The organism is Pedobacter jejuensis (assembly GCF_003725795.1).
Lineage (GTDB): Bacteria > Bacteroidota > Bacteroidia > Sphingobacteriales > Sphingobacteriaceae > Pedobacter > Pedobacter jejuensis.
Genome location: NZ_RBEE01000010.1, coordinates 1 through 57,671, shown reverse-complemented (window position 1 = coordinate 57,671; position 57,671 = coordinate 1). Strand labels below are relative to the sequence as shown.

51 protein-coding genes (1 of these 51 running past the window's edge) are annotated in these 57,671 nt (G+C 35.0%); 23 read left to right on the top strand and 28 right to left on the bottom strand.

The features are described 5' to 3' along the window. The 4 genes in view from D7004_RS06315 to D7004_RS06300 are tightly spaced (at most 39 nt apart) and all read left to right on the top strand, a layout consistent with a single transcriptional unit that may run on beyond the window. Positions 1-1,114 carry the end of a TonB-dependent receptor gene (locus D7004_RS06315; protein WP_123205029.1) on the top strand. It extends 1,211 nt beyond the left edge of the window, so the window shows 1,114 of its 2,325 coding nt (coding positions 1,212-2,325); its start codon lies off the left edge, out of view; it ends in the stop codon at positions 1,112-1,114. Between the two features lie 4 nt (positions 1,115-1,118). Then, the gene (locus D7004_RS06310; RefSeq protein ID WP_123205028.1) at positions 1,119-1,721 is read left to right on the top strand and encodes a DUF4249 family protein; all 603 of its coding nucleotides are present in this window, start codon (positions 1,119-1,121) and stop codon (positions 1,719-1,721) included. Next, positions 1,715-1,918 (top strand): DUF4249 domain-containing protein, encoded by a 204-nt coding sequence (locus tag D7004_RS06305; RefSeq protein ID WP_123205027.1) that lies wholly within the window; start codon positions 1,715-1,717, stop codon positions 1,916-1,918. Before D7004_RS06310 ends, D7004_RS06305 begins: the two co-directional genes overlap by 7 nt. Positions 1,919-1,957: 39 nt before the next feature. Further along, positions 1,958-2,920, top strand: a complete 963-nt coding sequence (locus D7004_RS06300) for a 2-hydroxyacid dehydrogenase (protein ID WP_123205026.1) — start codon at positions 1,958-1,960, stop codon at positions 2,918-2,920. Positions 2,921-3,211: 291 nt separating this feature from the next. Here D7004_RS06300 and D7004_RS06295 read toward each other — a convergent pair whose 3' ends face one another. The 6 genes from D7004_RS06295 to mutL form a co-directional block, all read right to left on the bottom strand. After that, complete coding sequence (locus tag D7004_RS06295; protein WP_244214259.1) at positions 3,212-5,941, bottom strand: carboxypeptidase regulatory-like domain-containing protein; 2,730 nt, start codon at positions 5,939-5,941, stop codon at positions 3,212-3,214. Positions 5,942-6,083: 142 nt separating this feature from the next. After that, positions 6,084-6,716: a nitroreductase family protein gene (locus tag D7004_RS06290; RefSeq protein WP_123205025.1), complete on the bottom strand. Its 633-nt coding sequence runs from the start codon at positions 6,714-6,716 to the stop codon at positions 6,084-6,086. A gap of 123 nt (positions 6,717-6,839) precedes the next feature. Then, positions 6,840-7,958 carry an endonuclease/exonuclease/phosphatase family protein gene (locus D7004_RS06285; protein WP_123205024.1) on the bottom strand — a complete coding sequence of 373 codons (1,119 nt, stop codon included), beginning with the start codon at positions 7,956-7,958 and terminating at the stop codon, positions 6,840-6,842. Beyond that, the gene (locus tag D7004_RS06280) at positions 7,959-8,810 is read right to left on the bottom strand and encodes a rhomboid family intramembrane serine protease (RefSeq protein WP_123205023.1); all 852 of its coding nucleotides are present in this window, start codon (positions 8,808-8,810) and stop codon (positions 7,959-7,961) included. It lies immediately after the preceding gene. After that, positions 8,803-9,513: a rhomboid family intramembrane serine protease gene (locus D7004_RS06275; RefSeq protein ID WP_123205022.1), complete on the bottom strand. Its 711-nt coding sequence runs from the start codon at positions 9,511-9,513 to the stop codon at positions 8,803-8,805. The genes D7004_RS06280 and D7004_RS06275 overlap by 8 nt, the downstream gene beginning before the upstream one ends. A 170-nt stretch (positions 9,514-9,683) precedes the next feature. Further along, positions 9,684-11,519, bottom strand: coding sequence for a DNA mismatch repair endonuclease MutL (mutL, locus tag D7004_RS06270; RefSeq protein WP_123205021.1), 1,836 nt, complete (start codon positions 11,517-11,519; stop codon positions 9,684-9,686). 1,301 nt (positions 11,520-12,820) lie between these two features. Here mutL and D7004_RS06265 point away from each other — a divergent pair. Together D7004_RS06265 and D7004_RS06260 are read left to right on the top strand one after the other, a co-directional pair. Continuing rightward, entirely contained in the window at positions 12,821-14,452 is a 1,632-nt protein-coding gene (locus D7004_RS06265; RefSeq protein WP_123205020.1) for an amidohydrolase, read from the top strand. Beyond that, the gene (locus D7004_RS06260) at positions 14,439-16,256 is read left to right on the top strand and encodes a serine hydrolase domain-containing protein (protein WP_123205019.1); all 1,818 of its coding nucleotides are present in this window, start codon (positions 14,439-14,441) and stop codon (positions 16,254-16,256) included. The genes D7004_RS06265 and D7004_RS06260 overlap by 14 nt, the downstream gene beginning before the upstream one ends. A 10-nt stretch (positions 16,257-16,266) precedes the next feature. Here the strand turns inward: D7004_RS06260 and D7004_RS06255 are convergent, their stop codons facing one another. The 7 genes from D7004_RS06255 to D7004_RS06220 form a co-directional block, all read right to left on the bottom strand. Next, on the bottom strand, positions 16,267-16,869 hold the full coding sequence (locus tag D7004_RS06255) for a tetratricopeptide repeat protein (RefSeq protein ID WP_123205018.1): 603 nt from the start codon (positions 16,867-16,869) through the stop codon (positions 16,267-16,269). Positions 16,870-16,936: 67 nt separating this feature from the next. Further along, positions 16,937-17,434: a hypothetical protein gene (locus tag D7004_RS06250; RefSeq protein ID WP_123205017.1), complete on the bottom strand. Its 498-nt coding sequence runs from the start codon at positions 17,432-17,434 to the stop codon at positions 16,937-16,939. A 1,144-nt stretch (positions 17,435-18,578) separates the two neighbouring features. Further along, positions 18,579-18,986 (bottom strand): hypothetical protein, encoded by a 408-nt coding sequence (locus D7004_RS06240; RefSeq protein WP_123205015.1) that lies wholly within the window; start codon positions 18,984-18,986, stop codon positions 18,579-18,581. 6 nt (positions 18,987-18,992) lie between these two features. After that, entirely contained in the window at positions 18,993-19,211 is a 219-nt protein-coding gene (locus D7004_RS06235; protein ID WP_123205014.1) for a hypothetical protein, read from the bottom strand. 68 nt (positions 19,212-19,279) lie between these two features. Continuing rightward, positions 19,280-19,870 carry a Crp/Fnr family transcriptional regulator gene (locus D7004_RS06230; protein ID WP_123205013.1) on the bottom strand — a complete coding sequence of 197 codons (591 nt, stop codon included), beginning with the start codon at positions 19,868-19,870 and terminating at the stop codon, positions 19,280-19,282. Between the two features lie 57 nt (positions 19,871-19,927). Next, positions 19,928-20,770, bottom strand: a complete 843-nt coding sequence (locus D7004_RS06225) for a DUF6929 family protein (RefSeq protein ID WP_123205012.1) — start codon at positions 20,768-20,770, stop codon at positions 19,928-19,930. Between the two features lie 186 nt (positions 20,771-20,956). Next, positions 20,957-21,919: an isopenicillin N synthase family dioxygenase gene (locus D7004_RS06220; protein WP_123205011.1), complete on the bottom strand. Its 963-nt coding sequence runs from the start codon at positions 21,917-21,919 to the stop codon at positions 20,957-20,959. A gap of 280 nt (positions 21,920-22,199) precedes the next feature. On the opposite strand from D7004_RS06220, the gene msrA reads away from it, so the two are divergent. The 6 genes from msrA (at position 22,200) to D7004_RS06195 (ending at position 28,577) form a co-directional block, all read left to right on the top strand. Next, entirely contained in the window at positions 22,200-22,796 is a 597-nt protein-coding gene (msrA, locus tag D7004_RS06215; protein ID WP_123205010.1) for a peptide-methionine (S)-S-oxide reductase MsrA, read from the top strand. A gap of 996 nt (positions 22,797-23,792) precedes the next feature. After that, entirely contained in the window at positions 23,793-23,927 is a 135-nt protein-coding gene (locus D7004_RS21130) for a hypothetical protein (protein WP_279634729.1), read from the top strand. A 50-nt stretch (positions 23,928-23,977) separates the two neighbouring features. Next, positions 23,978-25,438: a cysteine--tRNA ligase gene (gene cysS / locus D7004_RS06210; RefSeq protein ID WP_123205009.1), complete on the top strand. Its 1,461-nt coding sequence runs from the start codon at positions 23,978-23,980 to the stop codon at positions 25,436-25,438. Positions 25,439-25,491: 53 nt separating this feature from the next. Then, positions 25,492-26,472, top strand: coding sequence for a M28 family peptidase (locus D7004_RS06205; RefSeq protein ID WP_123205008.1), 981 nt, complete (start codon positions 25,492-25,494; stop codon positions 26,470-26,472). A gap of 141 nt (positions 26,473-26,613) precedes the next feature. Next, the gene (locus tag D7004_RS06200; protein ID WP_123205007.1) at positions 26,614-27,471 is read left to right on the top strand and encodes a nuclear transport factor 2 family protein; all 858 of its coding nucleotides are present in this window, start codon (positions 26,614-26,616) and stop codon (positions 27,469-27,471) included. Positions 27,472-27,692: 221 nt separating this feature from the next. Further along, a complete protein-coding gene (locus D7004_RS06195; RefSeq protein ID WP_123205060.1) occupies positions 27,693-28,577 on the top strand; it encodes a glycerophosphodiester phosphodiesterase family protein in 885 nt (294 codons plus the stop codon). A gap of 263 nt (positions 28,578-28,840) precedes the next feature. On the opposite strand, the gene D7004_RS06190 is transcribed toward D7004_RS06195, so the two are convergent. The 4 genes from D7004_RS06190 to D7004_RS06175 all read right to left on the bottom strand — a co-directional run bounded on the left by D7004_RS06190 (position 28,841) and on the right by D7004_RS06175 (position 32,122). After that, complete coding sequence (locus D7004_RS06190; protein ID WP_123205006.1) at positions 28,841-29,041, bottom strand: hypothetical protein; 201 nt, start codon at positions 29,039-29,041, stop codon at positions 28,841-28,843. Positions 29,042-29,143: 102 nt separating this feature from the next. Further along, entirely contained in the window at positions 29,144-30,106 is a 963-nt protein-coding gene (locus tag D7004_RS06185) for an AAA family ATPase (RefSeq protein ID WP_123205059.1), read from the bottom strand. Positions 30,107-30,112: 6 nt separating this feature from the next. Next, a complete protein-coding gene (locus D7004_RS06180; protein WP_123205005.1) occupies positions 30,113-31,474 on the bottom strand; it encodes a peptidylprolyl isomerase in 1,362 nt (453 codons plus the stop codon). A 60-nt stretch (positions 31,475-31,534) separates the two neighbouring features. Continuing rightward, positions 31,535-32,122: a hypothetical protein gene (locus D7004_RS06175; protein WP_244214258.1), complete on the bottom strand. Its 588-nt coding sequence runs from the start codon at positions 32,120-32,122 to the stop codon at positions 31,535-31,537. 104 nt (positions 32,123-32,226) lie between these two features. Here D7004_RS06175 and D7004_RS06170 point away from each other — a divergent pair, with 104 nt between their 5' ends. Together D7004_RS06170 and rdgB are read left to right on the top strand one after the other, a co-directional pair. Next, the gene (locus tag D7004_RS06170; RefSeq protein WP_123205004.1) at positions 32,227-32,868 is read left to right on the top strand and encodes a hypothetical protein; all 642 of its coding nucleotides are present in this window, start codon (positions 32,227-32,229) and stop codon (positions 32,866-32,868) included. A 17-nt stretch (positions 32,869-32,885) separates the two neighbouring features. After that, a complete protein-coding gene (gene rdgB, locus D7004_RS06165; RefSeq protein WP_123205003.1) occupies positions 32,886-33,458 on the top strand; it encodes an RdgB/HAM1 family non-canonical purine NTP pyrophosphatase in 573 nt (190 codons plus the stop codon). A gap of 13 nt (positions 33,459-33,471) precedes the next feature. Here rdgB and D7004_RS06160 read toward each other — a convergent pair whose 3' ends face one another. Continuing rightward, the gene (locus D7004_RS06160) at positions 33,472-35,670 is read right to left on the bottom strand and encodes an OstA-like protein (RefSeq protein ID WP_123205002.1); all 2,199 of its coding nucleotides are present in this window, start codon (positions 35,668-35,670) and stop codon (positions 33,472-33,474) included. Between the two features lie 63 nt (positions 35,671-35,733). Between D7004_RS06160 and tilS the strand changes: the two genes are divergently transcribed. The 5 genes from tilS to D7004_RS06135 all read left to right on the top strand — a co-directional run bounded on the left by tilS (position 35,734) and on the right by D7004_RS06135 (position 41,916). Then, positions 35,734-37,065 carry a tRNA lysidine(34) synthetase TilS gene (tilS, locus tag D7004_RS06155; protein WP_123205001.1) on the top strand — a complete coding sequence of 444 codons (1,332 nt, stop codon included), beginning with the start codon at positions 35,734-35,736 and terminating at the stop codon, positions 37,063-37,065. Then, entirely contained in the window at positions 37,066-37,554 is a 489-nt protein-coding gene (locus tag D7004_RS06150) for a hypothetical protein (protein ID WP_123205000.1), read from the top strand. A 124-nt stretch (positions 37,555-37,678) separates the two neighbouring features. Then, positions 37,679-38,818 (top strand): N-acetyl-alpha-D-glucosaminyl L-malate synthase BshA, encoded by a 1,140-nt coding sequence (bshA, locus tag D7004_RS06145; RefSeq protein ID WP_123204999.1) that lies wholly within the window; start codon positions 37,679-37,681, stop codon positions 38,816-38,818. Positions 38,819-39,067: 249 nt separating this feature from the next. After that, a complete protein-coding gene (locus D7004_RS06140) occupies positions 39,068-40,942 on the top strand; it encodes a glycoside hydrolase family 35 protein (protein WP_123204998.1) in 1,875 nt (624 codons plus the stop codon). Positions 40,943-41,469: 527 nt separating this feature from the next. Next, positions 41,470-41,916, top strand: a complete 447-nt coding sequence (locus D7004_RS06135) for a KTSC domain-containing protein (RefSeq protein WP_123204997.1) — start codon at positions 41,470-41,472, stop codon at positions 41,914-41,916. 82 nt (positions 41,917-41,998) lie between these two features. On the opposite strand, the gene D7004_RS06130 is transcribed toward D7004_RS06135, so the two are convergent. Both D7004_RS06130 and D7004_RS06125 read right to left on the bottom strand, forming a co-directional pair. Further along, positions 41,999-43,114, bottom strand: a complete 1,116-nt coding sequence (locus D7004_RS06130) for a lactonase family protein (protein WP_123204996.1) — start codon at positions 43,112-43,114, stop codon at positions 41,999-42,001. Between the two features lie 81 nt (positions 43,115-43,195). Continuing rightward, complete coding sequence (locus D7004_RS06125) at positions 43,196-44,740, bottom strand: pseudouridine synthase (protein WP_123204995.1); 1,545 nt, start codon at positions 44,738-44,740, stop codon at positions 43,196-43,198. 263 nt (positions 44,741-45,003) lie between these two features. On the opposite strand from D7004_RS06125, the gene D7004_RS06120 reads away from it, so the two are divergent. Continuing rightward, positions 45,004-45,774 (top strand): lytic transglycosylase domain-containing protein, encoded by a 771-nt coding sequence (locus D7004_RS06120; RefSeq protein WP_123204994.1) that lies wholly within the window; start codon positions 45,004-45,006, stop codon positions 45,772-45,774. 225 nt (positions 45,775-45,999) lie between these two features. Next, the gene (locus D7004_RS06115) at positions 46,000-47,043 is read left to right on the top strand and encodes a 2Fe-2S iron-sulfur cluster-binding protein (RefSeq protein ID WP_123204993.1); all 1,044 of its coding nucleotides are present in this window, start codon (positions 46,000-46,002) and stop codon (positions 47,041-47,043) included. Positions 47,044-47,175: 132 nt separating this feature from the next. Here D7004_RS06115 and D7004_RS06110 read toward each other — a convergent pair whose 3' ends face one another. The 5 genes from D7004_RS06110 to D7004_RS06090 form a co-directional block, all read right to left on the bottom strand. After that, positions 47,176-47,637 (bottom strand): DUF1905 domain-containing protein, encoded by a 462-nt coding sequence (locus tag D7004_RS06110; protein ID WP_123204992.1) that lies wholly within the window; start codon positions 47,635-47,637, stop codon positions 47,176-47,178. 516 nt (positions 47,638-48,153) lie between these two features. Next, positions 48,154-48,792 carry a DUF2310 family Zn-ribbon-containing protein gene (locus tag D7004_RS06105; RefSeq protein ID WP_123204991.1) on the bottom strand — a complete coding sequence of 213 codons (639 nt, stop codon included), beginning with the start codon at positions 48,790-48,792 and terminating at the stop codon, positions 48,154-48,156. A 212-nt stretch (positions 48,793-49,004) separates the two neighbouring features. Further along, positions 49,005-49,580, bottom strand: coding sequence for a hypothetical protein (locus D7004_RS06100; RefSeq protein WP_123204990.1), 576 nt, complete (start codon positions 49,578-49,580; stop codon positions 49,005-49,007). 175 nt (positions 49,581-49,755) lie between these two features. Continuing rightward, positions 49,756-50,214, bottom strand: coding sequence for a VOC family protein (locus D7004_RS06095; protein WP_123204989.1), 459 nt, complete (start codon positions 50,212-50,214; stop codon positions 49,756-49,758). 210 nt (positions 50,215-50,424) lie between these two features. Then, a complete protein-coding gene (locus D7004_RS06090) occupies positions 50,425-51,522 on the bottom strand; it encodes a tyrosine-type recombinase/integrase (protein WP_208646798.1) in 1,098 nt (365 codons plus the stop codon). Between the two features lie 406 nt (positions 51,523-51,928). Here D7004_RS06090 and D7004_RS06085 point away from each other — a divergent pair, with 406 nt between their 5' ends. Further along, positions 51,929-52,903 (top strand): hypothetical protein, encoded by a 975-nt coding sequence (locus D7004_RS06085; RefSeq protein ID WP_123204988.1) that lies wholly within the window; start codon positions 51,929-51,931, stop codon positions 52,901-52,903. 111 nt (positions 52,904-53,014) lie between these two features. Beyond that, the gene (uvrA, locus tag D7004_RS06080; RefSeq protein ID WP_123204987.1) at positions 53,015-55,912 is read left to right on the top strand and encodes an excinuclease ABC subunit UvrA; all 2,898 of its coding nucleotides are present in this window, start codon (positions 53,015-53,017) and stop codon (positions 55,910-55,912) included. Positions 55,913-56,242: 330 nt separating this feature from the next. Here the strand turns inward: uvrA and D7004_RS06075 are convergent, their stop codons facing one another. The 3 genes from D7004_RS06075 to D7004_RS06065 form a co-directional block, all read right to left on the bottom strand. After that, on the bottom strand, positions 56,243-56,665 hold the full coding sequence (locus D7004_RS06075) for an SH3 domain-containing protein (protein WP_123204986.1): 423 nt from the start codon (positions 56,663-56,665) through the stop codon (positions 56,243-56,245). Positions 56,666-56,673: 8 nt separating this feature from the next. Next, the gene (locus D7004_RS06070; protein ID WP_123204985.1) at positions 56,674-57,138 is read right to left on the bottom strand and encodes a BON domain-containing protein; all 465 of its coding nucleotides are present in this window, start codon (positions 57,136-57,138) and stop codon (positions 56,674-56,676) included. A gap of 332 nt (positions 57,139-57,470) precedes the next feature. Beyond that, the coding region (locus D7004_RS06065; protein ID WP_148042763.1) for an integrase core domain-containing protein at positions 57,471-57,671 on the bottom strand (201 nt) is incomplete at its 5' end.

Genomic DNA, 57,671 nt, shown 5'->3' with positions numbered 1-57,671 from the left:
TCACCGTATTTCTCCAATTGATATTACCACTACGCAAGAATCGCAGGTAAATCCACTCACACAACAAAAACGTTATGGCTTGGAAACAGCAGCCTATGTTTCTGATGAATGGGCAGTTACCGAAAAACTAAATTTTCTATATGGTCTTCGCCTTGCAGCGTTTTCGTTATTAGGTCCTGGTAATTTTAGTACGTATGATAATGCAGGGAACATCTTGGCGACCGACAGAGCCGAGAGCGGTAGATTTTATAAAAACTACCTTAATTTGGAGCCACGTTTTTCGTTAAGTTATTTGTTTAATGAAGAAAATTCAGTCAAAGCATCATACAATCGAAACACACAAAACATTCATATTTTAACAAATGCAACTTCCAGTTCTCCGACGGATCAATATGTGTTAAGCAGTAATAATATCAAGCCTGAAATTGCAGATCAAGTTTCATTGGGTTATTTTAAAAATTTGGAAGATAACAACTACGAATTATCTGGAGAGGTCTATTATAAATGGCTGCAAAACCAAATTGATTATAAAAATGCAGCTCAGTTGCTTGCAAATAGCAATATAGAATCAGAATTACTTTACGGAACCGGAAGGGCTTATGGTTTGGAATTATTTTTTAAAAAGAAGTTTGGCAAACTTAACGGCTGGGTTGGCTATACTTTATCCCGTACCGAAAGAAAATTTGCCGAGTTGAACAACGGAAATTATTTCCCGGCAAGGCAGGATAGAACGCATGATGTCTCGGTAGTAGGGATTTACAATCTGAACAAGAGATGGACATTTTCTTCGAGCTTTATTTACAGTACCGGTAATGCAGTAACATTCCCGGCAGGTAAGTATGTGGTAAACAGCCAAACAATTTATTATTATACAGAAAGAAACGCCGGACGAATGCCTTATAACATGCGGTTGGATTTAAGCGCTACGCTTGAAGGAAAAAATACCGGAAGATTCCAATCCAGCTGGAATTTTGGGGTTTACAATGCTTTAGGAAGAAAAAACCCTTACTCGATAGAATTTATTAACGACCCCAACGATCCAAGCAGAACTGTTGCCGAACAAACATCATTATTTGGTTTAATTCCTTCAATAACCTGGAATTTTAAATTTTAATACCATGAAGAAACTCATTTTATACATCTCTTTATTCAGCATGATTTTTACATCATGTAAGAAAATTATTGAAGTTGATACCAATAATGCCGAACCTCAACTGGTAATTGAAGCAAACATCACCGATAGGTTAAGCGTACAACAAATCAAAATCAGTAAATCTGTATCTTACGATAGCAAAAGCATTTTTCCGGCGGTAAGCGGAGCAGCTGTTACGGTAACCGATTCTAGAGGAAATAATTACGTTTTCACAGAGAGCCAACCTGGAATTTACACATTAAATATGCGAGGCGTTGTTGGGGTTACGTATAACATGAAGGTTGTGGCAGAAGGTAAAACCTACACGGCAATTTCTAAAATGCCCACCCTGGTTAAATTAGATTCTATTGGGATTATTTCAAATTCATTTTTTGGTAATGAAAGGAAAACCATCGCAGCTTTTTTGAAAGACCCGGTAGGCGTCGAAAATTTTTACCATTTCAATTTATATGTGAATGATGTCATCTCAGATCGCATTTATGTTAATAATGATAGACTTACCGATGGAAACAGTTTAAGAACACAACTTTTTATTCGAATGATGATGATGACGACGAGGATTTGGTAAAGGGCGATAAAGTTGTTGTGGAGATGGAAACCATAGATTCGAATATATTCGATTATTGGTATGCCTTAAGTTCGCAAACCGGTAGAGGACCAAACCAGGGTACAACACCTGCAAATCCAACATCAAATATATCGAACGGTGCCTTAGGTTATTTTAGCGCACATACTTATCAGCGATTAAACATTGTAGTTCCATAATAAATTAAACAACCTTATATTTTAGCTGTTAATAAATACATGAAAGTTTTTATAAGCGGCAGAATAGCTAAAAGTGGTTTAACCTTATTAGAAGAAAACAATATTGAAGTAACTCAATGGAAGGAATCCAGACAAATTACTGCCTCAGAGTTAATAGAAGCTTGTAAAAACGTAGATGGATTGGTTAGCGTTGGACCAAATAAAATCAATGCAGATTTTCTTAATGCCTGCAAACATTTAAAAGTTATTGCCTTACATTCTGTTGGTTATGATAATGTGGATGTTGCAGAAGCAAATAAATTAAACATCCCGATAGGTAATACGCCAGGTGTTTTGAGTGGTGCAACTGCCGATACCGCATTTTTACTGATGCTTGCCGTTTCGAGAAAAGCATTTTACTTACATAAAAAAATCATTAAAGGGCAATGGCAAAATTATGAACCAACACCCGAACTCGGCATAGAGTTGAACGGCAAAACTTTAGGCATATTTGGTTTAGGCAATATCGGACTCGAAATGGCCAAGAAGTGCATTGGTGCCTATAAAATGAAAGTGATTTACAACAATAGAAACCAAAACCCGGAAGCCGAAAAAGAGATAGGAGCCAAGTATGTTTCTTTTGAGGAATTACTTGCAGAGAGTGATGTTATTTCAGTCCATACAGCCCTTACTAAGGAAACAAAAAATAAATTTGATGCTACTGCTTTTGAAAAAATGAAACCTCAATCTATTTTTATAAATACTGCAAGAGGTGGCATTCATAACGAGGAAGATTTGATACATGCTTTAGAACAGAAATTGATATGGGGTGCAGGTTTAGATGTTACCAACCCTGAACCAATGAGCGCTGATAATCCATTATTAAATATGGAAAGTGTTGCGGTTTTACCTCATATTGGCTCTGCAACGGAAGAAACCAGAAGTGCAATGGCAAACTTGGTAGCCAAAAATATTATTGCAGCGCTAAATGGAGATGCTTTACCAAGTAGAGTAACCGATTAGATGTTTTAGTATAGCGATGCCACTACTTCATTTTAAGGTAGGGAGCATCTTTATTAAGAAAGATAAGTTTTATCTAATTCCCTGATTTCGATTATTAATTATCATTCAAATGATTAATAAGCTGCTTTTTTTAGTTTACGTCACCCTGAATTTATTTCAGAATCCTTTTTGTAGGAAAGATGCTGAAATAAATTCAGCAGGACGTGTCGAACAAGCAATGCAGCATTAAAACTGCAAATTAATTAAGTTTAAATAGACTCAGGCTAACTGGCAATCTCAGTATCGGCTTTTTTATTTAACGGTGTACCTAAAAATCGATCGTCCGATATTTCCATTAGCATCAATACCTTCAACAACAACTTTGTACTGCCCTTTACCATCTGCATTGTAGAAATCAAAAGATGTTGTTCCTGTGGTTTTATCTGTTAAAACCTTTGGATTCCAATAAATTGTTGTGCGTAAATCATTACGGTTTAAATTTGCTGGCACATCGTATTTAGGCGAATAAAACTGGCGTTCTTTATTGTAACCTTGTGGAGAAAAAGTAAGTTCATAATATTTTGGCAACATATCTAACAGCTGGCTTTTAGATATTTTTGTTCCTTTTGGCGCTTTCTTTTGATTAACTACAATTACACCATTAACATTATTGTTTCTGTTAACCAAACCCAATTCATCTCTTAAAAAGATTTCTACAGATTCGACATTATTTGCGTCGATGCTTGCCAACTGATTAACATCCATAAGCATTCCATTGATAAAAATACCCATTGGCGTTTTATTGCCCTGATTGTAATCTCTGGTTACATAAAAATTACCATCGATAAATGTTGTGCCTGTTGCCATTGTTTGCAGGCAGTTGATGAACATATTACAACCTGTTAATCTATCTCCGGCAATTTCATGATCTGCCATTGCAGATAAACCGGTTAATGCCGGGTAATCTTTATGACTAACTTTTGGTATTGCTGCGGCTTTAATGGTTACATCTTTTAAGGTATTCAAATAAGAATATTGTTTTTTGCTATTATCTAGATAAGTAGTTAAGGTACTATCAATGTTAAGCACTTCATCAGCGCCATTAAAATTTCTACTTACTGATGGTGTAGGAGAACCGTTTAAACTTAAAGTCATGTTTTTATAATTCACATTGTACTTTGCAGTGATGGTTACTTTTGAAGAATCATTAAAAACCAGATTTGAAAATTTAAAATTTCCTACCGGATCTGTAGTTCCTTCCATGTTGATTCGTTTATCTGGAATGGTAAGTAAAAGAGCACCTTTTCTTACCGGAATGCCATTGCTTAATCTTAAAATTCCAGAAAATTCAATCCCTTGCTCTGGCAAATAAGTAATTTTTGGTAGCTTATTGGCAATAATATCTGGATATGAATACTTTCTATAACCTTGAGTTAATAGCAAAACATCCAAATCAGCAGCTTTTTTAGCATCCGGTGCATTAAAATAGTAATTTGGTTTTTCGATATATCCTTTTAAATCGCTAGCCAAAAGCAAGCCTGTAAAAATTGTACTTGCCCCATCTTCATTAAATGGAACCTTGGTTTCATCTACAACAGATACCGAGAAATTACCATCAACAGGTAAGCCATCTTTTTTAGCAGCTAAATTTATTTTTACTTTTTTCTTTATGCCGTAGCTAAGCGCCGGACTAGTTACCGTTAGTGCCAAGCCATTTTTATGTTGCACAAAAACGATTCGTTCGCTAAGTGGTTGTCCGCTTTCCGTAAATAACGTAAACTGCGCAATGCCCGATGGAAATTTTAGTTTAGGTATTGTTGTGTTGTACTCTTTGTTAGATAAGGCGGTTTGAGCACCGTAGCAAACAACTCCTTTGCTTTGAGCGATAAGGTAAAATTTCTTGCCTTGATTACTTTGAAAAAAAGCATCGTTTGAAGTGATTTTAACACCAATATTTTCATCATCAGTATTATTAATTACAATAGAAATGCCCGAAGCGGTAACAGCCGGAAGGTTTACAGTTTGTGTGGTTCCATCGGCATAAGTTAAACTTGCTTTATAGGTTTTGCCGGCTTCTGGCAACATAGTAAAACTGCCCATGCCTAAATGTTGCGCAGTAAATGTGGCCACTTGTTTACCATCATTATCCGAAACAACACCTTTAGCATTTATACCCAAACCATCACTTTTAACGGCTTTGAATGCAACTTTGCTGGTTAAGCCAGCAATTAAATTTCCACCTTCCGGGAAAAACTGAGCATCTTTATTGATGATTGCATTCTTAAGCTGAAAGGTATTGTTTATAACATCCTTATCTGTGGTATTAATGCTGGTAATCAATTCACCTTTTTGCAGCTGATATTCTGCCTTTTGGTTGGCCGTCATGCTGATGTTAAGGTAACCACTAACATCTGTTGTGCCCCTTCCTCTTGCAATTGTAGTATAACTGGTTACAACCTGCCAGTTAACTATTCGGTTAGAATAAGGTTTATTGTTTATATCTTTAAATTGTATCCTGGCATCAATTTTTTCTTGTTTATCTGTTGAAGAATTTTTGTAAGTAATGTGCGTTTTAACTTCTTTACCTATAGCCTCGCCGATGTAAAATGTTTTATTAAAAAAAGCAGGATCATCCGAATTCAACATCCATAAAGTATATGCTCTAATGTGGTAATTTCCTTGCGTATAGTTCTCCAGTGAAAGTGGAATATTTCCTTCGGCTATGCCACCAGTTAATGGAAGTTTTAAAGTTTGAATTAAAGAATCACGTTGATTAATCACATCAACATACACGATTTTACTTATTCCCGATAGGAAATTTTGGTTTTCTGTTACATAAGCTTTAAACCATACGGTATCGGCAACCGCGTAATAAGGTTTATCAAAATGAAGGTAAATTTTTTCTGCGGGATAATCAGTTAAAACTTTATTGGTTTTAGTTATGATTGTATTTATACTAACGGTGTCAGTTTGTGCCGAAGCGGTAAAGTTTAGTAAATACAAAAATGAAACTGCAATAAATAAAATTCTAAAAATCTTCATGAACAGGAAATTAATTACTTAGGTTGTAAATATATCCAATTATAAATAGAGCGCATAGCCTGCCAAAAGGTTTAACATTTTTTTACATAAAAAAGCCGATTTTGATTATCAAAACCGGCTTCTACATTAAGATTTATATTGCTTATTTATACTCAATGAGAAATTTATCCATTGGTGTACGTACTTTTTTAAGATTTACCAACCAGTCGTTCGCTTCATCGCGGTTACCTAAAGGCAATAAAACTACCGATTTTAAACCTTTTTCATTCAAACCTAAAAGCTTATCAAGTTCAGGTCCGTTGAAACCTTCCATTGGTGTAGAATCTACTTTTAATAATGCTGCTTGCGCAATGGCTGCACCTAAACCAATGTAAGCTTGGTGGGTTGCATGATTAAAGTTTTCTTCAGCGGTTCTTGATAAAACCATTCCTTTAAGCTGCGCTTTATAAGCATCAGTTGCAGAATCTGGTAAACCACGCTCAGCATTCATACGACTGAAAGTTTCATCGATTCCTTCTTCAGTATAGTTTTCGAATGCTGCAAAAACCAATAAATGTGAAGAATCTGTAATTTGCGATTGATTGAAAGCAATCGGTGTGATTTTCTCTTTAAGTGCTTGATCTGTGATGACGATAAGTCTGAAAGGTTGCAAACCTGAAGATGTTGGCGCAAGATGAATTGCTTCAATAATCTGGTCAACTTTTTCTTGTTGAGCTGGCTCACCATTCATTTTTTTAACGGCATAGCGCCAGTTTAAAGCTTCTATTAAACTCATATCTTAAATATTTTTTTTTACAATTTGAATAGCAAATATCTAGATTAGATGATAACAGTTTGTTGATGTATGGTAAGAAATAAAAAGTGAAATGTAAAAAAATATTTACTTTTCTCAGCCGATTTATTCTTTGTCGATAAACTTCAAATCCGTTCTCACAGGAAAATGATCAGATAATTTAGCTTTCGTGATTTGATAATTTAGAACTTCAAAATCTTTCGATGTAGAAATATAATCTATTTGAAAATTAGGGAATTTACCATTGTAGGTTTTGCCAAAACCAGTACCTTTTTTGGTAAAAGAATTATTTAAGCCTTTTGTAATTTGCGTTACCGCGTAAGATGCAGGAGTATCATTAAAATCGCCTGCAATTAGGTATGGCGTTTTGCATTTTGCCATTTCTTTCTTCATCGTATCTACCTGATTGCTTCTTTTAATAAATGCATATCTCAGCATCTTTAAAATTCGTTTGGAGGCATATAATTTACCTCTGGTTTTTTTAGTAAGCTGATCTATAAACTCATAATCCTGAGGTTGGAAACTGATGGATTGAAAATGAACGTTAAAAACCCTAAACATTTTTCCGTTCACATCTAAATCCGTATAGATACTCATATTATCACCGTGACCATCAAACTTAATATCACCTTTATTCTTAATAGGATATTTCGAAAAAATCGCTAATCCAAAGGCATCGTAAGCATTGTTTTCTACCGGTTTAAAGTAATAATATTTTGTGTTTAATAGTCTTTTCAAGCTATCAATGGTGTTAAAATCGCCTTTGTGCCTGGTGTAAAATTCCTGGAAGCATATCACATCAGGGTTTTGTTCTTGTACAATCGTAAGCATTTTATCTTTAACAGATATGGTATTATCTTCTCCAAAAAGCTTAAAACTGTGCACATTATACGTCATTATTCTAATGCTACCTTCTTCTTTTTTTGATGTGCCTTCAATACCGCCAAAACCAAAAGTTGCATGAAGTGTCTTGTAGCCAATTGCAATTACACAGATTATGATGATGGAAAAAATCCATCTTTTTTTTGCCGCCCACCAGATAAGAAACAATACACAAATCAATAGGGAATAAGGATAAGCCAAAGCAAAATAGGCTAGTATAATGTTTTTACGAGGATCTATGCCGCCTGCAACGGTACCAAGAACTAGGCATGCAACCGCTACAATGGTTAGTGGTAAGAATATTTTATCAAAGAAAGTGTATTTCGAATTAGGCTTAGGCATTTAATCTTTACTTGCTTTAAACAATTTTTCTTTTTCAGTTGTAGTTAATTTATCGTATCCCGAGGTAGAAATCTTATCTAAAATTTCATCTATTTCATTTTGAGATACGCCTTTAAAAGTAGGTTTTTTTATTGGTTGCTCATTTTTTACCACTTTTAATTTTGGTTTTCTTTCAAAAATTTTACTCCAGTCGCTGCCATTTTGCAAGCTTTTAATATAAGCAAAACCCAACAATGCGCCGCCAATATGTGCTAAACTACCACCCGCATTCGATGAACCAATAGATAAAAAATCTAAAATGAAATAAACGAGTGCTATCCATTTAATTTTTACCTCACCAAAAAAAAGCAACATTATGGTGTAATTGGGCACTAAGGTTGCTGCCGCAAATATAATTGCCATAACCGCTGCAGATGCACCAACTATGTTAATATTGAATAAAGAATCAGAAAAAACCGGGAAAATATTTAAAAAAGCCACAGCAAATAAACCACCAAAAAAGCCGCCGGCGATGTAAACAAAATGAAATTGCCTGCTTTGTAAAAAGTTCATAAAAATATTTCCGAACCAGTACAAACCCAACATATTAAACAGAATGTGAAAAATATCGGTATGAAAAAACATGTAGGTAAATGTGGTGTAGAATCTTTCTGGAAGCTGAGTAAAACTTGCCGGCAATGCAACATATTCAAACAACCACGATTTGAAGCTTAAAGCGCTGCCGCTTAAAAAAACAAATATGCCAATAATGGAAACTACCAAAAACAGGAGAACATTTATCCCAATGTAAAAGAAAAGTGGATTACCAGACTTAAAAATCTTGAACCTTAAATCTTTGAAAGTATTATTCATAGAGCGTATAAAATGTATCGTTTTTATCTTTCCAAATCTTAACCAGGATAAAGCCAATTAAAGCCCCACCCAGGTGTGCATAATGAGCAATAGAATCACCTTCAAATTGAGCTACACCTAATGATAATTCAATTAAAATATAAATGGGAATGATGTATTTTGCTTTAACCGGCACAGGTATAAACATAATGTATAACTCTGCATTTGGATAGAGCATGCCAAAAGCAACCAGTAAGCCAAAAATTGCTCCCGAGGCGCCCAACATGCCCCCATAATAAATAGAGCCTAATGTCTGCACCTGTGTTTGATTTGTAATTTTCTGTTGCCATCCATCAAATAAAGTGATATTTCCAATTATTTGATTAACCTCAAAAGCTTGTACAGCCCATTGTAAAGCTAAAGCACCTAGTCCGGTTATCAAATAAAATATGATGAACTTTTTTGCTCCCCATCTGGTTTCCAGCAAACTGCCAAAAGAATAAAGTGCAAACATATTGAAGAATATATGCGCAACCCCACCATGCATAAACATATACGTTAAAGGTTGCCAAACCCTAAACTTTGGCGAATCGAAATAGTAAACCGCAAGCGAATCTTCAAAATTTATTATTCCCTGCTGTTGAAATAGCCAGGTAGCTGCGAAAAATATGATGTTTATAATTAGAAGGTTTTTAACAACCGGTGGTATATATATGTTATTCATTTAATTGTGTCGTTTTTGGTATTTCGTCTTTCGTTTTCGCTCTACTCAACCTTAGTCTCTATTCTTTTTTCCTTCATCTTGGCCTTAACCTTAGCCTCGGCCTTAATCTCAATCTCATTCTCAGCCTCAACCTCAACCTTAATCTCAGCCTCAGCCTCAACCCTCACCCTCTACTTCTCAAATTTCTTATCCAGCTCAGTCAAGGTAATGGTTTGGATGATAGGCTTTCCGCTTACGCTAAAGTTAGGGGTTTTGCAGGCAAAAAGTTCATCAATTAGTGTGTTCATCTCTTCCTGACCAAGCGCTGTACCTGCCTTAATTGCACTATTTTTAGCTAAGCTTCTGGCCAGGCTATCTCGCTTTGTTAATTTCAATTCTTGTTGAGTGTTTTTAAAGCCTTCAATTAATTGTTCAAACAGCTGTGTTTCATTAATGTTTTTACTGCCTAAATCAACCGGGATTCCTTCTACAACCAGTGTGTTTTTACCAAACTCACGAACATCAAAACCTAAACTTTTTATATCATCCAGTAAACTTTTTGCCAATTCAAAATCATTGGCATTTAACGTTATGGTTTGAGGAAATAAACTCTGCTGTGAAGCGCCTTTTCTATCATCAAGATGTACGAGAAATCGTTCATAAAGGATGCGTTCGTGTGCCATTTGCTGGTCTATAACCATTAAGCCAGATTTAATTTGCGAAACAATATAACGATTATGCAGTTGCATATATTGTTTCTGCTTTGTTTCTAAAATAGCATCATCAGTATAAAATGTAGTTTGCTCAACGGCTGGTTCTTGCGTTATTTCATACAGCGAGCCCCAATTTTTGGCGCTTGGCTTAGCCTCATAATTTCTAGTTGAGGAAGAATATCCGGATACAGAACTCTTTTCAGTTGCAAATGGATTAAAATCGGGATTAAAATTTATGCTTGGTGGCACAATATCTTCAACAGCTTTCAGCGAAATCATGTTGCTAAAGCCAGTTTCCTGGTCGAAATCCAATGTAGGAGAAATGTTATACCTGCCGATTGAACGCTTTACTGCCGATTTTAAAATCGCATAAATTGATTTCTCATCGAGGTATTTAATTTCTGTTTTGGTTGGATGAACGTTCACATCAATCTTCGATGGGTCGATTTCTATAAACAAAACATAGAGTGGATAGCTATCGTCGGGCAATAAATCATCAAATGCAGAACTTACCGCATGATTTAAATATGGGTCTTTAATAAACCTGTTATTTACAAAAAAGAATTGTTCACCTCTGGTTTTTTTTGCGAAAGCAGGTTTTCCAATATATCCTTTTAGGTTAATAATCGTAGTGTCTTCTTCTACAGGTACTAAACGTTCGTTGTAATTATTGCCAAACAAATGAACAATGCGTTGTTTTAAATTCCCTTTTGGAAGGTTAAAAATCTCCGTTCCATCATGATGCAAACTAAAAAAAACAGCAGGATGCGCTAATGCAACACGTGTAAACTCGTCAATAATATGACGCATCTCTACCGGATTACTCTTTAAAAAATTTCTCCTTGCGGGAGTATTGAAAAATAGATTTTTAATGGCAATTTGTGTGCCTGGCGATGTAGCTACAGGTTCTTGAGCTGTAACCAAAGCACCTTCAATGGTTATGCAACTGCCAATTTCATCTTCATGGCGGCGGGTTTTCATCTCTACCTGTGAAATTGCCGCAATCGAAGCCATGGCTTCTCCACGAAAACCCATCGTGCGAATGGCAAATAAATCTTCAGCTTTTTTTACTTTAGAAGTTGCATGGCGTTCGAAACACATTCGAGCATCCGTAACACTCATTCCGCAACCATTATCTATAATTTGAATTAATGCTTTCCCGGCATCTTTTATCACCAACTGAATTTTATCTGCGCCGGCATCGATAGAATTTTCGAGCAATTCTTTTACTGCAGAGGCAGGTCGTTGAACAACTTCTCCGGCAGCAATTTGATTGGCAACAGCATCAGGTAATAGGTGAATAATATCAGTCATGTAATTAGGCAAAATGAATGTGCTAAATTATGCAAAATAAGCTTAAGGAATGTGTTTTGTTTAAAACTCAACACCTAAATGACTGTGGGTAAATATGATTAAAAATTTGTAACAAATGCCATAAAAATTAACTATTAACTATACAGTTCTTGTACATTGCTATCAGCACCTTGTATCCCCTGTGGAAAGGACAGTGGAGGAATTTACATTATTATCCTTATCTTTTTTACATACTAATACCTAACATTTCCTATAATTTAAGTTTTATTTTTTTGGAAATTATCGTTAGCATTTCATTGGGGTTTGCAGCCCCGCTAACCGCTATAGCCCTCATTGAAAAAATTCGGGGCTGCCGCTTTTATCGGGTTTAAAAATAGAGGGAAGGCTTTCTTCGGTTAAGTTATTGACGAGCAGAGCTTATATGTTCTTAAATTTCTTCTATGGTAAAGAATTATCTGCCTAGCTTTGTGTTCTCTGCGAATTCCTTTGCGAACTCTGCGGTAAAATATTTAGAGCGATTGAACTATTTTAATTTTTAGAAAACAAGGGTAATAAGATTTTCGGATACTGCAGCCCCGTTAACCGCTGTAGCCCTCATTGAAAAAATTCGGGGCTGCCGCTTTTATCGGGTTTAAAAACATAAGGATGGTTTTCTTCGGTTAGTGTTTAGCGGCAAGCTTATATGTCCTTAAATTTTTTACATGGCAAAGAATTATCTGCCTAACTTTGCGTCCTCTGTGAATTCCTTTGCGAACTCTGCGGTAAAATACATTTAGGGAGATTGAACTATTTTAATTTTTAGAAAACAAGGGTAATAAAATTTTTGGAAATTGCAGCCCTCATAAAAAAAATTGGGGCAGCCGCTATTGTCCGGTTTAAAAACAACAGTTCGATTTCTAAATTCAAAGTTCTTTTCCAGTCCTTTCGAGCGCAGCCGAGAAATCTTTTTAATTTGAAAGTTTCGGTCTGTGGGGACACAGACCAAGGGAAAATTCACCAATAATGTTTAAAACCAGCACAATCCTAGCATCCCTAAACCTGACTTAGTGAGATGCCGATTTTTCATCGGCAGAAACGAGGGCGGGGCTGCTTCTTCAAAAGCACTACTGCAACTGCTTTCCAAAAAAAATTTGAAGCTTTTGATTGACTTTTCTAATGATGAGGCATCCGTTAAAAACAGCAAATCAGCATTTAACAGATATCTCCAATTTTGCTGGGCTTCAATCTAAAGGACAACAATTTCCTCTTCTGTAAAATTCAATTTACACTGCAAACGATTTCAAATTTCTATCTTTATCGATATGAAATCATTCTTTTACGCATTAATTATAGTTGCTTTTCTATCCTCTTGTGGTAAAGAGCAAGCCGATGTAATTGTTTACAACGCCAAGGTTTATACCGTTAATTCGGCTTTTGAAACCGTTGAAGCTTTTGCAGTTAAAAATGGTAAAATATTAGCTATAGGTAAATCCGATGAAATTAGAAAAAAATATAAAGCTACAGAGGAAATTGATGCCGCTGGTAAAGCAGTTTATCCTGGTTTTATAGATGCACATGCACATTTTTTTGGCTACGGACAAAGCTTACAAACAGCCGATTTACGCGAAACCAAATCTTGGGAAGAAGTAATTCAAAGGTTAACAACTTTTGTTAAAACACACCCAGATGGATGGTTAATCGGGAATGGTTGGGACCAAAATGATTGGGAAAATAAAGCTTTTCCTACAAATGAAAAACTAACCAAACTGTTTCCCAATCGTCCGGTATTTTTAAATCGTATAGACGGTCATGCAGCTATTGCAAATCAAAAAGCTTTTGATGATGCCGGCATTAAAGCTGAACAGAAGTTAACAGGTGGCGATATGTTAACCGAAAATGGAAAACTTACCGGGGTTTTGATTGATAACGCTGTGGCTTTGGTTGAAAGCAAAATACCATCACCTGATGCAAAACTTGCCGAAAAGATTTTAACTGATGCCCAAAAAAATTGCTTTGCAGCCGGTTTAACAACTATTGATGATTGTGGCTTGGGTTTTGAAGCTGTTGATTTTATCGAGAAGCTGCAAAAGGAAAATAAACTCAAAATGCGTTTGTACGTAATGCTATCAGATGCTGAACCAAACTACAAGTACTTATTTAAACGTGGTGCTATAAAAACCGACCGCCTAAATGTTAGGGCATTTAAAGTTTATGCAGATGGTGCTTTGGGTTCTCGTGGTGCTTGTTTATTAAAACCTTATACCGATATGCCAGAAAAATCGGGTTTTTTGCTTAGTGATGTGAAGCATTATGAAGAGGTTGCTGCAAAAATTGCTGAACATAATTTTCAAATGTGTACACATGCCATCGGCGATTCGGCCAATCGGGTAATGTTAAAAATATATAACAATGTTTTAAAAGGTAAAAACGATAAGCGCTGGCGAATTGAACATGCTCAGGTTGTTAATGCAAACGATTTTAATCTTTTTGGTAAAGCAAGTATTATCCCATCCGTGCAGCCAACACATGCCACATCTGATATGTACTGGGCCGGACAAAGGTTAGGTGAACAACGTTTGAAAGATGCTTATGCATACAAACAATTGCTTAAACAAAATGGATGGATTCCACTTGGAACTGATTTTCCTGTTGAAAATATTAATCCATTATTAACGTTTTATGCTGCAACTGTTAGAGAAGATGCAAAGGGTTTCCCAAAAGGTGGTTTCCAAATGGAAAATGCTTTAACGCCAGAAGAGGCACTAAGAGGGATGACGATTTGGGCTGCTAAAGCAAATTTTGAAGAGCAGGAAAAGGGGAGTCTGGAAGTTGGCAAATTTGCTGATTTTGTAATTCTTGATAATGATATTTTAAAATCAACACCTCAGAACATTTTAAAAACCAAAGTTTTAAAAACCTATTTGAACGGAGAAAAAGTATATGAAGCGAAATAGATTGACGATTCTGGCAGCAGCAAGTTTTCTAAATATTTTATGTTTAATGGCTTGTGCACAAGAACACGCTACAAACGAAAAAAAACTTTCCATTGCCAATACCATTACACAAACAACTGTTTTACTAAATAACGAAAAGGGAAATATTCCTTTAAAATCACTTGATAAAAAAAATATTGCTTCGGTGAGCTTAGGTTTTGCCTACAATTTGGTTTTTGATAGTCTGGCAAATAAGTACGATAAAATTACCTCATTCTCTGCAGATGCTTATAAAGACAGCTTGAATTTGAATGATTTGGAAGATGATTTAAAATATTTCAATCTTGTGCTGATTTCGATTGATGATAAAAATATTACCAACCCAAAATACCTTAATTTTATTAGTAGCATAAGCAAAAGTAAAGCAGTAGTTTTTTGTTATTTTGGTAATGGAACGGGTTTAAAGGCTTTTGACTTAGTTAACTCGCCAATTATTTATACAGCACAAAATTCTATTGATGCGGCAGCAATTGTTCCTCAGTATATTTTTGGTGGTATTGCTGCAAGCAGTAAATTAACTTCAGCATTTTCTGCAAAATATACGCTTGGTTCTGGTTTTATTACTACCGCTACGCGATTAAAATATACCGTTCCCGAAGATGCTGGTGTAAATTCTAACAATTTGAAAGAGATTGATGCTATAGCTGCCGAAGCCATCAGTCAGAAAGCCACACCGGGTATGGTTGTTTTGGTGGCCAAAGATGGAAAGGTAATTTTTAATAAAGCTTATGGCACGCATACTTATGATTCTACTTTGCCTGATAAGGTTACCGATATATTCGATTTAGCTTCTGTTACAAAAGTTACCGCAACTACGCCATCTGTAATGCGCCTTTTTGAAGAAGGAAAATTAAAATTAGATACCAACATTGGTGCGTATATATCTAAAGCCAGAACCACACCAATGAATAACATTCAGGTTAGGGAAGTGATGTTGCACCAAGCGGGTTTCATTCCATTTATTCCTTTTCACGATTATGTAAAAGCTGGCGATTACAGTAGAGATTCAACTGCTGCGTTTCCAACTAAGGTTGCTGATAATTATTATATCAAAAAAGGCTTTTTCAAAGATTTTATGTGGCCGAAAATGTTGAATTCGCCAATTAGAACCCGAGGACAATATGTTTACAGCGATATAAGTATGTATGTGATGAAGGATATTGTTGAACACATCAGCGAAGAACCTTTAAATCAATATGCTTACGAAAATTTTTATAAGCCACTAGGTATGCAAACGGCAGGTTTTTTACCTAGAAATCGTTTTGCAAGAGACCAAATCATTCCAACAGAAGATGATAAATACTTTAGAAAAACATTATTGGTTGGTTACGTTCACGACCAAGGAGCGGGTTTGGCAGGCGGAGTTTCTGGTCATGCAGGCTTATTTTCTAGTGCGAACGATTTGGCTATAATTTATCAAATGTTGTTAAATAAAGGAACTTATGGTGGCGAAGCGTATTTTAAACCTTCAACAGTTGATATGTTTACTTCAAAGCAATCGGCAGTTAGTCGCAGAGGTTTAGGGTTTGACCGTTGGGATCCTGATTCGAGCAAGCACTATCCATCAGATTTAGCTTCACCACAAACCTACGGCCATACCGGATATACCGGAACATGTGTTTGGGTAGATCCATCACGAAGTTTGGTTTACGTTTTTCTTTCTAATCGTGTAAACCCAACAGTAACAGATAAATTATCGAACTTAAAAATCAGAGGTCGTATTCAAGATGTTGTGAATAAAGCCATTGATGAATCGAATAAATAGTTTTAAAAATTTACTCATCATCCAGCAAAGTAATACAACCTTCAGCAAGTTTCTTAATTCGGCCATCAAGCGAAGTCAAAGCTGCAGAATTTTTAGATGTTTGGTGTAAATAAGTAATCATCTTTAGGGTTTCATCATCAGGGTCGCAAGCATAAGATTTTTCTAAATAAGCTGCTGCTTTGGTTGCCAGTTTCTTATAATCATCCGTTAATTTTGTATGCGTGTTCAAATCTTTAGCTTCGGCTGCTGCATTCATTTTAACAATTAAATCTTTACAGTTTTTGAAATAGTAATTTCCTAGAGACAAATACGGAACATAATAGCCTGGCGTTAGCTGAATGCTTTTTTCGTAGTAAGGAATAGCCAGGTTCATTTGATTGGTTTCTTCGTATAACCTACCTAAGTGATAAGTTGCATTTGCGATTTGCTTTGGTGTTAATTCTGAAGAACGTTTCAAGATTTCTGTTGCCAATGCAATCGCTTTAGGTTTTTCGGTATCGGTCATTCTTATCAATGTATAATCCCAATACAAATCTTTAATGTTAGTTGATTGAGCAAATACAAATGTTAGGTTTATTAATAAAATGAGATGGATTAATAAGATTTTTTTCATTGGGTTAAGGTAGAGGATATTTGTAAATCTATAGTAAACTGAAAGTTAAAAAGTACCAATAGCCCCCTTAATTAATGATAGACCAAGCCATTAATTTGTGTGTCTTAGGTTCAAATAGTAAACATCCAATAGGTTGTTTACTATTTCTTTTATCATAAAAGGTAAGTGTGAACGGTAATAATTCATTTAATTCACCATCTATATCAAAATGCTTATAAAATGAAGTGTCGCTTTTAAAAAACCTTGTTGGCACTAAATCTAAATTCCTAATTCCCACTGAATCGACGTATCGGAAGATATTCGGGAAAATCATGTCGAAAAATTTTATTCGCCCTGTAATTTTCTTTTTGGATGTATCGGCCAAAATATTATCAAAATATACAAATTTCTTAAATACGGTATCCCTTTGGGTTGTATCGTATTTTTTGTTTTCGTAATATTTTAACAGCGATTCTATCATTTTATAATTTTTCTCTTCATCTACAGTTTTGTTTTGTGCTACAGAAATGAAGGGAAGTATCGATAAAATTAAAAAAACTATAATTATTTTAGTTTTTGACTTCATACTAATTGAATTTTAATTTAATAAAAGCTATTTTTTATCTAAGTAAAACCATAATGCCAAACTGAATGAAGTTTGTACATACAAACCTAATGGGAGGCACAGGATGATACGTTTTTCAATCTCCAGCCAGGCTTAATTCTTTCTAAAGGGAAACAGCAGCCAAATACGATAAAGATTAAAACTGATAAAGATTTAAAATTTGCATATTCAAATCTATATAATGTGGAGATGCCTGCTTTTGACAAAAGTCAAAAAAACTAAACAGTTGACAAATTTTAGTCAGCTGTTGAAATCGTTATTTAGATAAATTAAATTCAAGGATTGATCTTTGCAAACTCTTCTTGCACGTTAAAACTCTTGATTATTAGTAAAATCGAGCTAGCTACAAATAATAGCAAAGGGAATAAGAACCAAAATATTAACTTTTGATGATGTAATATGTCGGATAAAAAGACTTCAATGCTTATTAATACAATAAGAGAGTAGATTAACAAGAAACGGTCTTTAAATTGTTTAGAGAAAGCAATAATGATTAGGCACAAAACACTTAAAAGACCAATAGTCCCTAAGCCCTAGGATATATTAAAAAATGTTTGACTTAGCAGATCGTTTAAGAAACTTAATAAACAAAAAGGTATGCCAGCAAAATTTGGTATTCCATACGGTCCTATTCCATTTATAAGTAAGTAAGAAATTATAGATAAAATTTTTAATACTTTCACATCTTTCCCTCCTTAGAAACATTTAAAGCAATCAACCATATAATCATAAATGGTATTAATAGGATGAAAAATCCAGCTTCTAAAATTAGGAAACTTAGCAGAAAAGTTAATGGAAAATACCATAGCATTTTTTTGAAGAATTTATTTTTTATGCAGAAGGGTAAGACTATAATGCCAATATGCGATAATAACATAGTACACCAAATAATGGTATCTACTATAGACGTTTCATGAAGTTTTGGGAAGTCTAGAAATTCAAATTGATACACAAAACTCCAGTTTTTGTTAATTGGTATTCCAGAAAATAAACTTACCAATATCATTATCGTTAGAAGTATGATGATTTTGATCTCTTTCATATTCAATTAATTACAAGGACCTTTCCCATAAATGCCTTCTCCCGGATTCAAATAGCACTTTGCTTATTTCTCCATACTATTTATTTTCAAACTGCTTTCTTTTTTAAATATATTTAATGCAACTAACCAAACCACTGTAAATGGAATTAATATAAATGCAAAAATGATCAGAAAAAGAGATTGAAGTGTTATAAAGACTAATGGAATATAAAAGGTCAATTTATATTTTATATTAATATTATAAATAAATTGTAAAAGAATCATGCCTATGCTAGCTATCAATAAAAGTATCCAATGGATTGTCATTGTCCACTGAATATTATTGTATTTTAACTCTTTTAGAAGCATCTTAGGGCCATCTACAAAACTATACTCATATAAAAAGAACAAATTCTGATTTATTGAGATACAAGTAAAAAGGCTAATTAAAGTGAGTATTATTAACAGTATTCTAACTTGTAAGTTTTTCATAATTTATTAATTACAAGGACCTTTGCCGTAAATACCTTCTCCCGAATTCAAATTAGTACCAGGCTTATTGTTAAACCAATCTTTTAAGCCTGTTAATTTTGGTACGGCTACTTTATATTCCTGTATAATTTCTTTTTTACAGGAACTTATCAAAATAAGTATAAGACATAGAAGCGGAAAACTTTTTAAGTTAGCATGATTGTTAAGTTTAGAATTTATTTGCATAGATTAATTTTTAGTTAATCCAAACCTACATGCTTAAAATCAGCCGGCTTTTGATAAAAGTCAAAAAATTATTTTTGCTTTCTTATTCGGCTAAGTGTTTCTTGTGATATACCTAAATACGATGCAATATGACCTAATGAGACCCTTTGAAGTAGTTGCGGACTACGTTTAATTAAATGTTCATAGCGCTCTTTTGCACTATACATCCGTAAATCATTCGCTTGGATTTCATTACGCATGTGATAAAATTCAGTAAGTTTTCGTCCTGAATAATTAAATTCCATAAACTTTAAATATAGTTCATCAAGTTTTTCACGCTTTACTGCAATGAGTTTGCAATCTTCAATAGTTTCTATATATTCAAAACTCGGGTTGCCTGTATAAAAGCTATAAACTGAGATAAGCAATTCATTTTCAAATAAAAACCATGTATTGGTTTCTTTCCCTTCTTGATTAAGGTAATAGATTCTTGCAGCACCATTTACAATAAAATAAATTATGTTACTTCGTTCACCAACGCTTAAAAGTTTTGTTTTTTTTGCAACATTTATAACTTCACTATTAGCAGCAATCGCATTTTTTAACTCTTCACTTAGCGGATAAATCGAATTAAAAAGACCGAATAAATTTTGATAATCTTCGTTTGTAATTTCTGACATAGACAAATTTTTAGCGAGATGTGAGTTTATTATCAGATGATCACTCAAATATAATTATTACAAACTCATCGTCAACTTGTAAACAGTAGATCTCAACTCTTCAGTGTCTCTATCTTCGCACAGCAGAAATTCTATTTTATTTTTCGATTGTTCTAAAAAGCAAATGCCTTCGAACTTATTTACATCGGAAATTTTTGTAGCGAAATTAACTTCCAGTGTTTTCAAATCAATGCTTCCCACGAAACTTCCAAGTATTGCCCCATCATTATAAGTCGATTTTGTGTCTTCTGCCGTTGCAATAAAAAAAATCTCGTTTTTGTATAAAACGGCATCTGTAAAGGATGATTCGACGTGATTAATATTTGGCAGATTTATCCTCACAAATGTGGCATTATCGGCATTAGTCAGGTCTTCCCCTTTGATAAAAAATACTCCATTTTTAGCATTTATGCCGTTACCTCGATTAAATAAAAACCACGATTTGCCTGTAAAGACAGCACCTTCTATGTTAAAATTTTCATCATCAATTGTCGCTATAACTTTTAGTTTGCTGTAAACATTAGTCAAGTCATGCTCAATAATTTCTTTGGTTTTTAAATTAAAGTCTATCATTAAATTCCTTTTCTTGGTAGAGCCAGAGCCTAAAATAAATAATCTGTTTTGATAATTACAGAGTATTTCAAAATCTGGTTTGTCAGCCTTTGCTATATTATCTAAAGTATTTAACTCTTTGATAAACAGTATCTTGATTTGGTTGAGTTGCTTGTTGGTAATATCAAATTCATTTAAGTTCCCGCTATTGTCTCCAATAATATAAAGTTTGTTCTCTTTCAAAAATAATCCTGATGCCGAGCCAATACCATCGATTTCGGCGAAAATTTCTAATTGGGTAGAATGCATATTTCAAGGTATAAAAAAAGCGCTTAATTTTATAAGCGCCTTGTATTTTTAATCTTTCACAACATTCGCCTAACCAAAAACTTTGATAGGGGGAGGTAAAATAGGATTCAAAAGTTAATTTTTAGATTTCTCTTATGGTATAGCTTCACGTTGTATAAATGAAAACTGATAACAGAAAACTGATAACTATTTCTTCAACCCAATTTCTCTTAACCTTTCATCAAGGTATTCTCCAGCAGTCATATCACTATATACTTTTGGGTGTTCAGCATCAATGGTAGATGGTAAGCTAGTTAAATCCATATCGCTACGTGGATGTAGGAAAAACGGCACCGAAAAACGTGATGTTTTCATTAATTCACGTGGAGGATTTACAACCCTGTGTGTAGTCGATTTTAACTTGTTGTTTGTTAACCTTTGCAGCATATCGCCAACATTAACTACAATATCAGTATGATGCGCTTTTATCGGCAACCACTCATTGCTGCGTGTTAATACTTCTAGTCCATCGGCACTTGCGCCAATTAATAAAGTAATTAAATTAATATCTTCGTGTGCTCCTGCACGTACCGCATCATCAGGTATGGTTTCAGGATTTTCGATTGGGAAGTAATGAATGCCTCTTAATATCGAGTTTCCATTATGAACGTGTTTATCAAAGTAATTAATTGGCAGTTCTAAATAAGTTGCAATGGCACGTAACAGATGGGTTCCGTTTTCCTCTAGTTTTTTATATATACCGTTTGTTACCTTATTAAATTCAGGTAGTTCTTCTAAAACCTCGTTATCAGGGTAATCATTTTTCACCGGATCGCCGTCTGTAACTTCTTGTCCAATTTGCCAGAATTCTTTTAAATCGGGAGTTTTGGCGCTCTTAGCCGTTTCTTTACCAGCGCTAGTGTAACCTCGCTGACCAGCAAGTTCTGGTTTCTCGTATTTTTTTTTTACATCTAAAGGCAAAGCAAATGCAGCTTTTATATTTTCATAAAGCTTGTCAATTAAATCCTGACTTAAACCGTGATTGGTGATGGTTACAAATCCAGAATCATTGAAAGCCCTGCCAAGCTCGTCAGAAAACTTTTTGCGTTCTGTTTCCGTTCCGTTAATGTAGGAACCTAAATCTAAACATGGAATATAGGGTGTTGACATATTTTTTAATTTTAATGTTAAACGAATTTACTAAGAATTGTTAATAAGGTTCTGAGAGATAACAATCATGATTATAAATTAAAGATTATCAACAGCTTAAGTTATTAACATTTAAATTTAAATCCACAATTTATTCTGTTTGTCATTCTAAATCCATTATTGATGGATTGGAAACTTTACATAATTTTATTTCGTAATATAGTTAGCAAATAACCGTACAATCTTGTCGCGAAAGATTAATAACAAGATTGTATAGTTTAAAAAACAATAAACACACAAAATGAAAAAGATAATTTTAATTTTATTAACCGCATTAACTTTAAATCAAGCTAATGCACAAGGAAAGAAAACCGAGAAGGCAACATTTGGGATGGGATGCTTTTGGTGTACCGAAGCGATATTTCAAAAATTAAAAGGTGTTGTATCTGTGAAATCGGGTTATGAAGGTGGAAAAATTGCTAACCCAACTTACGAAGAAGTTTGTACAGGGTTTACTGGTCATGCAGAGGTTTTAGAAATTACCTATAACCCAATGCAAATTACCTATAAAGATTTATTAGAAGTGTTTTGGAAAAGTCACGACCCCACAACACTTAACCGCCAAGGTGCAGATAGCGGAACGCAATACCGTTCGGTTGTTTTTTACCACACACCAGAGCAAAAAGCTTTAGCCGAAAAATATAAAGCAGAATTAAATGCTACAAATGCTTACGGCAAAAAAGTAGTTACTGCAGTTGAAGCTGCAAAACCTTTCTATGTGGCAGAGAGCTATCACCAAAATTATTACAAAAACAATGCTGATGCTCCTTATTGCAGATTGGTGATTCTACCGAAATTAGAAAAACTAGAAAAAGTTTTTAAAGCAAAGCTTAAATAAGGCTGTAAATTAGAAGAGCAGATTTTAAGCTTCCTGTTATATAAATTTTAGCAGCGCAAGGCTTGTACAAGAAACTAAATTTGTTCCCGTTTTACGCTTTATTCCGCTAACAGCCGAAATGGCTGTTGCTACGTGTTCGCTTCAACCGGGGCTAGTTAGGAAATGTACTGTTCCATTTTAAGGGTTTGCATTTTGCGTAGCCATTTGTTTTCAAACCTGAACAATAGTTTCCAGGCTTAAATATCTACACTTAGATTTTCTAAGGTGACTGAGGTGGTAAATAAATAACGCAATAAACTTATTTACAAAACAATTTCAAACGGGTCTAAATATATAAAGCGGCTTATAATTTAGCAGCGCAAGGCTTGTACAAGAAAATAAATTTGTTTACGCTTTACTGCGCTAACAGCCGAAATGGCTGTTGCTACTTGTTCACTTCAACCGGGGCTATTTTGTAAGGCTAGTGTTTCATTTTAATGGTTTGCATGGTGCACAATCTTTTGTTTTTAAACCTGATGGCAGCGGCAGCCCGAGCTTTTCGCGAGGCTACAGCGAACAGCAGGACTGAAGCCCGCCAAAAGGTACTGCCTTTTAATTTACAAAACAATTTCAAACGGGTCTAAATATATAAAGCGGCTTATAATTTAGTAGCGCAAGGTTTGTTCAAGAAACCAAATTTGTTCCCGTTTTTCGCTTTACTGCGCCAACAGCCGAAATGGCTGTTGCTACGTGTTCGCTTCAACCGGGGCTATTTTGCAAATGCGGTGTTTCATTTTAAGGGTTTGCATGTTGCACAATCTTTTGTTTTTAAACCTGATGGTAGCGGCAGCCCGAGCTTTTCTGCGAGGCTACATCGAACAGCAGGACTGAAGACCCCCAAAAGTACTGTCCTTTCATTTCCAAAATAATTTCAAACTGGTTTAAATATATCAAGCGGTTTATAATTTAGTAGCGCAAGGCTTGTTCTAGAAATTTAACCATGGGCTTCTTGCAAATATGGAGATACTTTTAAAAGGTTGCCAGGTGCGCAAAACCGTTATTTACAAACCTAATGGAAGTGGTATTGCTTTTCAAATAAAAGATTTAGATTCTTTAATGTATGAATTGTCAATTAAGCAATCGGATTGTTAAACAATTTGTCATTTTTGAAACTTTACGATGGTAAATATTACATTTGCAATATGAATACCGGCTTACAACTTTACAATACCCTTTCTCGTAAAAAAGAATTGTTTCTACCGTTAAATGCACCAAATGTTGGCATGTACGTATGCGGACCAACAGTTTACAGTGATGTGCATTTAGGCAATTGCCGAACTTTCATGTCTTTCGATTTAATTTTCAGGTATTTAAAATATTCGGGTTACAAGGTTCGCTATGTTAGAAACATTACTGATGCAGGGCATTTGGAGGGCGATAGAGATGAGGGTGATGATAAATTTGCAAAACGAGCCAAGTTAGAGCAATTGGAACCAATGGAAATTGTACAGAAGTACACACTTGGTTTTCATGATGTTATGCGGATGTTTAATACGTTACCGCCGAGCATAGAACCAACAGCTACCGGGCATATTATTGAGCAAATCGAGATGATAAAAGTCATCATCGAAAATGGCTATGCTTACGAAGTTGGCGGTAACGTTTATTTTGATGTAGAAAAATACAGTAAGGAATACAATTACACCATTTTAACCAATCGTAACTTAGAAGACATGCTGAATAATACCCGCGAACTGGGCGGTCAGGATGAGAAAAAAGGGCGATTAGATTTTGCACTTTGGATTAAAGCAAAGCCTGAAACGTTAATGCAATGGCAATCGCCTTGGGGATTAGGTTTTCCAGGCTGGCATATTGAATGTTCGGCAATGAGTGCGAAATATTTGGGTGCAGAATTTGATATACACGGTGGTGGAATGGATTTAGCGGCGACGCATCATACCAATGAAATCGCTCAGTCAGAAGCTTGTAGCAAACATCAACCCGCTCGGTTTTGGATGCATACGAATATGTTAACCGTAAACGGAACCCGCATGTCAAAATCAGCCGGAAATGGTTTTCTTCCTTTGCAATTGTTTACCGGCGACCACCCTTTGTTAAAGAAAGGCTATAGCCCAATGACGGTTAAATTTTTTATGATGCAAGCGCATTATCGCAGCACTTTAGATTTTTCTAATGATGCGCTTGATGCATCCGAAAAGGGTTTTCGCCGATTGATGGCTGCTGTTGCTTTATTAGATAAATTAAACACCTACGAACACAGCGAATTTGATATTGATGCATTAAAGCTTAAATGTGTTAATGCAATGAACGATGATTTTAATAGTCCGGTTTTAATAGCAGAACTGTTTGAAGCGGTAAGAATTATCAATACCGTTTATGATGGAAAGGGAAAAATCTCAGCTACTGAATTGGATAAATTAAAGCAGTTGATTAATGATTTTGTTTTTGATATTTTGGGTTTGAAAGATGAAGAATCTGATAATCTAGAATTAAACAGTGTTTTACAAATGGTTATAGATTTGCGTAAAGAAGCTAAGGAAAATAAAGATTATGCAACTTCTGATAAGATAAGAATTGGTTTGCAAGAATTGGGTATTCAACTTAAAGATGGTAAAGAAGGCACAACCTGGAGTAAATCCTAGTTAGCACCCAACCTCAACCTCAGTCTCAACCTCAATCTCAACCTCAACTCCCCATGAACAACAAACTCTATATACTTCCTGCACTTCTGCTATTAGCCTTTCAGGCGTGTAAGAATGAAAAGAAAACCGAGCAAACAGAAACTGTAGCACAAGAAATTAAATTAGTTTCGCCAGAATTTAACGCAGATAGTGCTTTTGCATATACGAAAGCGCAGGTCGATTTTGGCCCTAGAATACCGGGTACCATAGCGCATCAAAAATGTGCTGATTATTTGGTTTCGAAACTAAAATCATTCGGTGCGGAGGTAAAATTGCAAGGGGCAAAAACCACAACTTACGACGGTAAAAGTTTTCAGCTAAAGAATATTTTGGCAAGCTTTAATCCGGAGAACAAGAATAGGGTTTTAATTACGGCACATTGGGATGCCCGCCCATTTTCTGACCAAGATACCGACCCTACAAACCACACGAAACCATTCGATGCGGCTAATGATGCCGGAAGTGGAGTTGCAGTTATTTTAGAAATGGCCAGGCAGATACAACAAAAACAACCAAATGTAGGCGTAGATTTTGTTCTTTGGGATTTAGAAGATTATGGCAAAGCCAACGATGAAACACCTGATGAAATCACCTGGTGCTTGGGTTCGCAATTTTGGGCGAAAAATGCATTGGCAATTGGCTACAAAGCGATGTATGGCATCAATCTGGATATGGTTGGAGGCGGAAACGCACAGTTTACGCAGGACGAAATTTCCCGTCAGTCGGCACCAGAAATTGTGAATAAAGTATGGAATATTGGAAGTGAAATTGGCTATTCATCTTATTTTGTAAGCATTCCAAGTGGTAAACTGGTTGATGATCATTTCTGGATGAACAAGGCCGGAGTGCCATCAATTGATATTATTCATTACAATGATAATAGCGGGTTTTACATAAACTGGCACACTCAACTTGATAATTTAGCTAACATTGATAAGAATACGCTTAAAGCTACTGGGCAAACCGTACTAGAAACCATTTACTGCGAAAAGTAAATGTTCAATTGTTAATTACTTTTACAAACATCTGGTACAGAAAATTTTATATTCGCCATACCTTAATAAAAATGAAGTTGAATCAGAATAATTGTTCATTCAAAATCGCTGATTCTTTCTTCAACAAATAAATTTATCCTCATGAAAAAAATATTATCAACCACTTTTGCAATAGCGTTATCATTCAGTGCCTTTGCTCAAAGAAGTGATGGAACAACTAAATCTCTTGTAAATGCTGAAAAGGAATTTGCAAAAACAATAGCTAAAAAAGGTGATAAAGATGCTTATATAGAATTTTCATCAGCAAATACTTTAGTTTTCAGACCGAATCCTGTTAATGCAAAAACTTTTTATGCAGGTCAATCAAAAGGTACAAATGAAGTTTCCTGGGAACCGAATTACGCAAAAGTATCACGCAGTGGCGATTTAGGTTTTACTACTGGTCCATATGAATTAAATGGTACTGAGAAAAAATATGGTCAGTATCTTTCTATTTGGAAAGCAGAAAATGGAACTTGGAAGCTGGCAATTGATTTAAATACAGATAGTAATAAACCGTTGGCAAGCACTACAAAACGTTATGAAGAACCAAAGGACCGCTACATACCAAAATTTTTAAATGAGAAAGACCAAAAAGCTGCAAAAGATGTAATATTAACAACAGAAAAAACGCTTAATACATTTCTTAAAACCCATGGCATTGGTGCATTTGGTGGTTTTTTAACTGATAATGCCCGTTTATTATTTCCCGGAAATGAAGCGATTGATGGCAAAGGCAAGATTCTAACTTTTTTGAATGGAATGGTTGATAAAATTAATTTAAAAACCACAGGTGTAGATAAAGCTTTAGGCAGCGATTTAGCTTATACGTATGGTGTTGCAACGATAGATTATAAGGCTGATTTAAGAGAAAGCTTTAATTATGTTTTCGTTTACGAGAAAGCTGCTGATGCGAGTTGGAACTTAATTGTTCAGGCTTTTGTACCTGCAGATAGATAATTATTAATGTGAATTTTATAAAGGGCGCTCAATAAAATGAAGCCCTTTTTTTGTTTAAGGACATGGGTTTGTTAAGTGCAATGTCATTTCAATTTAGCCCCGATTGCGGCGGCATCCTCGAAGCGCAGCGAAGAGATATAGCCAAAAGCGGGAGGGAATTTATTATCTAACATTTGCTTTGCGCTACAAAAATTAAAATAACCGATTTACGTTTAAATTTCATGAATAAAAAATTAAATCTTCTGCTTGTTGTAAGTTTTATTTCCTTACAGGTTTTAGCACAAAAACAAAAGTTCGATGTGCAAGGAAAGGCAGGTGCTCGTGGTATTATGCCCGAAAATACCATTAAAGGGATGTTAAAAGCATTAGATTTAGGTGTAAATACGCTAGAAATGGATGCTGTAATTTCTAAAGATAAACAAGTCGTATTATCGCAAGAGCCTTATTTTAATAATGAAATTTCTTTGCAGCCGAATGGAAAGGCAATAACTTTTAAAGAGCAAAAGAACTTTAACATCTACAAAATGAATTATGATGAAATAAAGAAGTTTGATGTTGGGAGTAAAGTTCATGCTCGCTTTCCCGGACAAATGAAATTTAAAGCTTCAAAACCGCTTTTATCAGAAACTATAGATGCCGTTGAAGCTTATGTAAATGAGAATAATTTAAAGAAGCCCGTTTACAGCATCGAAACAAAAACGATTAAAAATGGTGATAATGAATTCCATCCTAAACCTGCAGAATTTATTGAGTTGATAATGGACGTTGTAAACGCAAAGAAGATTTCTAAACGAGTGATTATTGAATCTTTCGATATGCGAACTTTACAATATTTGCATGAGAAATACCCTAAAATACAAACATCTTTATTAATTGATGAGAAAGAACCCTTTGAAGATTATATTGAAAAATTAGGTTTTAAACCAACCATTTATAGTCCGTATTCTATTTTGGTAGGTAAAGGATTGGTAGATAGATGCCACGCCATGGGTATTAAAATTGTTCCGTGGACGGTGAATACGGTTAAGGAAATTAAATATTTTAAAAGTTTGGGTGTAGATGGAATCATTACCGATTATCCAAACATTATTGAGCAGCTTAAGTAATTCAAATTAAGCTATAAACCTGGGTTTGATTCTTAATTTTCTTTCACATTATTAATAAGCTGCTTTTTTTAGTTAACATCAGCCTGAATTTATTTCAGGGTCTTATTTGCAGGAAAGATGCTGAATTAAATTCAGCAAGATGTATCGTAAAAGCAATACGGCAATAAAACAGCAAAATATTAGGTTTAAGAATCGAAATCAGGGTATAAACAAAAAATGCGCTGATGTTTTCAGCGCATTTTTTTATGAAAAATTTTTATTTTTTAGTGATGTGGTGCTGCTTCTGCTCCTTCGTGAGCTGGCATTTCTGTTTTTTCATGAGATGAAGCAGGTGCTTCTTCATGATTAAAAATTGGTTTGGTGAAAATTACGACCAATATTAAAACCAGAATCCATGCGGTTAATGGTAAAGCCCAAATGCCTGATGTTTGCTGAACTGGTGCGTGTGAATCGTGAGCTGACATATCGAATATTTTGATTTAAAATTTATGCTTTGTAAATGTTTGCTAAAGATAGTAACAAAGTTTAAAATATAAAGATTTGACTTTTATTTCTATTTAAAATACTTACAACAAATCTTTTATAATCTTCTCAATGGATAAACCTTCTGCTTCCGCACGATAATTTCGCACTATGCGATGGCGTAGAATAGGCTCAGCAACGGCTTGCACATCTTCAATATCTGGCGCATATTTACCCGAAATTGCAGCATGACATTTGGCACCTAAAACTAAAAATTGCGATGCCCGCGGACCAGCGCCCCAACTTATATATTTGTTAATCGCGTCAGTAGCAAACTCGCTATTTGGGCGTGTTTTTGCTGCCAATTTTACGGCATATTCTAAAACATTATCCGTAACAGGTATATCTCTAATCAGTTTCTGAAAATACTGAATATCATCTGCATGGATTATTTTTTGCAGCTGAACAGTTTTGTTGCTGGTTGTATTTTTAACAATCGTTAATTCATCTGCAAAGGCTGGATAATTTAACTGAATGTTAAACATAAAGCGATCCAGCTGAGCTTCTGGTAGGGGATATGTCCCTTCCTGCTCAATAGGGTTTTGAGTGGCTAAAACAAAAAATGGTTTTGGTAAAGTATGGGTTAAGCCAGCCGCTGTAACCGATTTTTCTTGCATCGCTTCTAGCAATGCAGCTTGTGTTTTTGGTGGTGTACGGTTTATTTCATCGGCTAAAATAATGTTCGAAAAAACCGGACCTTTTATAAATTTAAAATGCCTGTCTTCGCCTAATATTTCAGCGCCAATAATGTCACTAGGCATTAAATCCGGCGTAAACTGAATCCTGTTAAAGTCCAAATCCAGCACCGATGCCACGGTTTGTACAAGTAAAGTTTTTGCTAAGCCTGGTACACCAACTAATAGGCAGTGTCCGTTGCTAAAAATAGCGATTAAAACAGATTTAATAATATCATCCTGACCAATAACAACCTTGCTTATCTCAGCTTTTATGTTGTTAAAAGATTGATGAAGTGCATCTACAGCTTCTACTTCGTTCTTGTACTGCATCGGCATTTACTTGGTTTCAGTAGTTTTCTTAGTCCAGATTTTTAATTCAGGACAAGTTTCAAACTCGTCATCAATTTTAATATATGTGCTTTCACGACGTTTTTCAAACCACTCACTTAATGTACGGTTAACTTTATCAGTTTGTGCCGCATCCCTTATTTTTGGAAAATCTTGTCCGAGGTTAGCTTTATGAGGTGGGATCTTCGATTTCAAATACAATAAACGATAACCCTGTTTTCCATCAGCAGCAGTAAATAAATTTGGTTTAGAAATGCTACCAACTTTCATGGTATCAATTACTAAAAATATAGATGGATCTACTTTCTCCAAAGGTATAAAAGTAGTTCTTGCTTGTACGTTATCTGCATTAAGCATCATACCACCATTGTATTTGGTTTCTTTATTATCAGAATATAAATTAGCAGCTGCAGCAAAAGTTAATTTTTTAGCCATTATATTGTTGTAAATACTATCGGCATGCAACTTAACTCTATCCAAACTAGATTGTGTACTTTTTGGCATTATTAAAATGTGGCGGGCATGAACCTGCTCACCTCTTCGCTCTATAACTTGTAATATGTGAAAGCCAAATTCTGTTTCAAATACTGGCGACATTTCACCTGCTTTAAGTTTAAATGCCCAAGAGGTAAACTCCTTTGCCATCATGTTTCTATCAAAGAAACCTAAATCTCCACCATCACCAACAGAACCAGGGTCTTCAGAATATGCTTTTGCTAATGCGCCAAAATCTTCACCTCCTTTAATTCGTAAACGTAAAGCTTCAATTTTATCATGAAATCTTTCTTTTTCTGCTTTTGTTAATTGCGGATTTAGAATCACTTCTCCAACTTCTACTTCAGTACCAAATTCAGGAACACTATCGCCTAAAGATTTGAAATATTTTTCAACTTCTAAAGGAGTAACGTTAATGTTTTCTGTAATCTTACTTTGCATCTTTTGTGCCTGCAATTCATCTTTTATTGATGGTCTCATCTCATCTTTATACTGTAATAAAGATTTATTTAAAAACGATTCTAAACGCTCCTGGCCACCGGCACGTTGCATCATTGTACGCATTCTTCTGTTCACTTCATCATCAACCTGTCCGTCTTCTACCATAACCGAATCGATTTCGGCTTGTTGCTTAAGCAATTTCTGCGTTAATGTTTGTTGTAAAATCATACACTTAATACTTGGATTGGGTTGATTTCCCTGATACAAATATTGTGTGTATTGCTGGTTTAAGTCTGATAATAAAATAATGCCATTACCTACTACAGCAGCAACCTTATCGATGTTATTTTTTTGAGCATAGCTGTTAAAAAACAAGCTTACCAAAGCAGTTACCACTAAAAAAACTTTCTTCATTCTATTTATTGTATTTTGCAAATTTACTACTAACGGTTTAATTAATTGAATTTGATGGAATTATGGCTTAATTAGCTTCCGCAATTCATTGTCATTAATTTTAACCGGATATTTTTCTCTCAAGCTTTTCAGCCAGTTGCTTTCCAATTGTTGTTGATAATCGGCAATAACTTCGCCTCTTACTTCCCGCAATGGTTTATTATAAATTAATTTATTTCTCTTGTAAAAATCATCTATTTCTTGCTCATCGTCTTGTGCTTTGTTCCATATCTTTTGCTCAGATACATTGAACATTAAAACACCCTCACGATATTCATTTAGCAGATAATCATAATCTTTGTTCGAATTAATTACCTTTTTGTGCGCATCTAAAGCACTTTCAAAAGTCTTAATTTCTTCCTTGTACGTATTGTTTTTATCAAGCCCCATTTCTCGGGCATCTAATACTTTTAATTTAAAGTTGATATACAAATTTAAATAATTCAATAGCTCGTTGTAATCTGTAGCGTTATTTCCGTTATGGCTTTTCTTGTAAGCCCACATAAATTCTTTACTGCTAACAGGTTTATTGTTTATTGTAGCAACATTTTGCGCAAACGCTGCAGTACCTAATAAGCCGAAAACAAATAAGCAATACGCTTTTCTCACACAGAATATTCTACCGAATTTAAAGGATAAAAGTAACAATAAGCGGGGCTATTATAAGATATTTAACTAATTTTAACAGATATTATTTTACTGCAAAAATACGAATGGAAAGTCAGGTTACCAACAATGCAAATGCTTTAAGGTTATTTTTTACAGAAGATGTTTTTTTGGTTGAAGATAAGGATGTTAAAATCGATGCTGAAGTTGCTTACGAGGCTGTTTCTGATGATTTAAATGCTTTAAAACATGTTGCCGATAGCAGTGAAATTTCAATTCCAAAGGATGAAAATCCGATACTTGTAGCGCATAAACATCCTGAAAGCCTGGAAATTCCGCCTATTTTAGAAGAGAATAAACCCAAAACTGAATTTAAGTTTTTAGGCGGAAATAAAAAGTTTGTACTTATTTTGGTTAATGATAAAACTTACGACGTGAGTACCGAGCAGGGTAGAGACTTGCTTCGTAAAATTGTTAAGGCTATTGATTTAAGTACGCCCGATTTCGCCCTCTTAAATTTTGCAAACCACATTGGAACTGATTACGCAGAATTACAGCAATTTTTTAAACCCCAATTGATGCTTGCCTTTGGTGTTGAAACAAGTCATTTAAACCTGGATTTGGTTTGGGAGAATGAAATTTTAACACATGAATCGACCAGGATGATATTTGCACCCAACCTACATGATTTGGATGGGAATCTTGCAGAGAAAAAAGCACTATGGTCGCACCTTCAAAAAATTAAGTAACAGCAATTGTATAATTTATGAATCAACTTGTTTTCGCAACAAACAATCAACATAAAACCGAAGAAATTCGTGCTGCTTTAATTGGGCAGTATGAAGTTTTAAATTTAGAAGACATCGGTTGTTTCACGGACATCCCGGAAACTGCAGATACCTTCGAAGGAAACGCAACGCTTAAAAGTACATATGTTGCAACTCATTATAAATTAGATTGTTTTGCTGATGATAGCGGCTTAGAGATTGAGGCTTTAAACAACGAGCCAGGTGTTTATTCTGCCAGATACTCGGGTAGTAGAGACAGCCTGGAGAACATTAATTTGGTGCTAAAGAAACTGGAGGGTGTAGAAAATCGAAAAGCTAGGTTTAAAACAGTAATCTCTTTAATGCAAAATGGAGAAAATCATTTGTTTGAAGGTGTAATAAATGGCACCATACGAACAGCGTTATCTGGCGCAATGGGTTTCGGCTACGATCCAATTTTTCAGCCTGATGGTTATGACATTACATTTGCAGAAATGGATATGAAGGAAAAGAATAGCATCAGCCACCGAGCAATTGCTTTGAAAAAAATGTTAGCGTTTTTAACAAAATAAGTTAAATCCTGCTTTATTGTTTAAATAATAGTTTTGGTGCTGTTTTCGTCGTATACTTTTTCGGCAAAATTGGTTTAATGCCAAAATTTGGCAACGAATCTGTTTTAGGTATAAATTTAGGCACAGTTGGTTTAATTACCACAGGTGTTTTGTTGGCTAGTGGTTTTGTGGCTGTTTTGGAGGTTGCCTTCACTGGCGCAGTTTTCGGCCTCGCTTTAGCTTTGCTACCCGAGGCGCCAATTGCTTCTTTTCGTGATTTCGGTCTGTCTTTAGGTTTCCATGAAAAGCCTTTCAAAACATTATCTTTTTCAGTTTTTACCTCAGGATTTAAAGCGCCTTCAATGCTATTAATGTAAACAATATCGTCAATATCATTATCTTTAAAAGTGAATTTTATGCGACTGCTAACCGTTTGATTCATTTCTTTATACACCTTCGTACTGTCATCTTGCGTATAATAAATACTTTCGGCGTTACCATCAACATACAATGTTTTCAATTTTCCTTCAAAGAAAAATCCGGTCATGTAGCGCCCTTTTATCTGGTTAAACCGCAATGAATCTGCTGGCGTATTTACCAAAAACGCATTCCTGAAAGCCTGCAAATTATTTAGCTTGTTCTTTTTAAATTGTACGTAAATGGTATCTCCAACTACCTGCGAACCTTGCGACCAAATAATTGGATTGCCAAAGCAGCGTAAGGTAGAATCGGCATTGGTGTAAAACAAACTATCTGTTTTCGCCTGAATATTGCTTTTAAAAATTTTAACGTTGTGATGGGCTTTGATAATTCGTGTTGTTATCGTGTCTGTTGGGTTAAAGGCAGAATCTGGTTTTATCAAGCCAGGTTTTAAGTTGGCAATCACCTTATTAATTGTATCCTTCACGCCTTTCTTTGTAACTATTTTTGATAAAGAATCAGTTTTAACCTTAGGTATAGCTTTCACCAAAGAATCTGTTTTCTTTACATTCTTTAATAGTGTATCCGTTTTTGATTTGGCTAAATTTATCTTTGCCGAGTCGACTTTAAGTTTTAAGCTATCCGTTAATTTATCAGAAACATCATCTGGTTTTTTGGGTGGCAATTTTTCACCACGCTTAACTTTAGGTTCCTTGCTTTGGCTATTGGTAGGTTTCTTATTACCAGCACTTTCGGCTACCTCAGTATTTCTTTCGGGTTTTTCCGTTTCCTCCTCATCTTCACCTACCTGGTTATCGGCCTTAACAGAAATTTTTGGTATCAGTTTTAATGTTTTCTGCAATACGACCTGTGTTTGCAAAGTATCAGCACCAAGGCGGAGCGTATCTGGGCGTTTCTTATCTTTTACCATTATAGAATCGCCTGATATCAAATCGATATAGGCATTTTTAATAACCAATGTTCGCTGGTCTATCTTGTAATAGAAGCCTAAATCACCAAACATTTTTGTTCCGTCTTTCTTATCTGTAAAAACGATGTTTCTTACTGCTTTTCCGTAGCCTGTTTTACCATAATAGTATAAACTATCGCCGCGAAGAGATTTTGTTCCCTGGGTATATAAATTCTTTTTACCAAAGTAGGCATCTTCAGTTGTTGTATTGTAGGCGCCGTTTTCAGTATACATATTGTCGTCTTTACCTTTAATGTTGGTTGGTCCGTAAAAATAGGTCCACTTCGAATCCAGGTTATAACGCATGGTATCCGATTTAATGGTGCTTTGAGGCGTAACTACCACTACATTGTACCTGAAATATGCATCACTGGTATTGTTAAAGTAATATCCGTTTTTGCTGGTTAAAGTAATGCCTTGGTCTTGCGTTACAATTTTACCACCATTGGTGTAAGTGCCAATCTTTGCCACCATATTATAATCCAAAACATTGGTGGTTAAGGTAGATTTTGGATCAACCATTCTTACATTGCCAGTTAAATGCGCATGTTTTTTATTTCCATCATACTGCAATTCATCAGAATAAATATCAGTTGTTAATTGCTGGATATGAACGTTTTTATAAGCTTCAAAATAGTTTCTTTCGGTATAAAGCACTGCGCTATCGCAGGTTAGAATCGCATTATCTTGTTGGAAAACCGGATTAATTAAGTAAGAAACCTTTAATTTCGTATTTCCGGTTATCCTATCAGAACTAACAATTTTTATAATAGAACCTTTTTTTTGGCCAAATAATAAAACCGGACAAATCAGTAAAAAAAGAAAGACAAATATTTTTTGCACTTTACAAAGTTAGTTTTTTGTTCCGAACGTTGGAAACCGGTTAAAATTAAATATTTTTGGTGAATGCTACCCGTACAAAAATTTCTCGATTTTAATCATCATCAGCAGCTGTTTGTTACGGGCAATAGAATTCTTTTAGCGGTAAGCGGAGGTAAAGATTCTGTATTGATGTTACATTTTTTTAAAGCTTGTGGTATTGATGTAGGTGTTGCACACTGCAATTTTAAGTTACGGAAAGATGAAGCCCAACGTGATGAACATTTTGTGAAAACGTTGGCACAATCCTTAAACCTACCCTTTTACGTAACGCATTTTGATACGAAAAAATATGCAGAGGATCATAAAATTTCTACCCAAATGGCAGCAAGAGCTTTGCGTTACAGTTGGTTTGAGGAAATAAGAACTACCCATGGCTATGATTATATTGCTTTGGCTCAGCACCAAAACGATACCATTGAAACTGTACTAATAAACTTGATTAGAGGTACGGGAATTAGTGGTTTACATGGCATATTGCCAAAACGAGATAAGCTTATCAGGCCGCTACTCTTTTTAACTCGTACTGAAATTAATCATTTGGTTGATGAAAATAACATCTCTTTTGTAGAAGATAGTTCGAACGCTAGTACTGATTATGTAAGGAATAAATTGCGATTGGAAGTTATTCCTCACCTTCAAAACATTAACCCAAATCTTGAACATACTTTTGCTAAAAATAGCTCTCGTTTTGCCGATGTAGAACGTTTTTTGAATGTGCAGGTACAAAAGATTGCAAATGAGATTGTTTTAGAGAAAGCCGATGGAACTTACATTTCGATTGATGAAATTAAAATTCTAGACCCTCAAAAGCTTTTACTTTTCGAATTGTTAAAACCTTATGGTTTTTTAGAAACCGTTGTTGAAGAAATTATTGAAGCCTTAAATAAACAAAGTGGTATTAAATTTTTTAGCGCAAGCCATCAGGCAACAATAAATCGTGATTATTTAATTATTAGTAAAATTAACACAGAAGAACATCTACACAAATCCATTCATATAAATGATGATGAATTCGAATATAACGGGCATAGTTTTCTGCTTCAGTTTACTGATGAATTGAAATTTGAGGCCGATAAAAATAAAATCTTTGTTGATTCAAGCGCATTACAATTTCCTCTGATTATCAGAAATTGGCAAAATGGAGATAGGTTTATTCCGCTAGGAATGAGGGGATTTAAAAAAATCAGCGATTTCTTTATTGATGAAAAAGTGCCTTTGCATATCAAATCAAATGTGCCGATTTTAGTAAATGGAAACGGTGAAATTATATGGATTGTCGGCATGCGACAGGATAACCGATACAAATTATCTCAGTCAACAAAAAAAGTTGCTATATTCGAACTCAAAATTAAATAAGTGGAAAGCAGATTCGCATACATCGAAAAACAGTACATCGGCAGGGATTATGTTCGCATATTCATTAGGTTGATAATGGCTGCATTTTGTTTTGCGGCCTATGTTTACGAACGCGACCGTGATAATACTCAGGATTTGTTTCTGGTTGTAGGTTTCGGCATTATTGGCGTTTCTATGCTTTTGCTTTTTTTAATTCAATATAAAATTGTGGTAGATAATGGAAGTTTAATTTTAGATGGACTTTGGACAACCAAACGAGTTAAAATAGATTTAAATAGCATTATCGATGTAAAAAAGGCTACTTACAGTCGGTATTTTTTTAACAACCCGGTTTATAACCTACATACTAAAGGCACCATTCGCTTCTATTCTTCAGGAAAGGATGCAGTGGTTTTGACTGACAGAGATGGTTTAGAATATTTCATAGGCACTCAACGTCCAAATGAATTGCTACTTGTAATTAAGGATGAGATGAAAAAGTCGAAATAAGTATTCTGGATTCAAATAAATTCTTTCCAAATTTCCCTCCAATTCTATCCTTTTTATTGCAATTGCCTTACACTCAAATTAAATATAATTGGGTTACATTTGCCTTAACAACAATACAATAAAAATGAAGATAGGAATTGTTTGCTACCCCACTTTTGGTGGTAGTGGAGTAGTTGCAACAGAGCTGGGTAAAGCACTTGCTAACGAAGGTCATCAGGTTCATTTTATCACATATAGTCAGCCGGCAAGGCTTGATTTTTTCTCATCAAATTTATTTTATCACGAAGTTTCGGTTAGAGATTATCCCTTATTTGATTATGCTCCTTACGAATCTGCTCTGGCAAGTAAATTGGTAGATGTTGTTCGTTTCGAACAGTTAGATGTTTTACATGTACATTACGCCATTCCTCATGCTTCAGCAGCTTTTATGGCGAAGCAAATTTTGGCTAGCTATGGCATACACATCCCGGTAGTTACCACACTTCATGGTACCGATATCACGCTTGTTGGTAAAGATCCTACTTACAAACCTGTTGTTACATTTTCGATAAATCAAAGTGATGGCGTTACAACGGTATCTCAAGATTTAAAAGACGATACTTACAACCATTTCGAGGTTACAAAGGATATCAAGGTTATTCCAAATTTTATAGATTTCAATCGTTTTAGTTTACAAGCAAAAGATCACTTTAAAAAAGCAATTGCGCCAAACAACGAACGGATACTTATTCATACCAGTAATTTCAGAAAAGTAAAGCGTACTGCTGATGTAATTAGAATCTTCGAAAAAATTCAGGCTGTTATTCCTTCAAAGTTATTAATGGTTGGCGATGGACCTGAGCGTGCTTATGATGAGCAATTGTGCCGAACACTTAACATTTGCGATCATGTTCGCTTTTTAGGTAAACAGGATGCTGTTGAAGAAATTCTTTCCGTTTCTGATTTATTTTTGATGCCATCAGAATCTGAAAGCTTCGGGTTAGCAGCATTAGAAGCAATGGCCTGCAAAGTTCCGGTTATTACAACCAATGCTGGCGGTTTACCTGAATTAAATGTGGATGGTTTTTGCGGTTATATGAGCAATGTTGGAGATGTAGAATCAATGGCTGCTCATGGAATAGAAATTTTAAAGGATGATGAAACTTTGAATCGTTTTAAAGAAAATGCTTTTACCAGAGCACAAGATTTCGATTTGAAAAAAATACTTCCATCTTATGTAGATTATTATAAAGAGGTAATTGAAAATTCTTTGCAACTTAAGTAGTAATATTTAGTTTTTTGTGCCTTAAAAGCTATATTTAAAGGTTTGAGCATATAATTAATAGAAAAAAAAGTTCGTTTTTGAAGCGTATAACGCAATCAAACGTTTGACTTAAATTGAAGTTTTTTGAAGATATCAAGTCGGATTTTCCGAATTTTCAACCAAAACTTCTTTAATAAGGAAACTTTTTTTAGAAATATTTGTATGCCGTTACATCCATGTTTTGGAAATTAAACCTTTGAAGAAATCACAATGAAAACCAAAATCTTTACCATTTTTTTGCTGTTGGCTTTTGCCGTAAATGCTAAGGCCCAAACCAAGTCTGTTAAACATACCTTTGCTATTGCCGATGGAAATTTTCTTTTAGATGGCAAGCCTGTGCAAATCCATAGTGGTGAAATGCATTACGCTTTCATCCCCAAACCGTATTGGCGTCATCGTTTACAAATGATGAAAGCTATGGGTTTAAATGCTGTAGCCACTTACGTGTTTTGGAACTACCATGAAACTGCTCCCGGCGTTTGGGATTTCAAATCAGATAATAAAAATATTGCTGAATATGTTAAAATTGCACAGGAAGAAGGGCTTTATGTTATACTTCGTCCGGGACCTTATGTTTGTGCCGAATGGGAATTTGGCGGCTATCCTTGGTTTCTGCAAAAAGTACCTGGAATGGTTATTCGTGGTGTTAACGAGCCTTATCTATCTGCAACAAAAGCATATTTTACAGCTTTGTATGGTCAGGTTAAAAATCTCTTCGTAACCAACGGCGGACCAATAATTATGGTTCAAGGTGAAAATGAATTTGGTTCTTACGTTTCGCAAAGGAAAGATATAAGTTTAGAGGAACACAAAAAATATAGTGCAGCCGTATTTCAACAATTAAAAGATGTTGGCTTCAATGTTCCATTTTTTACATCTGATGGAAGCTGGTTGTTTGAAGGCGGTGCCTTGCCTGGTGCTTTACCAACGGCAAATGGCGAAGATGATGTAGCTAAATTAAAAGAAGTTGTAAATAAATATAATGGGGGCAAAGGCCCTTATATGGTTGCAGAATTTTATCCGGGTTGGTTAGATCATTGGGCAGAACCATTTCCAAAAGTTTCTACAGAAAGTATTGTTAAACAAACTCAAAAATATTTAGATGGGGATGTGTCTTTCAATTATTACATGATTCATGGAGGTACAAATTTTGGTTTTACATCGGGTGCTAACTATGATAATAAACATGATATACAGCCAGATTTAACCAGCTATGATTATGATGCGCCAATTAGCGAAGCAGGTTGGGCAACTGAAAAATACCTAGCACTTCGCAACTTGCTTAAAAAGGAAGAAACACCAGCTATTCCTGCAAAAATCCCGGTAATTGAAATTCCGAATATTGCTTTCACTAAGGCGGTAGATTTGGAAGATGTAAAAAATAACGTGAAGCCTGTTAATAGCGATAAGCCGTTAACTTTTGAAGAATTGAACCAAGGCCATGGTTATGTTTGGTACAGTAAAAAGTTTAAGCAACCCATCAGTGGTAAATTAGAGTTAAATGGACTTAGAGATTATGCCATTATTTATGTAAATGGAACAAAAGTAGCCGAGTTAAATAGTTATTATAAAAAATACGATTGTGATATTGATATTCCTTTTAATGCAACGCTTGATATTTTTGTAGAGAACATGGGGCGGATAAATTATGGTGCTAAAATCGTTAACAGTACTAAAGGCATTATTTCTCCGGTAATTATTAATGGCGAAACCATAACAGGTAATTGGGATATGTATAAACTCCCAATGGATGTAGTTCCTAATATCGCTAATGTTAAAAACACAGCAACAGCTGGTAAACCTGCAATTTATGAAGGTAATTTTACACTAACAAAAACCGGCGATACCTTTCTCGATATGCGTGATTGGGGCAAAGGAATTGTGTTTATAAATGGAATAAATATTGGCAGATATTGGAGCGTTGGTCCGCAGCAAACTTTATATGTGCCGGGCTGCTGGTTAAAAGTAGGGAAAAATGATATTGTAATTTTGGAGCAGAAAAATGATGTTATGCATAAGTCTGTAAAATCCATCTCAACACCAATTTTAGAAGAATTAAAACCTGAGAATGGTTTGCCAAAATAGATCGCTTTGATAGAGTTGAAGAATGTCTTAGATGCTTTTTTTGATTTGTTATAGTATTGAGAGTTAATTCGTTAACATTATCTAATTAGCCTGTCGAAGTAACATTTACTTAAAACTGCTTTTTATAGTTAACATCACCCTGAATTTATTTCGGCCTCCTTTTTTGCAGGAAAGATGCTGAAATAAATTCAGCAAGACGTTTCGTAAAAGCAACACGGAGATAAAAAAGCAAAATATTAAGCTTAAGAATCTCAGGTTTATACTAACATGGAAATATTCCACACCAAGATTTTAAACAGTTTTTCCATCTCGAAGCTAAACCTTTATCTTAGAATTCAAAAAGTAAATTTCTTCGCAACTCTTTCATTATCAGTATGGGTAAAAGCTATTTAATTTTAAGGTCTAATAAAATATATCTCAAAAAACAAAACTTTCTCAAAATCAAAGCATTATAAATTGTACCTTTGCGCCTTTGAAGCCTTAACTAAAATTCAAAGGTTTCGTGTTAATATTAGAAAATAGGTTAGATGAAAAAAATTGTTGATTACAGAAAGCTTTTAAGTGTAGATAAAAATGCTGAATTAAAAGATCTTAAATCTGTGTACCGCACATTAATGAAAGATTGTCACCCAGATAAATTTCAGCAGGAAGAAGAAAAATTAGAAGCAGAAGCAAGAAGTAAAGATATTATCGAAGCTTATCACTTTTTAGTAAGTATTGCACCCGAAACTCGTGAGCAAAATATTGAAACTTATACCGAAACCATCACAAAATCGAATATTCTGGATTTTGAATACAAACAACAAGTATTAAACATTCAGTTTTTTGATGGAAGTGCTTATGAATACTTTGATGTGCCTAAAGCCATTTATGTAAAGTTGGTAAATGCAGATTCGCCAGGTCGTTTTGCCCGCCGCCATATATTTAGCGATTTTCCTTATCGTAATGTTGCTAGAGTTGCAGAACCAGCATAAAGCATAAAAAAAGCTCCAAAATTCTTGGAGCTTTTTTTATACCTAAATTTTAATCAAATTTTTATCTACTCAAATCTTAACCTTACTTAGTAAATACTAAGTTCACTGGAGCAGCAACCTCTATTTTTTTGCCACTATAGGTTAGTTTGCCTGTAAGTTTATTGCGTTTAAAAATTATAACATCGTTCGTATATTGATGCGCAACCAATAAAAACTTTCCACTCGGGTCGATAGAAAAGTTTCTTGGTCCTTTTCCTAACGTGCTAACCGTTTCAACAAATCTTAATATTCCGGTCGATAATATCGAAAATACAGAAATGGTATTGGCATCGCCTCTGTTGGTTTCGTACAAAAATTTCCCATCAGCAGAAACGTGTATGTCTGCAGCATCAATACGGCCTTCAAATCCTTGCGGTGTTGTACCAATTTCCTGAATTTTCTTTAAACTTCCATTCGAATAAACAAAACCTGTAATACTTCCATTAAATTCGTGTGCTAAATAGGCAAATTTGCCATTCGGGCTAAATGTTATATGCCTCGGACCAGTACCTGGAGTGGTTTTTAAAACATTTTTCAACGATAAAATCTGTTGCTTACTTTTAGGGTTATAGCTATAAATATAAATTTGGTCTTCGCCTAAATCATTGCAAATCAAAAACTTTTTGTCAGGTGTAAATTTTACCATATGTACATGCGCACTTTGCTGTCTGCCTTTTGGATCGATACTTTTTCCTGAATGTTTAATTACCAATGCAGCATTATTTAAAGAGCCATTTGGTTTGCGCTTAAAAACCGCTAAGCTGCCACCGCTGTAATTTGCTACAATCACATTATCATTATCTACTGTAATATAACACGGATCTGCACCTTCACTATCAACTTTGTTTATAAATGAAAGTGCACCAGTTAAAGCGTTATACTTAAATGCGCTTACGCTGCTGCTACTGCCAGATTCATTTACAGAATAGGCAAACTTACCATCAGGCGATATGGCTAAGTAACTAGGATTGGCAACATTTTTTGCGATGCTTTTTAATTTTGTATTGCCAGTTGAGGTGTTAAAGTTATAGGTGTAAATCCCTTCGCTTTTAGCAGGCGTATTGGTGTATGTGCCGATTAAAAGATTATAATTGGTTTGCTGCGCTACAAATGCTATGGATATGGTCATAAATAACAAAAGAAGATTATACTTTTTCATAGAACTGATTTTTTGGATTGTAAACAAATATGAGAAAAATTAGGACTAACAAAAAAAGCAATCTTTCGATTGCTTTTGATATTATTTAATAAGGTGTTTAATCTGAATTAATTCGTGTTCTTCAAGGTAGCGCCATCTTCCTCTTGGTAAATCTTTTTTAGTTAAATTACCATAAACAACTCTATCCAACTTCTCTACATTATAACCTAAATGTTCGAAAATACGGCGTACAATACGGTTTTTACCACTGTGGATTTGAATGCCGATTTCTTTCTTTGTACCACCGGTTACATAAGTAATGTTATCTGGTTTAATCAGACCATCTTCTAACTCTAAACCAAACTGAATTTTATTTAAATCTCCTTGCGATAAAGATTTATCCAACTCTACATTGTAAATTTTAGTAATTCCGTTTTTAGGATGAGATAATTTATCAGCTAAATCACCATCATTCGTCATTAAAAGTAAACCAGTAGTGTTACGGTCTAAACGTCCAACCGGATAAATCCGCTCGCGACTAGCTTTATCTACCAATTGCATTACGGTGCGGCGTTCCTGCGGATCATCGGTAGTGGTGATATAATCTTTTGGTTTATTTAGTAGAACGTAAACTTTCTTTTCGCGTTTAAGTAATTCGCCATTGTAACGAACCTGATCTTTAGCCGGATCTACCTTATGACCTAATTCTGTTACCGCTTCTCCGTTAACGGTAATAATACCTGCTGCAATCAGTTCGTCTGCTTTACGGCGAGAGCAAATTCCTGCGTTTGAAATATATCTGTTTAGGCGTATTAAGCCTTTATCTTCATTTGTTTTGCGCCCCTGCTTAATTACAGTTCTTTCCTCACGGTTAAATTCTGTATCTCTTGGCTGGCTTTCTTCGCGTTTTCTAAAAGGTCTGCTATCAGCACCTTCTCTTGGCTTTACATCTCTAGAACTTCCTGCGCTTGGTTTGAAGTCATCTTTCCTTGCGCCTCTTGCTTTAAAGTCTTTGTATCCGCCTTCTTTACCATCTCTGGCTTTAAAGTCGCGTTCACCTGTTCTTGGCTTGTAATCTCTTGCTCCGCCTTCTCTTGGTTTAAAATCTTTCGAATCTCCATCCTTAGATTTGAAATCACGATCTCCTCTTGGTTTATAGTCTCTTGCACCACCTTCTTTATTATCTCTTGATTTAAAATCTCTGTCGCCTGTTCTTGGTTTAAAATCTCTGGATCCACCATCTCTCGATTTGAAATCTCTGTCACCTGTTCTTGGTTTATAATCTCTAGAGCCACCTTCTCTTGGTTTGAATTCGCGTTCGCTACCTCTTGATGTTGAATCTTTTGATTTAAATTCTCTATCGCCAAATTTAAAGCCTTTAGCTTCGCCATCTTTTGATTTGAAATCTCTATCGCCACTTCTAGGTTTAAAATCTTTTTTGTCTCCGAAAGATTTAGATTTGAAATCTTTACCGTCGGTGCTTCTAGGTCTGAAGCCGGTTTTAGAATCGGATGATTTTTTGAATTTACTGTCTTTGTCTTCTGATCTTTTTCTGTCAGAACCACCGGCGTTACTTCTGCCTTCGGTTTTTCGGCTTCCCGGATTGGACTTGTCATCCCGACTGTTCCTGTTGTTTTTATTTATCATGATACGCTTTTAGCCGCACCTGAAATGCGGGCTGCAAATTTAGGCAAAATAGCTGAAATACACAATTGCTTGGATGGATAAAATTTTATCGAAAAATAGCCTCTAACATAGATAAAATTGAGTGAAAATCAAAATTAAAAACCTTGGTTTAAAGCGGTTTAAACCTCGATTTTAGCAATATATTTTGTAACTAGTTGGTAATCTGATTATTAATTTTTACCTTTGTCAACGTTTTTTATAAGTTCACCAAAAAAAGGAGGAAAATGTTAAAGAAACACATCATACCATTTTCGGTAGTGGCAGCACTATTTATTATGGCAAAAGTGTTCGCTTACCAAATGCCCTTAGCACAAAAAAGTCTTTTAAAAGAAGAAAAATTTAACACTACAATACCAGTAACTGAAAAGCCAAAAACAGAGAAAAAATCTTTAATGGCACAGTTAAATTTTGCCGATGAAACCTTGCCCTTAGGCGATAGAAAGGTAGAACGCAAAATGAAAAAAATCCTTGCAGCTCATACTTATGGCAATACGCAAACGCATCGTTTACAGCGAAAAGCTGCCGAGTGGTTTCCGATTATTGAGCCAATTTTAGCAGCTTACGGAATTCCCGATGATTTTAAGTATTTAGCTTTAGTAGAATCGGGTATGCAGGCCGGAGTTTCGCCTAAAGGAGCAGCAGGTGTGTGGCAGTTTATGCCAGGTACCGCTCGTAGCTACGGCTTAAAAGTTAACGGTGGAAATGATGAACGCTATAATTTGCGCAAATCTACCGTTGCAGCATGCAAATACATTAAAGAAATGTATAAAGGTTTAGAAAGCTGGACATTGGTTGCTGCGGCATACAATGTTGGCGATGGCCGTTTACGCAAGCAGATTAATAATCAAAATCAAGATAATTATTATAAAATGCGCCTTAACCGTGAAACTGGTGGGTACGTTTACAAAGTAATTTCGATGAAACAAATTATTGAACACCCTGTTCGTTATGGTTACGATAAACCTAAAGAATTACTGGCATACAATGCCGAATAAAAAATAAAAGACAAGCATTTGGTAAGGCGTCTCGATTTAAATCGAGACGTTTTTTTTTGAAAATGATTTCACAGATAATATGATTTCATAGATTTTATCATTTATCTCTTATATCCTAACTTTATCTTTAGTCTTTCAGCTTTAGGCTTTGGTCTCTTATCTTTCAGCTTTAATCTTTCAGCTTTAGTCTTTCAGCTTTAACCTCAAATTCCTTTCTTTGCATATATGTACAAACTTCGAATAGATAACATTATAAATCAGCCGGGTGATAACATTACGCTACAACTCCAACCTGTAGAAGGAGATTATCCTACATATCTTGCAGGTCAATTTATATCACTAATATTCGAGGGCAAGAACAAGGAAGTTCGTCGTTCATATTCGTTAAACAGTTCGCCCGACTTAAACGAGCCGCTTTCAATTACAGTAAAACGTGTTGAAAATGGAGAAATTTCAAGATTATTACATCATAAAACCTCAGTTGGTGATGTCCTTTTAGCTCAAGAACCCCAAGGTTTATTTACATATTTACCAGAAAAGTATTTAAAACGCAATGTATTTCTCTTTGCTGCAGGTGTTGGCATTACACCATTATTCTCGATACTAAAAACTGCTTTAATTCGTGAGGAAAATTCTAAAATTACGCTAGTTTACAGCAATCGAGCGCTGGATAGCACTTTGTTTTATGATGAATTGATTGAATGGCAGAATAAATATCCCGAAAGGTTAAAAATTATATTCGTTTTTAGTAATAGCAAAAACCTGTTAACCGCAAGGCTAAACAAATTTTATATCGAAAAGATATTAAAGGAACATTTAATTTACGAGAGGGATGAGGCTCTATTCTATTCATGCGGACCAATAATTTACATGGATTTATGCCGAATTACTCTTTTGGGTATGGGTTTCGATATTAAACAAATTAAGCGAGAAACATTTGTATTGCCCGAAGATGAAGTTGATGAAGATGACAGTTCTGAAAAAGTTGTTGATAAAAACGCCTATTCAGTTGTTTTAAATTTTGAAGGGCAAGTTTATAACCTTGATGTACCTTGGCCAAAGAGAATTTTAGATGTTGCTTTAGAACATAAAATTAAACTTCCTTATAGTTGTCGCGGTGGCGTTTGTAGCACTTGTGTAGCCAATTGCACTAAAGGTGGCGTTAAAATGGATTACAATGAAGTGCTAACAGATGATGAAATTGAAAGGGGAAGGGTTTTAGTTTGTACCGGTCATCCGACAGAAAACGGAACTACAATTGAATGGTAACATTTTTTAAGTGTGCCTTTGCACGATTTATCTGATTGCGCAAATACTTGTTGAAAATGCTATTTTAATCTTTTTACTCAATTGTTTCTTTAATTATTAAGGCTGTTGCAGATTGCCTGCTACTTTTTTGAGTTAGCGATGTGTGGAGTTCTTATTGATGAGTTCTATGGTTTTTGCTATTTGTTTATCAATATCCTTTATTTTAGATGTTTGAATAATAATAGTTCTTTTCTTTCCATCCGTTAGTTTGGAAAATATTTCGTTCAAATCTTTGTCTTGCTCAAGCAAAATTTCAAGTACTTCTGGTATATCAACTCCAAGCGGATTGGGATCTTCCTTAATTTCAAATTCAATAGTTTCTCCAGGTTGTCTATCTATTTTTTTTAAATTTTTAGTTGAGATGATGATGAAAAAATTACCATCACCCAAATGATTAAGTCCACATTGAAATGATATTTTATCATCAAGATTACAAATAAGTCTTGTACGCCGTTTATTTTCAAATTGGTTAACGATGTCCGCATCAATTTTTAAATAAAAATAGCCTCCTTTTCTCTTTTCTAGTTGCCCGATGAGTTGTTCGCTTTTGTACATTTTAATTTATTATAACAATTGATTTTTACGGAATTTATTTAAGGGTTGGTTAAACCGAAGCTAAATTGTTAGTCCTACGCTATTTTTTATACCATTCTTCACTTTGTTTCCATTTGATGTTGCCATATTTTTTATACAGATGTTTGGTTTGCCTTACTTCTCCGTTTTTGGTAATGGAAAATGTTTTTTGCTCCCATTCCGTAATTGGGTGTGTATTTCAATAAAAGTATCCACCCTGTTTCATTCCAAAGTGTCCAGCACAATAAGGACTTTTTATTTTTGCGAGCTTTGTATATGCCTTTGATTAACCCAGGCTGAGGCAAACATCCCGAACGCGATCACAGCGTCTTTTGTCCAGCAGAAGCCCACAATGAACTTCAGGATTCCTGTAAAAGACCAGAATCAATATTGTTTAGACAACAGCCCAAAAAATTCTCTTTTAAACGCTTTTAGCTTTCCAGATTCTGTATTTGAACACCATCCAAACCTGATACCCCAGAAATCATTTTCAGTACCTTAAAACATCTTTAAATCAGCCAAGTGAACAGTTTCAGCCGAAACGAAGTGGATACTTTGGAGCGAAACATGCGGCCACTTTGCACAAAAATAAGTGGCCACTTTTGAAATAACCCCCATTAAGGCCCATCTTTCGCCAACTTCGCAATTCATTTGCAATCTGTCACAAGAAATATAATTTGTTTCCCAGCTTAATATTGGCATATAGCCATAGTCGTAAAATTGAGGCAGTCGGTAAAGTGGAACAGATTTATTACAGGTCCCACAAATCAATGGCGATTGGATTGTGATATAGTTTGTAATTAGTATGTAGAAGTCCGACTTTTTACATTTACAAGGAGTCTTGTAGCTGTCATAAGATTTGCCTACAGTCTTAAATGTTAGTTTGGAATTGCAAAGCTTTTCAATTTTTTCACTTTGTCTATTTACATAGAAGTTATTGAATTTTTTCTCCAGTGAGTTTTTTTCAAGAGTAAAAGGCAAACAAACGATTTTGTTGTTTTCTATGTAGTGAGATTCAATTCTTCCTAGTGTCTGTCCACTACCACGATAGAACGACATAAGTAAGCCAAACTCGTCTATGAGTTCGTCTTTGTCTGCATTAGATTTTATATCAATTGTTATTTCTTGAATGTACATTGTCGTCTTTTATGCTTGCAGGTAACGTTTTGGGGCTTTGCGTTCGGGCGGGCAATCGAAGCACAAAAGCCGAGTTTACTACTAATGTTTAATTGAAAAACTGCCGTTGAGTTTTGCACTTCAGCCAGCCTGACGCAAACTGCGAAGCAATCATCGAAACCATTAAAACAATAAATAGCGATGAGATAAACCCTTGTTACCTGCTGTTTTTTTCATCGGTTGTAAGTGTCCCAAATTAGTTTTCCGTCAAAGTCAATTTTATATTTTGTTTTTGCAAAATCTGTAAGTAAAATTCCGTCCGTTTCAATTTTAAATTCTTCTTCGTTGTCTATGCTAACAAAAATATCTGCACCTCCAAATTCCCATTTTTTATTTCCGTCACTGTCAAGTTTAGTTACTTGAAGTTCTCCGTGTATTATGTAGTTGTCGTTTTGCTTGAATATTTGAAAACAAGTCGCTTGGTCAGATTGCTTTTTCCATTTTAAGTGAAGGTCTGGAAGTGCCAAACAAAATATTGTATCACAGCAACAAAGCAATAATTTTTCATTATCGAGAAGTGACGAAGTTTTATGGATGCCTGTCGCACCGCCTGAACCAATTACTATGCAACTGTCAATGATTTGGTCATTTTGATAAATTTTTATTCCGTGTTTGGATGTCGGATATTCTGTCGCTCCGTCACCAAAATAATGTTTTGAGTAAATGAATTTATTGTCAGTCGAGTCAAACTTGTAAGTCGGCTCGTCAATTAATTCTATTGTTAAATCTCCATAATGATATTGGTTCATTTTGTTTTTGGTGTGTCGCTCTAAAATAGCAGGTAACGTTTCGGGGCTTTGCGTTCGGGCGGGAAATCGAAGCACAAAAGCTGGTATTACTACTAAAGTTCAATTGAAAAACTACCGTTGAATTTTGCACTTCAGGCCGCCTGACGCAAAACCCTTGTTGGCAGTAGTGCTTATTTTACATTAAGTTATCTTTATTTGTCCATTCGTTATATGAAATTACTCCCAATTCTGGTGTAGCTTCTTCGTCTAAAATTGAAATAAATTCAAGGTAATGTCCGTCTGGGTCATTAAAATATATTGCAATTGCAGGCATCCACGCAAAAACCATTGGTTTGTCAGTTCCGTCATTTAAAAAGTTGTATGGTTTTAACCCTTTTTCATTTAAAAATTTAGTCGCCTGGTTCAAAATAAATTCTGTTTCACACCGAAAAGCAAAATGTCGCTTGTCAATTTCTGATTTCGGTTTTTCCCAAAGTCCTAACATTGCTTCTTTAGGTTTTCCAATCCAAAAAAATGCTGCTCGTCTTTCTTCTTCATAATAGCATTGTTCAAGTCCAAGAACATTTTTATAAAAGTCAATCGATATTTCTAAATTCTCTACAAATAAATGAGTTTCATAAAGTCCTTTAATCATAATTTAATTTGTTGTTTGTTCTCTATACATTTTATTGTCATTTAGTTAAGTTTCGGTCGTAGCATTACTGCCAACTCATAAATATACGAAACAATCATAAGTTGTAAGAGAAAAAAAAGGCCTTTGTAAATATCGTAAAGCCATACTCTTTTATTTTCGTATTGCGTTTTTTGAGTACACTCTGCTCAAAAGACTACTTAAAAAACGCAACTACTTTTCTAAATTTATTTTATCCAATGGGCTTTGTACCATTGTCAAATCTTTCTTGCCAACCTTCGCATAAATCAATGTAGTTTTTATATCCTCATGGCCTAATAATTTTTGTATGTAGCTAATGTCTGTTCCTTGCTCTAACAGATGTGTAGCAAAGCTGTGCCTTAAACTGTGTATGCCAACATCTTTATTAATCTTTGCTAGGGCTAAGCTCTGTTTAAACACCAATTGGGCACTTCTAATGCTGTATTGCTCGCCAAATTGGCCTTCAAATAAAAATTTCTTTGGTTTATATGCGGTGTAATAGGCTCGTAAAATTGGTAATATGGTTTCTGGTAAATTCGTATATCTATTTTTTTTTCCTTTTGCCGCCCTAATATGTACTTGCATACTTTTACTATCTATATCGGTTATTGCTAAATTTACAATTTCGCTTACCCTTAAGCCCATCCCATAGGCTAGCATCAAAATGGTTTTGTGTTTTAAATTCTCTGTACTTTTTATCATGCTCGCAATATCTTCGGCATGGATAACTTTTGGTAATAATTTTGGCTTTTTTGGTCGTGGAATTTCGAAAGCAATTTGAAGTCTGCCTAAAACTTTTTCAAAATAAAATTTAATAGCATTTATTCTATTGTGTACCTGGTTTTCGCTAAGCTTAAGGGTTTGTAAACAATATAAAAGGTAGCTCTTTATTTGCTCGGTGCTTAAGCTTTCAACCGGTTTGGCTTTTAATAAATACAACAATTGCGCAAATTCTACAGTATAAGTTTTTATGGTAGAGCGGCTATAGGCTTTTAAATATAACGTATCGATATAAGCTTGATAAGCTTTTTGGTTTGCAAAATCTATTTTTGAAATATTTTGCATGCCAATAATCTTTTCGGGTAGCTTAAACCTTATCCTGTTCTCTACAACATCGGGTACATGCCAGGCTTTTAACGTATGGCTCCATCGCACACCTTTAATTTCTTTAATCTGCTTAAGTAATGCAGCATCTTTACCAAAATATATAGCTATTCTACTTTGTTTATAGTGCCTAAGTAATTTGGCTTCCCATTTCACAGCCTCCTTCTCCATAAGTAATAAAGACATGATTTTCTAGAAATTATTAATAGCGATTTAAATTTAATCAATAAAAAAAGGTTAGATTTTATAACCATATTGGTGGGAATCGCCAGTAAATTTTTATAAATGTGTTGGCAAGGAAGGTAACCGGAGCGACATTTTTTATCGCGATGTTTTTGAGTGGATACAATTCCACTACAGGTAATGTAATTTAAATTGAGGCGTTCCATAATAATGTTTAAGTTTCTTATTATGGGATGATGTTTAAAATTAATAATTTTCACATCAATATTCAAAATCTAATTTGTAAGTTATTTACATCTATCTACATAGAAACCAAGGGGGCTTTGTGATTTTGGGTATATTTCCTGTTGTAATAATGATTTCTTTAACAATATAAAACCAATCTTCAATTCGTAACGTTTATGGTTTAATGAAAAGGTATCTGCTCTTGTTCCTAATATTTAGTTTTTGCTGCATTAAAATTTTTGCTCAAGAAATAGATAAAGATTCACTCCTCCTAAAAAGAGAAACTGCAAATAAAGAATATGTAAATCTTTATAAGGAAAATGCCGATTTTGCCTATACATCGCCTGGTGGCGAAATTGGTGCGCCAACAAAATATGTAATTAACGGTAGGTTAACCACAACATATATGTTATTGGGAAGTTACAAATCTCCGGTTGCTTTTGCCATTATTCCTGATTTTACGGTTCGGGTTAGAAACGAATTCTCTGCCGGCGTAAGAACGCCAAGTTTTCGCTTAGGAGGCTCGCTTTTTGCCAGGTTAAACCCAAACCCAAATCATTATAAATATGCTGAACTTGCATTTACACATCACTCAAACGGGCAAGATGGTTCTGCCAGAAATGAAGATGGCAGCATTAACACAAAAACAGGAAATTTTAATGCCAATTATTTAACCTTATCTTATCGGTTTGGCAACTTCACACCAATAAAATCTGATGAAAGTTATTATTCTTTGAATCAAAGATTTGGTTTTCAATGGCATAAGTGGTTCCGTTATGAACCTGTTCTTGATGATGGTTTCGGCTTTACCAGGCTGCTTTATAATGTTTCTTTTAGGAAATACGATGTGATTGAAAAGAAATCTAAAATCAGAAATAATTTTAAACAAGAGAAAGAAACCTGGCGGTTGAATACCGAAATAAGCTATGCTGTAAACAAAATTCCTGAAAAAAATATTTGGAATGCCGGCAAACGTTTAAATGCAGAAGTTAATTTTAATTATAGTTTTCCATTTATGAATAACGTGTTTTTATTAGCTGCGGTAGGTTATTACGGTGAGGATAATTACAACATTTATTTTAAAGATAATTACAGTTATATGCGCTTTGGTTTGGCATCTGGTTTTCTTAGAAATCGAAGTCGGCATTATGACAATTAATCCTTAATACAGATTGAATTACACTTTCTTTTTGATAAAATTTTTAGCATTTTTGCAGATTGGAATTTTAGCCATTTCCGCTAAAAATCCTTCCCAATTTTTTAATAAAATATGAGCAATAAATCTATCGACCTTGGTGAGCAAAAAGATGTAGAAGTTTACGGAGCAAGGGTACATAATTTAAAAAATATTGATGTAAGTTTTCCGCGAAACCAGCTCGTTGTAATAACAGGCTTAAGTGGTAGCGGTAAATCTTCATTAGCTTTTGATACCATTTATGCCGAAGGCCAAAGGCGATATATGGAAACCTTCAGCGCTTACAGTCGGCAGTTTATGGGCGGGATGGAGCGCCCTGATGTTGATAAAGTTTCGGGTTTAAGTCCGGTTATTGCCATTGAACAAAAAACCACCAGTAAAAATCCCCGGTCTACTGTTGGTACCATTACCGAAATTTACGATTTTATGCGTTTGCTTTATGCTCGTGTTGCTGATGCATATTCGTACAATACGGGTGAGAAAATGGAACGCATGAGCGAAGACCAGATTCTTCAAAATATTTTTAAAAAATTTGACGGTGCTGCAGTAAACATTTTGGCGCCAATTGTAAAGGGAAGGAAAGGACATTACCGCGAACTTTTTGAGCAGGTGCGTAAACAGGGTTATGTTAAAGTTCGTGTTGATGGGGAGATAAAAGACATTACTGCGAAAATGCAGGTTGATAGGTATAAAATTCATGATATTGAAGTTGTTATCGACCGTTTAATTATTGATGAAAAGGATAGAAAGCGACTGTTAGATTCTTTGCAAACTGCCATGAAAATGGGTAAGGGTGTAATCAAAATCAGCGATAAGGATAACAATGTTGCGCATTTTAGTAAATTTTTAATGTGCCCAACAACGGGAATTTCTTACGATGAACCACAACCTAATAGCTTTTCCTTCAACTCGCCTTATGGTGCCTGCGAACGCTGCGATGGCTTAGGTTATATTTTCGTAGTGGATAAGGATTCGGTAATGCCAAATCCAAAACTTAGTATTTTAAATGGCGGTTTGGCTCCACTTGGCGAATATCGCGATACCTGGATGTTTCAGGTTTTAAAATCGCTTGCAAAAAAATATGCTTTTTCATTGTCAACGCCTATTGAAAAATTAAGCGATGAAATCATCAACATTATATTGAACGGAACGCCCGATTTAATTAAAGTTGAGGTTGAATATAATAAGTGGAACGTTCAAAATTATAACATCACATTCGATGGTATAATTAAAATGCTCGAAGAGCAGAATGAAAAAAGAGGGGAGAATGCGGTTGATGATATGGAGGCTTTCCGAAAACTAAAAACCTGTCCGGAGTGTAATGGTGCAAGGTTAAAGAAAGAGAGTTTACATTTCAAAGTTGATGGAATGAATATTTTTGATTTAGCATCAATGGATATTACCAATTTGCATAAATGGTTTGAAAACGTTGATGAAAGATTAAGCGAACGCCAAAACATCATTGCAAAAGAAATTTTAAAAGAAATAAAAGCTCGGATTGGATTTTTAACAGATGTTGGTTTAACCTATTTAACACTTGATAGAACGGCTCGAACACTTTCTGGCGGCGAGGCACAACGCATTCGTTTAGCAACTCAAATTGGTTCGCAGTTAATGAATGTGATGTATATTTTGGATGAGCCAAGCATTGGTTTACACCAGAGAGACAATGAACGTTTAATTAATGCATTAAAAAACCTTCGTGATTTAGGCAATACGGTTTTAGTGGTGGAGCATGATAAAGACATGATTCTGGAGGCCGATTGGGTTATTGATGTTGGTCCTGGTGCGGGGATTCATGGTGGTCAAATCGTTGCTGAAGGAACTGCAAAACAAATTTTAAAATCTGATACCTTAACAGCTGCTTATTTAAACGGTAAGAAAAGTATAGAAACGCCAAAAACCAGAAGAAAGGGTAACGGACATAAGCTTTCAATTACCAAAGCAAGCGGACACAATTTGAAAAATGTTTCGGTTGATTTTCCGCTTGGTAAATTTATCGCTGTAACCGGAGTTTCGGGCAGTGGAAAATCGAGTTTAATTACCGAAACACTTTATCCGATATTAAATCATCATTTTTTTAGAGCAAAGAAAACTCCGCTTCCATACGAAAAAATTAGCGGCTTAAAAGAGATTGATAAAGTAATTGAAATTGACCAGGCACCAATCGGCAGAACACCTCGTTCAAATCCTTCTACTTACACCGGTGTTTTTTCTGACATTAGAAACTTATTTGTTCAGTTGCCCGAAGCTAAAATTCGTGGCTACAAACCAGGTCGTTTTTCATTTAATGTTAAAGGAGGCAGATGCGAAACTTGTCAGGGTGGGGGAATGAAGGTTATCGAAATGAATTTTTTACCCGATGTGCAGGTTCCGTGTGAAGAATGCGGTGGAAAAAGATACAATCGTGAAACCCTTGAAGTTCGTTACCGTGGTAAATCCATCAGCGATGTTCTGGATATGAGTATTGAAGATGCTTGCGTGTATTTCGAACATATTCCAAACATTTACCGCAAAATTAAAACGCTTAAAGATGTTGGTTTAGGTTACATCACGTTAGGTCAATCATCTGTTACTTTATCTGGTGGAGAAGCACAGCGTGTAAAACTGGCAACAGAATTATCAAAGAAAGATACAGGTAAAACTTTTTATATTTTAGATGAACCAACAACCGGATTGCATTTCGAAGATATTAACGTGCTTTTAGGTGTACTGCAAGAATTGGTTGATAAGGGCAACACCATTTTAGTAATCGAACACAATTTAGATGTTGTAAAAGTTGCCGATTGGGTTATTGATTTAGGCGAAGAAGGTGGTGCTGGCGGAGGTAGAATTTTATTTGAGGGGACCCCAGAAGGTTTGGTTCAAAATCCATTAAGTTTAACCGGGAAGTTTTTGAAAAAGGAGATGGGCTTAGAGTCCGAGGTTGATAGTCCGAAGTCTGAAGTTAAGAAGGCAAAGAAAACAAGCTAAAAAAGCTAATCCAATCCCGGTCTATATCATCACAGAACGGAATTTTAGTTTTGAATTGTTGAATGATTTGTGGAGATATAAGCCATGGAGTGCAATTTGTTGGCTTAAGCATGTTGAAGGATGGTGTTATGCAAAAAATAATTTGTTATTTAGTTTTGTGGCTTTTGTGTTAAAAATTTGACCACAAAAGCCACAAAAGAATAACAAAGCAATTAAGGATTTATCAAACTTCGTTTAAAGACTTCTTAGCTGCGCTCAAAATGAAGACCAATTAAAAACAAAAAATCCGCAATATTGATAAATGTTGCGGATTTTTTTGTTTGATAATTCTTAAGCTTGTGCCTCTAAATATTGCGCATAACAATAACCCTCTTCACCATCAACAGTTCTTACCAGCCACCATAATCCATTACTTCTGTTAACTAAAGTGATTATTTCTCCATGCGCAGCTTTACCTACAATTGGCTGGTCGGTTCCTGGTCCTTTGCGAATATTTAAATTACTGCTTTGTGTAATTACTTTTGCATGGGTTACTGCAGCATCAATAGCAACATTAACATTCAAAACCAAATCACCTGAAACAAAATTCGGGTCGATTTGATTGTAAATTTCCCATAAATGATCTTTAATAGCGCCATTGGCTGCGGTACCATCAATGTATAAAATGCCATCTTGTTCGCGTACGGCTAAATTTGTTATGCCGGCTGCAGTTGCTGCATCGGTTAATGCTTTATATTTATCTTGTAATGCCATAATTCCGGTTATTTTACAGTTAGTTTATTGTCGATTTTTTTAGGTTTTAATACGCTCAAACGTTGCATCAAAGTAATTAATGAAGTTTTTTTGATTTCGCCGGTAAGCGTCACCACACCATCTTTAACGTCTGCTTTTACCGTTGGAAAATCTTTAGTAGCATCGGTTACATTTTTAATTAAAGTTGTGTCTTCTGTAATTACTACAGGCGCAGCAACAGGTTTAATGGTTAAACTATTTACTACAGATTTTACACCCTTTTCTGCTTTCGCAACTTCTTCTGCTTTTGCTTTTGCGGCATTATCTGCTACCTCTCCTGTCAGCGTAACTTCGCCTTTTGTTACGGCTACGGTTACTCCGGCAGCTTCTTTAGCCTGAATTGCAGCTTGAATATCTGCATCTTTTGGTGAGCAACCCACGAAAAATAGTGTAGCCGCAACAACCATACTCATTAGTAATTTAGTTGTTTTCATGATTTTGTTATATGTATTTGTTTAAAATTTTCAATGTAGAAATTGGGTTTTTTGGGATACCAATTTCAAAAAATTAAACAGGGAGATTTATGGAGCGAATATAGTAAATGAGTTTAAATTGAAGCAAAATGTTCATGTCTTATTTATGAACATTTTATAAATCATTTAAAGCTTGAATTAAACTGTGTAGTATATTAATTTCAATTGGCTTTAGCTAACATTTTATTGTACAATGCAATTTATAATCCTGAGTTCGATTATTAATTTTTTTTCAAATTATTGAAGCTGCTTTTTTGAAGTTGTCTCGTCCTGAAATAGGTTTACAGATTAGGTTAGTTCGTTTCGTTAAACATATCTACAACTTTACACTTTTTATTGTAATAATTCTTCCAAAGCCTTTTGGTATTTAGATTTTTTTCATGTACCTGGTTTGGCGTTTTCATTCCAAGACTCAAGTGGGGCCTTTGACCATTGTAGAGCTCAACTGCCTTTCTGAGGTTTCCCTTTGCCTGCCTGATATTATCGGTCTTTAG

Coding starts and splice junctions, on each gene's coding strand:
- D7004_RS06310 (WP_123205028.1), top strand. CDS start 1,119: ATGAAGAAACTCATTTTATACATCTCTTTATTCAGCATGATTTTTACA.
- D7004_RS06300 (WP_123205026.1), top strand. CDS start 1,958: ATGAAAGTTTTTATAAGCGGCAGAATAGCTAAAAGTGGTTTAACCTTA.
- D7004_RS06295 (WP_244214259.1), bottom strand. CDS start 5,941: ATGAAGATTTTTAGAATTTTATTTATTGCAGTTTCATTTTTGTATTTA.
- D7004_RS06290 (WP_123205025.1), bottom strand. CDS start 6,716: ATGAGTTTAATAGAAGCTTTAAACTGGCGCTATGCCGTTAAAAAAATG.
- D7004_RS06285 (WP_123205024.1), bottom strand. CDS start 7,958: ATGCCTAAGCCTAATTCGAAATACACTTTCTTTGATAAAATATTCTTA.
- D7004_RS06280 (WP_123205023.1), bottom strand. CDS start 8,810: ATGAATAATACTTTCAAAGATTTAAGGTTCAAGATTTTTAAGTCTGGT.
- D7004_RS06275 (WP_123205022.1), bottom strand. CDS start 9,513: ATGAATAACATATATATACCACCGGTTGTTAAAAACCTTCTAATTATA.
- mutL (WP_123205021.1), bottom strand. CDS start 11,519: ATGACTGATATTATTCACCTATTACCTGATGCTGTTGCCAATCAAATT.
- D7004_RS06265 (WP_123205020.1), top strand. CDS start 12,821: ATGAAATCATTCTTTTACGCATTAATTATAGTTGCTTTTCTATCCTCT.
- D7004_RS06260 (WP_123205019.1), top strand. CDS start 14,439: ATGAAGCGAAATAGATTGACGATTCTGGCAGCAGCAAGTTTTCTAAAT.
- D7004_RS06255 (WP_123205018.1), bottom strand. CDS start 16,869: ATGAAAAAAATCTTATTAATCCATCTCATTTTATTAATAAACCTAACA.
- D7004_RS06250 (WP_123205017.1), bottom strand. CDS start 17,434: ATGAAGTCAAAAACTAAAATAATTATAGTTTTTTTAATTTTATCGATA.
- D7004_RS06240 (WP_123205015.1), bottom strand. CDS start 18,986: ATGAAAAACTTACAAGTTAGAATACTGTTAATAATACTCACTTTAATT.
- D7004_RS06235 (WP_123205014.1), bottom strand. CDS start 19,211: ATGCAAATAAATTCTAAACTTAACAATCATGCTAACTTAAAAAGTTTT.
- D7004_RS06230 (WP_123205013.1), bottom strand. CDS start 19,870: ATGTCAGAAATTACAAACGAAGATTATCAAAATTTATTCGGTCTTTTT.
- D7004_RS06225 (WP_123205012.1), bottom strand. CDS start 20,770: ATGCATTCTACCCAATTAGAAATTTTCGCCGAAATCGATGGTATTGGC.
- D7004_RS06220 (WP_123205011.1), bottom strand. CDS start 21,919: ATGTCAACACCCTATATTCCATGTTTAGATTTAGGTTCCTACATTAAC.
- msrA (WP_123205010.1), top strand. CDS start 22,200: ATGAAAAAGATAATTTTAATTTTATTAACCGCATTAACTTTAAATCAA.
- D7004_RS21130 (WP_279634729.1), top strand. CDS start 23,793: ATGGAGATACTTTTAAAAGGTTGCCAGGTGCGCAAAACCGTTATTTAC.
- cysS (WP_123205009.1), top strand. CDS start 23,978: ATGAATACCGGCTTACAACTTTACAATACCCTTTCTCGTAAAAAAGAA.
- D7004_RS06205 (WP_123205008.1), top strand. CDS start 25,492: ATGAACAACAAACTCTATATACTTCCTGCACTTCTGCTATTAGCCTTT.
- D7004_RS06200 (WP_123205007.1), top strand. CDS start 26,614: ATGAAAAAAATATTATCAACCACTTTTGCAATAGCGTTATCATTCAGT.
- D7004_RS06195 (WP_123205060.1), top strand. CDS start 27,693: ATGAATAAAAAATTAAATCTTCTGCTTGTTGTAAGTTTTATTTCCTTA.
- D7004_RS06190 (WP_123205006.1), bottom strand. CDS start 29,041: ATGTCAGCTCACGATTCACACGCACCAGTTCAGCAAACATCAGGCATT.
- D7004_RS06185 (WP_123205059.1), bottom strand. CDS start 30,106: ATGCAGTACAAGAACGAAGTAGAAGCTGTAGATGCACTTCATCAATCT.
- D7004_RS06180 (WP_123205005.1), bottom strand. CDS start 31,474: ATGAAGAAAGTTTTTTTAGTGGTAACTGCTTTGGTAAGCTTGTTTTTT.
- D7004_RS06170 (WP_123205004.1), top strand. CDS start 32,227: ATGGAAAGTCAGGTTACCAACAATGCAAATGCTTTAAGGTTATTTTTT.
- rdgB (WP_123205003.1), top strand. CDS start 32,886: ATGAATCAACTTGTTTTCGCAACAAACAATCAACATAAAACCGAAGAA.
- tilS (WP_123205001.1), top strand. CDS start 35,734: ATGCTACCCGTACAAAAATTTCTCGATTTTAATCATCATCAGCAGCTG.
- bshA (WP_123204999.1), top strand. CDS start 37,679: ATGAAGATAGGAATTGTTTGCTACCCCACTTTTGGTGGTAGTGGAGTA.
- D7004_RS06140 (WP_123204998.1), top strand. CDS start 39,068: ATGAAAACCAAAATCTTTACCATTTTTTTGCTGTTGGCTTTTGCCGTA.
- D7004_RS06135 (WP_123204997.1), top strand. CDS start 41,470: ATGAAAAAAATTGTTGATTACAGAAAGCTTTTAAGTGTAGATAAAAAT.
- D7004_RS06130 (WP_123204996.1), bottom strand. CDS start 43,114: ATGAAAAAGTATAATCTTCTTTTGTTATTTATGACCATATCCATAGCA.
- D7004_RS06125 (WP_123204995.1), bottom strand. CDS start 44,740: ATGATAAATAAAAACAACAGGAACAGTCGGGATGACAAGTCCAATCCG.
- D7004_RS06120 (WP_123204994.1), top strand. CDS start 45,004: ATGTTAAAGAAACACATCATACCATTTTCGGTAGTGGCAGCACTATTT.
- D7004_RS06115 (WP_123204993.1), top strand. CDS start 46,000: ATGTACAAACTTCGAATAGATAACATTATAAATCAGCCGGGTGATAAC.
- D7004_RS06110 (WP_123204992.1), bottom strand. CDS start 47,637: ATGTACAAAAGCGAACAACTCATCGGGCAACTAGAAAAGAGAAAAGGA.
- D7004_RS06105 (WP_123204991.1), bottom strand. CDS start 48,792: ATGTACATTCAAGAAATAACAATTGATATAAAATCTAATGCAGACAAA.
- D7004_RS06100 (WP_123204990.1), bottom strand. CDS start 49,580: ATGAACCAATATCATTATGGAGATTTAACAATAGAATTAATTGACGAG.
- D7004_RS06095 (WP_123204989.1), bottom strand. CDS start 50,214: ATGATTAAAGGACTTTATGAAACTCATTTATTTGTAGAGAATTTAGAA.
- D7004_RS06090 (WP_208646798.1), bottom strand. CDS start 51,522: ATGTCTTTATTACTTATGGAGAAGGAGGCTGTGAAATGGGAAGCCAAA.
- D7004_RS06085 (WP_123204988.1), top strand. CDS start 51,929: ATGAAAAGGTATCTGCTCTTGTTCCTAATATTTAGTTTTTGCTGCATT.
- uvrA (WP_123204987.1), top strand. CDS start 53,015: ATGAGCAATAAATCTATCGACCTTGGTGAGCAAAAAGATGTAGAAGTT.
- D7004_RS06075 (WP_123204986.1), bottom strand. CDS start 56,665: ATGGCATTACAAGATAAATATAAAGCATTAACCGATGCAGCAACTGCA.
- D7004_RS06070 (WP_123204985.1), bottom strand. CDS start 57,138: ATGAAAACAACTAAATTACTAATGAGTATGGTTGTTGCGGCTACACTA.